Below are 57,671 nucleotides of genomic sequence, written 5' to 3' on the forward strand. Positions count from 1 at the left end.
CACCGTATCCGTGTGGCTGGTGAAGGTGGCTATCTCAGCGCCGGTGGCGAGGTCCCAAACCCGGACGACACCATCGTAGTCACCAGTGATGGCGACAGGCCGGCCATCGAGAGCGCTGCTGGCCACTGCCCATACCGAGCTGGTGTGGTGGGTGAAGGTGGTGATCTCATCGCCGGTCGCAAGGTCCCACACCCGCGCAGTGTCGTCGTAGCCGGCAGTGACGGCGACGGGTCGACCGTCGAGGGTGCTGCTGGCCACCGCCATCACCGTATCCGTGTGGCTGGTGAAGGTGGCTATCTCAGCGCCGGTGGCGAGGTCCCAAACCCGGACGACACCATCGTAGTCACCAGTGATGGCGACGAGTCGGCCATTGAGGTTGCTGCAGGTCAGTGCCATGACCGGGCCGGTGTGGTGGGTGAAGGTGGTGATGTCTTCGCCGGTCGCAAGGTCCCAGACCTGCACGGTGTCATCTTTGCCGCTGGTGACGGCAATCGGTCGGCCATCGAGAGTGTCGCTGGCCACCGCCATCACTAAGTCTGCGCGGTTGGCGAGAGTGGTGATCTCCTCGCCGGTTGCGAGATCCCAGATCCGCACAGTGCCGTCGTCGCCGCTGGTGACCGCAACCGGTCGGCCATCCAGCACGCTGCTTGTCTCGGCGCAGATATTGGCAGAGTGGCCGCGGGATGCGGGCGAAGTTGTGGCCACGGCAGGAAATCGCCAGACCCGCGCAGTTGTGTCGTCGGCGGCGGTGATGGCGACGGGTCGACCGTCGAGGGTGCTACTGGCCACCGCCATCACCGAGTCGGTGTGGCTGGTGAAGGTGGTGATCTCCTCACCGGTGGCGATATCCCACACCCGCGCAGTGCGGTCTTCGCCAGCGCTGATGGCGACCGGTCGGTCGTCGAGCATGCTGCAGGCCACCGCCAGCGCCGCACGGGTGTGGTTGGTGAAGGTGGTGATCTCCTCGCCCGTGGCGATATCCCACACCCGCGCAGTGTGGTCGTGGCTGACAGTGACGGCGATTGGTCGGCTGTCGAGCCTGCTGCAGGCCACCGCCGTCACCGATTTGATGTGGACGGCGATGGTGGTGATCTCCTCGCCTGTGGCGAGGTGCCAGATCCGCACGGTGTCGTCATAACCGGTGGTGACGGCGACCGGTTGATGGCGTCTGAGGGTGGGTTGGTGAATCGGGTGGCGAGGCGGCTGATTTTGGGGTTGGTGGCGAGGCTTGCGATGGTGTTGAGGAGGCGGATGCCGGTGTGGGTTTTCGGGGAGGCCAGGCGGGGCGCGATCCATGGGACTTTCTGTGCTTGTGCGACGTAGGGCCGCATGATGGTTTCGTAGGCGTGGAAGGCGTCGTGGTGGTCGGTGTGTCGGCTGAGTTCGCCGGCGAGGACGTAGGCGCCGACGAGGGCGAGGCTGGTGCCCATGCCGCTGAGCGGGGAGGCGCAGTAGGCGGCGTCGCCGACGGCCGCGATCCGGCCGCGTGACCAGTGCTTGAGGTGCATCTGGCCGATGGATTCGAAGTAGAAGTCCGGTGAGTCGGCCATGGTGTCGAGGACGCGTGGGGTTTCCCAGCCGGCGTCGGCGTAGTGGCGGCGCAGGAAGTCCTGTTGTGCGGGGGCTTGCAGCCGTTCGAGTCCGGGTTGCGGGTACAGGAAGGACAGTGAGGCGCGGGTGGTGCCTTGGTTGTCGGGGCGCAGGAGGACGACGCGGCGGCCGGGGGCGTTGTACCAGCGGGCCCAGCGGCCGTCGGACTCGGCGCGGGGAATGGTGAAGTAGGCGGTGTAGAGACCGAACGAGCGGGTGCGGGCGATGTCGGCGAAGACGAGGTCGCGGGTGCGGGATCGGAGGCCGTCGGCGAGGACGACGAGGTCGAATCGCCGGTCCGCGCCGTTGCGGAAGGTGACGTCCACGCCGTCGCCGGTGTCGGTCAGCCCGGTGATCTCGTTGCCGAAGACGTAGTCGATGTCGTCGCGGGTGTGCTGGTGAAGCAGGCTGGCGAGTTCACCGCGCAGGAGTTCCAGTTCGGTGACGAACCCGTCGCCATCAAGGGAATCGGTGCCGAACGACGCTCGGATCCGGTTGCGGGCGTCGACAAAGTGCATTCCCTCCTCATGGGTGATGCGGTCGCGGGCGGCCTGTTCGAGGCCCATCCGTTCGATGACGGTGCGGCCGGCGCCGCGCAGGTCGACGGTCTGCCCGCCAGGGCGTAGTTCCGGCGCGCGTTCGATCACGGTCGCGGTCATGCCGTGCTGGTGGAGCCAGTAGGCGAGCGCGGGCCCGGCGATGCTGGCGCCGGAGATCAAGATGGTGCGGGACATGGGTGTCCTCCTTACGGAGCGGGATGCTGGGGTGCCTGATCATGGGCACCGGGCGCGGTGCCCATGATCAGCGGGAGCCGTCTGCGGTCCGGGAGGCGGGCGCGGCGCTCGCCACCGTGGTGTCCGCGTCCACGATGTCCGCCGGTGTCGTGGCGTCGGTATCGGCGGCGAGGTCCGCGTCGTCGGGGCGGGCGCGACGGGGGAACAGCGGTGAGATGAGCAGGAACAGTCCGATGACGATCGCCTGGACCACGAGGGCGTCACGGAAGCTCTCGGTGGGCTGGGTGACGTCGGCGAAGAACACGGTGCTGAACACCGCGACACCGACCGAGCCGCCGATCGCCTGGACCGCGGACAGGACGCCGGAGGCGGAGCCGACCTCGTCGTCGTCGACGGCGCCGAGCACGGTGTTGAACACCGCGGCGATCACGATGCCCGCACCGATGCCGGCGACGACGCTGCCGGGCACGATCTGCCAGATCGTGAAACCGGTGGTGTCGGCCAGAGCGATCCACAGCCAGGCGACACCCGCGAACTGGACGATGGCCCCGGCTTGCAGGACGGCCCTGCCGAGTTTGGCGGCGAGCAATCCCCCGCTGATCCCGCCGCCGACGGCGGTGCCCAGCGCGACCGGCAGATTGCCCAGCCCGGCCTCCCCTGCGGTGAAACCCTGGCCCATCTGCAGGAAGAACGTCAGCACCAGCTGGGTGCCGATCAGGCCGCCGAAGAACAGCGCGACCGCGGCCAGCCCGACGGTGAACGCGGGTTTGCCGAACAGGGCCGGGGTGACCAGCGGGTCGCGGTCCAGGCGCACGACACGGCGCTGCCACAGCGCGAATCCGACGTAGCCGAGCGCGGCGGCGGACAGCGAAAGCCAAGTCCACAACGGCCATCCCGCGGCCTGCCCCTCGTTGAGCGGCAGGACCAGCAGCGCGGACGCGGCGGCGACGAGCACCGCGCCGACGATGTCCACGCGCAGAGTCCGGACCCCGGCGCCGCGGGGCACCAGCCGCCAGGCCAACACCAGTGCGACGAGACCGACCGGGACGTTGACCAGGAACACCAGCCGCCAGCCGAGGCCGAACACATCCCAGTCGACCAGCGCACCACCCAATACCGGGCCCAGCACACCGCCGAGTCCCAGCACCGGCCCGAAGATCGCGAGGGCCTTGGTGAGATCACGGGGCGTCAGGTTGTCGCGCAGGATGCCGAGGCCCTGCGGCAGCATCATCGCCCCCGCCACGCCCTGGACCAGGCGGAAGGCGATCAACAGTCCGACACTCGGCGCGACCGCACACAGCAGCGACGCGAGGGTGAAGGCCACGAGCCCGAACAGGAACATCGGACGGCGGCCGAAGCGGTCACCGAGCCGCCCGCCCAGCACGAGGCCCGCGCCGAGCGTCAGGGCGTAGCCGCCGATCACCCACTGCAAGCCGACCGGACTCGAACCCAGGGACCGCTCGAGCGACGGGCCCGCCACGTTGACGATCGTCGAGTCGATCAGATCCATCAACTCGACGACAAGCACGGTGGCCAGCAGCCACCACACCGCCCGCGGCGATATCTTCTTCTCGGGTATAGACATGATTTTCTCCAGATTCTGGTGGTAGCGCCCGTTTCCAGGCGCGTTCGTACGCCGGAGGACATCCGCGCGGAACGAACGCCCCCGGTGGGCATGTGTGGCGGCTTGCCTGCCGCGGCGAGAAAAGTCAGCGCTTGGGGAAGGAGTCCGCTGTGTCCGTGTAGATCTGCACGACTCCGGTCAAGAAGGCCTCCACGACATCCCGGTCGCGGGGGGCCAGCGCTTCGACGAGGCCCTCCACGCCGCGCAGCAGCGGACGCAAGTGACCGAAGAGCCGGTCCGCCGACTCCGCGACCGGCTCGACCATCACCTTGCGGCGATCGGTGGGATGCGGACGGCGGACGATGTGCCCGGCCTTCTCCAGCCGGTCCACGACGTGCGTGCTCGCCGCGGTCGAGACCCGCAGCCTGTCCGCGAGCTCCTTGGCGGTCAACGGGCCGTCGGTGGTGAGGTGCTCCATTGCCGCCAGATCCGTGGCGTTGATCCCCAGAGCCCCGCTTAGGCGCTGCTCGATCACCCGCGTCAACGTCCCCACCTCTTGCAGGCGTTCCATCACCGCGTTGCCCACGCCAGGGGACTCGACCGTCCGCCGACCAGGCAGATGGTCCGGCCCGGCGGCGGGCGTCGTGTCGGCGCGACGAGAGCCGCGAGCAGAGGAAGTCATGGCCAGTAGACTACTAGATAAGTCACTAACTAGCTTAGCGAGTTTCTGTGATGGTTGCCACCAGGCCCAGGTCTTCCCCCGCAGCGGGGTCGCCTCCTACCGTCTGGTCCTCATGACGACAAGCAACACGGCCGGGCTCACCCCGGCCGGCCCTCAAATCTGGCCCACCCTGCGATGCCGTGACCTTCGCACTTTGATCGACTTCTACGAAACGGCATTCGGTTTCAAGGTCAGGGTCGCCTATCCCGACCACACCGGGCAACTCGTTCACGCCGAACTCGCCGGCCCTCGCGGCGGCGGCATCATGCTGGGCTTGGACGGCAACGACTACGTCGATCCACGACAGCGGATGCCCGTGGCGCCGGTTCGGTGCTACGTCGTCGAACCCGACCCCGACGCGCTCTTCGCCCGCGCCGTCGCCGCCGGAGCCGACGTGGTCCGCGAGCCCTACGACACGCCTCACGGGACCCGCGACTGCGAACTCCAAGACCCCGAAGGAAACCGTTGGCTCTTCGGCACCTCACCCGGCGAGCTATCCACCTCCTGAAGCAACCTCCGGGCCCCTTCGATCCCGCCACCCACAAGGTCAGGGCGGTTCGACCGGTGAGCCCAGTGCGCAACTGGTCGACCTCCCGCCCGAACAGCAGCGCCGGCCTCCGCATACCCGCGAACGTGGCCCGGTTGAGCCAGCGCGGCAGCGTTTGCGGAACATCCTGGCCGGGCCGGAGAACTCGCTCGCCGACACATACATCGGCACCCGGGAGCGCGGGCACGGCGGGAACACTGAGCTTCTCGGCCACGTACTGCCCGACAATCACGTGTCCGATGTGGACGACAACGTCGACATCGGACAGCACCGCCGCCGCCGGCAGCCGCTGCGCCAGCCCTAGCTTCGCCCGCGCCCCATCCGCTCATGTCGCATCGAGTGCGTTGCGCCCCGCTCCTAGTCCGGAAGGAATGATCACGTCACGTCCGCCACTCCGGCTGACAAGGCCAGTCCCTCAGTATTCAGGCGCGGTGACCGAGGCCGGATGGGAGTAACGCGGGCGGCGGTTTTGCTCTGTTCGGCCAAGGCAGCGTTCTCCAGACTCAGCAGGTTGAGCGACGCGGCGTAGATTGCGAGGCGTTCCTCAAGTCCTGCGGTGTAGGTCAGCAGCTCCGCGTGCTTCTTCTTGAGCAACTCGTAGTCGCCGAGTCGCTTCTCGAACGCGGCCGGGGTGTTGTCCGCTGCCTTCACACGAGCTTGGAACAGGTCCTTGAGGTCCAGGTGCTGGTGGGTGAGATACCAGCGTTTGACGCCTGCTTCGAGGGCCAGCTGGGAGATGCTGAGCCTGCCTGTGGATCTCACCGGGGTGTGAGCCGACCGACTTGATGAGGCGAAGGAGCAGGGCTGGTTCGGTGAGGTCGCCGCGATCGAGACCACCCTGGCCGCCGCAACACAGAAGCTCGAGGCTATGCAGGCGTTGGCCACCCAATACACCACAGCCCTGGGTATGCCGAGTTTCCGCCCCGAAGTGGGAAGGTCAAGCTCAGACGGCTGACCCATGCAATCGCTTGCCCGTCCGCTTCTGCCGATGGGCGTGCGTCGGCTGGGCGAATCGATGTCAAGTCCGCTCTGTGATCCACCGGGTCAGGGTTTCGAGGTAGCCGGACGCCAGACCGGTGCCGCCGTCTACCTGAACGCGGTGGTTGGCGTGGGGAAACACCTCAACGGTCAGCGTGGCCCGAGGATGGCGATCGGGATGGCAGCCGGCCGCGGAGAACAGATAGATGCTGTCGGCCACCGGAACCAGTTCATCGGCGCCACCGAAGATCGCCAGGTGCGGACAGTGCAGGCGCAGCGCGTTCGGGATCGGATCGTGGTCTTGCTTGCGCTTGGTGAACTCCCAGAGACTCTCGTCCATCTCGGCCCAGTACTCGCTGAACAGATCATTGACAGCAGCAGAGATCGGCGCGGACCGGACCAGTCTCGTTGCTTCGGCGAAGTCGGCACCGTGCCGACCGGCGCCGACAAGACGGTCGTACGCGGCCAGAGCAGTATCGACGTCGTCGGACGTGACGCCGACTGTCTGCCGGAGGGCGTTAGCCAGTGCGTACCGGTCCTGAGCAGCGGGTGTCATGCCGGGGCAGCCGTTGGTGACCACCCAGGGAACATCCTCTCGGGCCGCGGCGCACAGGACGACCCAGCCGCCTTCGCTGTGCCCGAACAGTCCTGTGGTTTCGGCTTGCACTCCGGGTTGCGCACGGAGGAAGTCCAGGGCGGCGACGGCGTCGACCGCCAAGTCGTCGATGGTCGCTTCGCGCCAGTCACCGGAGGACGCGTCAACACCGCGCTTGTCGTATGACAGCACAGCGATCCCGGCTTCCACGAGGTGTCGGCGGATCGGGGGAAAGTGAGTGTCGTTGTTCCGGTCCGACGGTCCGGACCCACCTACCATGACCACCCCCGGAGCCGGAACACCGCCATCGGGAACAGCCATCGATCCCGCCAACACCACCTCGGCGCTTGAGAAAGCTACATCGCGTACGAGCTCATCGGTAGGGACAGCTGAACCAATTCAGGTCGGTCTCGGACTTTCAGTGGGTGCGCGCGACGCCGGCCAGGCCACGCGACCGGGCGGCGTCCTTGCCGGCGCACGCGATGTCGGGGTGCCATTGAGGTAGCCACACCAGGCCGGGCTCTACCAGCTCCAAGTCTCCGAAGAACTCGGCGATCTGCTCACGCGACCGCATGATCGCCGTGTGGTTGGTCCGGCGCCCGTATTCCTGCGCCACCTTCTTGCCCGCGTTCTGCGTCTCGACGTCCTCGGGCGCGACATGAATATGCGACACCGCCAGGAAACTGCCCGGCGGCAGCATCGCGCGGTGGAACCCGAGCGCGGCGTGCGGATTCTGCTCGTCCGGCATGAAATGCAACAGGGCCACCAGCAGCAGCCCGATCGGCTGCGTCCGGTCGATCAGGCCCGTGTCGAGCACCCGATCCCACAGCAGACGCCGGTCGAAGAAATCGGCGTCCAGCGCGGCATGCCGGTTCGGGTCCGCAGTCTGCTCCAGCAGGATCTGCGCGTGCGCCCGGGCAATCGGCTCGTTGTCGATGTAGACCACCCGGCATTCACCCGGTGCCACCTCATCGGCGACCTCGTGCACATTGCCCTGCGTCGGCAATCCGGAGCCAATGTCCACGAACTGCCGGATGCCCTGCCCGACCATGAAACGGACAGCCCGGCCGAGGAACGCCCGATTCGCACGGGCGAAATCCCGGATCTCCGGCAGCACCGCAAGCTGCTGCTCGGCGAACGCCTGATCGACGGCATAGTTGTGCGTCCCGCCGAGCAGATAGTCATACACCCGCCCCACCGAGACCTTGTCCACCGACGCGGCCACACGGGCATCCTCATCCATGCTCATCGTGTACCCCAAGAGTTTTTCACAGAGGCGCATCAGTACCGGCACACTACCGGGTCCGGAACGGCTCGACGCCCACCGCCGGAGCGTCCACCACGTGCCACAGGTTCTCGTCACCCATCGACATGCCGCAGTTTGAGCAGCGGTTTCTGCACCGCGCCCAGCATCTGCCCGCACCCACGATCACGACGTCGGTTCATGCCCGGCCATCGGCGACGTCTCCCGCTCGCAAGGCATAGCGCCGCTCGGCGTAGGCGAGGTCGTCCCGCCAGAGACGCGCGGACGCACGGCGCATCAGGGGCCGCAGAGCCGGTGCGATCCGGGCGGCCTTGGCGAAACCGGGCCGGTCGGACGTGGCTATCGTCGCCTCGATCACGGCGGTACGCGGTCGTCCGTCGGGGCCGTTCCCGAGCGGCGTGGCATGGGTTTCGACCACGCTGCCCGTGCCTTCGCCGTCGACGATGGTCATCAGCACCGTGCGCGGCTCGGGGCAGGTGAACTCGGCGATCACCGGCACGCCCAGTTTCCCGGCGAGCCGGAAGGTCACTTCGACGACGAACTTGTCCTCGGCGCCGGTGACGTCGTTCCCTTGTGGAGCCGACAGGACCTTCAGCCGGGTGAACGAGTACGGATGGAACCACGCTCCGTGCCAAGGATCGAGCCGGTTCGCGACAACGTCCACCGGTTCGCAGGTCCCGGTCAGCGTCGCGACCGCGTCGATGGTGACGTCGCCTCGCGGACGGACGGGCACGATCGGCCACTCCGTGGGGCTTTCACCACCGAAGCGGTCGAGGCGAACCCAGGCGAGCACTCCGTCGTCATGGGACGGCAGCCGTGACCAGCCCGGCCGCTCGGGCCCGATCCGCAATCCGTGCCACCGGCAGACCAACTCTCCACAATGGACACGAGCCTGGTCGAGCGGAGCACCGAGATGCGGGCAGGCACCCGGGCCGATGACCAGGTCACCATCCGGACCACGCCAGGCCACCAGTTCCCGGCCACCGGCGCGCAGACCCAGTGGCTGATCCGCGCCGATCTCACGACTGGCCGCGACGACGAACCAGTTGCCCGCCGGACGGGCGTCGGCGCGTTTGACCGCGGCGTCGATCAGCGCGGGGCGGCATTCGCGGTAGGTCGGTTCCTGCCGGGCCCAAGCCGGTTCCCGGAACGGCTGGACCGGCCACTTCGCCGGCCAGCGCTCGACCACCTGCCGCCTGAGATCCACCGGAAACCCTCCTGCCGCGCGTCCTCTGCCGGAACGATCCATACCCAGCAATCCTCAGGCACTTGAAGCGATCTCGCAACGGTTCAGGCTTTGAAGCGGGCGGCGGCGACCTCCAGCGCGGTGGTCAGATCGTTGACCCAGGGCGCGCCACGAACGTTGAGGCCCTCCCAGCCGGGACCGGCGACTACGACCTCGGACCCCTGCCGCTGCAGACGCTCACACAGCAGGACGTCGACGGTACTGGCGGACATCGACCACAGGACCACCAGCACCGGATCCATTCTGGACGCCAGACCGGCCAAGGTCTCCGCGGGCACCATTTGACCGAGGTAGACGGCGGGGACACCGATCTCCGCCAGGGACGCCCGGAGAACCTCGACCGGCAGGCTGTGCCGCTCCTCCGGGCAACAGGCGATGAGTACTCCGCGTTCAGACGGCGCGGTGGTGAATCGGGCGACGTAGCGTTGCAGTGCCAGGGAAACCTCGGTGGTGAGCGCCCATTCCGACTCGAAACACACGTCACCCCGGGACCAGCGGCCTCCGAGGCCACGCAGGATCGGCAGCAACACGTCGGCCCACGTCGCCGCCGCGCCGACCGCGTCGAGGGTCTCGTCCAGCAACGCCGCGATGGAAGCGAACTCGAGGTCTTCCGCGGCCTGCTCGAGTTCGTCGACCAGCCTGTCGACGGGTACGACCGGGACCGTCTCACCGATACCGGAGAACGCCGCCGCGGCCGCCTCGCGGGCGGGAATTCCCCGGTCGATCAGCCGCTGCATATGCTGCAACCTGCGAACATCCGCGTCCGAGTAACGGCGATGACGCCCGCCTGCACGAAGGGTGGGGCCGACCCCGTAACGCGAATCCCAGGTCCGGAGCGTGACCGGCGAGACGCCCAGCATCTCGGCGACCTTGCCGGGGGTCCACGAACCGCCGGCTCGGGGGCCGCCAAGGCCGCTCATCTCGTCGACGTCCATCCGTTCCACATTTCCGGTGCCAGTGCCCGCTCACAGGGCTATCACTGCGGGCAGCTTACGAGGTCACCGGACGTGGGCAGGCGCATACCGTCCCCGGAACGAAGAACGCCCGGCGGCGCCACGGAGGGGCCCAAGGGAAGGACCGGTCCACACCAGGCGCCGCCGGGCATCCGGAGCCAGGCGCGAGGGGCGCCGGGCTCCTGAGGGTGGCGGGGACCGGGCCACTCTCGTCCGCGAGACGGTCTTTCTTCGATCCGCGAGCGATCCGGGTTTGAGCCGGGAAATCCCGGGAAACCCACGATTTCCTTGCCCTATCAGCCGACACCGCTCGAGTTGCGGGCGTACCGCCGGATCTAGTAGACAAGGTACACCAGACGTGAAACGGTTATGAAACGAAATCACCGGATCGGCGGAGGGAAGGCGATGGCGTCGACAATGGCGGCGGGAACAGTGCCGTCGAAGGAGGCGCAGGTCGCCTGGCTGGACGCTTTGAGCGGGCGTTGTCTTGCCGAAGCCCACGGTTTCGTCGCAGCACGGGCCGCCGAGCACTTTTCCGGCCGTGGCGAGGGCGAACTCGCGGAAACCGTCCTCCCTCAGTTCCTCGCCGGAGGGAAATTCCTCCGGCCGATGTTCGCCTATGTCGGCTGGCGATGCGGAGGCCCGGAATCGGACGCCGCTCTGCGGGCCGCGTCGAGCTTGGAATTGCTCCATTGTTTCGCGCTGGCGCAGGACGACGTCATGGACGCCTCGGCGCTGCGGCGGGGCCGTCCCGCGCTGCACGTGCGGTTCGCGCGGTGGCATGCCGAACAGGGGTGGAGTGGCTCCGCCGACCGGTTCGGCGAATCCGCGGCGACGCTCGCCGGTGACCTTTTCCTGGTCTGGTCGGAGCAGCTGCTCCGGGAGTCCGGTTTGGACGCGGAAACGCTGTCGCGCGGCTGGCCCAGGTACGACGCGATGCGCGCGGAGCTGGCGGTGGGCCAACTCGCCGATCTGGTGAACGACGCCCGGACGCTTCCCGGCTGGGACGCGCTGCTCGACGTGCTGCGCCGGAAGTCCGGCAACTACACCGTCCGCAGGCCGCTGGAGTTCGGCGCGGCGCTGGCGGGCTGCGGTCCGGACGTCATGGCCGCCCTCGCCGAGTACGGCGGCCTGGTCGGCGAGGCGTTCCAGTTCAAGGACGACCTGCTCGGTGTCTTCGGTGATCCCGCGGTCACCGGCAAACCCGCCGGCCAGGACCTCCGCGATCGCAAGGCGTCCAGCGTCGTGGTGCTCGCCGTGGAGATGGCCGACCGGCGGCAGCGTGACGAACTCGGCGAACTGCTGAACCTGACCACGGTCGACGACGACGCGGTGGCCCGATGGCGCGAACTGATCACGGCGACCGGCGCACGCGAACGCCTCGGCGAACTCATCCGGGAACGTGCCGACAAGGCGCTCGCGGTCATCGACCCAGCCGTCGTCCCCCGACAGTCCGCGGACGCGCTGGCCGTCCTCGCCACCCGGTGCACGGAGCGCGACCAGTGAAAACGGTGCCCGGCCGGACGGACCGGATCGTCGTCGTGGGAGCGGGGTTGTCGGGGCTGGCGGCCGCGTTGCACCTGGCGGGTCGCGGTCGCGAGGTCACCGTCCTCGAACGCGACCCGGGCCCCGGTGGCCGCGCGGGGCGCGTCGAACGCAAGGGCTATCTGCTCGACACCGGCCCGACGGTGCTGACCATGCCGTCGATCCTGCGGGACACCTTCGGCGCCGTGGGCGCCGAACTGGACAAGGAACTGCCGCTCACCCGGCTCGACCCGGCCTACCTGGCACAGTTCGCCGACGGCAGCACCCTGCCCGTGCACACCGACGCCGCGGCGATGACGGACGCGGTACGCGAGTTCGCCGGGCCTGCCGAGGCCGCGGGCTACCTCCGGCTGCGCGACTGGCTGACCCGGCTCTACCGCACCGAGTTCGGCCGGTTCATCGACTCGAACATCGACTCACCGCTGGGCATGCTCAACCCGGATCTGGCCCGTCTGGTGGCGCTGGGCGGATTCCGGCGGCTGGACCCGAAGATCGGGTCTTTCCTGTCCGACGAGCGGCTGAAGCGGGTGTTCACCTTCCAAGCGCTCTACGCGGGCGAGTCGCCCATGCGGGCGCTCGCGCTGTACGCGGTCATCTCCTATATGGACACTGTCGGCGGCGTGTACTTCCCTCCCGGCGGGGTCGCGGCACTGCCCCAGGCGCTCGCCCGGGTCGCCGCCGAGAACGGCGTCACCTTCCACTACGGCGACCCCGTGCGCACGCTCGAACGCGACGGCAGCCGGATCCACGCGGTCCGCACTGCCGCCGGCGAACGCCATCCGTGCGACGCCGTCGTCCTCACGACCGAGCTGCCCGAGAGCTACCGGCTGCTCGGCCGAGCTCCGACGCGGCCTGTTCCGCTGCGGCCCGCGCCGTCGGCGCTGATCCTGCACACCGGCGGCCCCGATACCCGGCCCGATGTCGGGCACCACACCATTTCCTTCGGACACGGGTGGCGCTCGACCTTCGACGAACTCATCACCACCGGCCGCCGCATGAGCGACCCGTCCCTGCTGATCACCCGGCCGACCGCGACCGATCCGGGCCTCGCACCGCCGGGCCGTCAGCTCTACTCGATCCTCGCGCCGGTCCCGAATCTCGACCGGGGCCCCGCGGATTGGGCCGCCGAAGCCGGACCGTACGCGGAGGAGATCCTCGCCGTCGCGCGGCAGCGGCTCCTGCCGGATTTCGAACCCGAGTTCACCGAGGTCATCAGCCCCGCCGACTGGGCCGACCGCGGGCTCGTGGCCGGAACCCCCTTCGGCTACGCCCATTCCTTCGTCCAAACCGGACCGTTCCGGCCCCGAAACCTCCCACGTGGCACCGAAAACGTCGTCCTCGCCGGAGGTGCGACGGTGCCGGGAGTGGGCGTGCCGACCGTGCTGATCTCCGGCAGGCTGGCCGCCGACCGGATCACCGGCGTGCCCGGACGCCGCTCGCGCGTCCTCGACCTGACCACGGAGGCGAGCCGATGACCCGACGCGAACTCGACGCCGCCGAAATCCACGACCCGAGCCTGCGAGCCGCGTACACCTGGTGCCGCGACATCAACGCCCGGCATGGCCGGACGTACTTTCTGGCGACCCGCATGCTGACCCCAGCGCAACGGCCCGCCGTCCACGCGCTCTACGGATTCGCGCGATGGCTGGACGACATCGTCGACGAGCCCGACGCGGACGCCACCCCGGAGTCCCTGGCCACACGACTGTCCGAAGTGGAGGATCGGTTTCTCGCCGAGCTGACCGCGGGGACCAGTGACGATCCCCTGCTGGCGGCGGTGATCGACACGGCGGCCAGGTACGAGCTGGAGGAACCGCTCTTCCGCGACTTCTTCACGTCGATGCGGATGGATCTGAGCGTCACCGACTACGCCACCAGACACGATCTCGACGATTACGTGCGCGGCTCGGCGGAGGTGATCGGCCTGCAGGTGCTCCCGATCCTCGGCGCCGTGGCTCCTCGCGAAGAGGCGGCACCGCGCGCCGCCGCGCTCGGCAAGGCCTTCCAGCTGACCAACTTCCTCCGCGACGTCGCCGAGGACTTCGCGCGCGGCCGGGTCTATCTGCCCGCCGACGAACTCAAGGAACACGACGTCGACCGCGAACGGCTCTCCTGGTGCGCCGAGCACGGCCGAGCCGACGTCCGCGTGCGGGCCGCGATCAAGGAACAGATCGCGGTGACCCGGCGCGTCTACGCCGAAGCGCGGCCGGGAATCGCGATGCTGCATCCGGTCTCACGCCCCTGCGTGGCCACCGCCGCGATCCTGTACGGGGAGATCCTCGACCGGATCGAAGACGCCGGCCACGACGTCTTCGCCGGCCGGGCGACGGTGTCCCGGCGCCGCCGGCTCGGGGTCGCCTGTGGCGCGCTCGCCCGTTCACAGTGGGCTCGGACGCGGCATCCCGCCCCCGCTCCCCCGTCGGCGGTGGGTTGAGTGGGCAAGGTCGAATACCTGGTCGTACTGGCGGCATGCGTCCTGGTGACGCTCCCGTTGGAAATCGCGGGCGCCCGCGTCTACCGGCAGCCGAAACGCCTCGCCCGCGCGCTGCTCCCGGTGGCCGTGGTCTTCCTCGTCTGGGACGCGCTGGCGATCGCCGGTGAGGTCTGGAGTTACGCGCCCGAATTCGTCACCGGCGTCCGCGCCCCGTTCTCCCTTCCGCTGGAAGAGATCCTGTTCTTCGTCGTGATCCCGATCTGCGGGGTGCTGACCTACGAAGCGGTCCAGCTCACCCTCACCGCGGTCCGGCGCCGAGGGAAACAGGTGGTCCGGCGATGATCCCTTGGGGTTACACCGTTCCGGCCGTCGTCTCGGTGATCGTGGTCGTACTGTTCGAGCTCGCCGTGCTGAAGACCGGGCTGTTCCGCAAACCCGCCTACTGGCTCACCATGGCGATCGTCACCGGCTTCCAGATCCCCGTCGACGGCTGGCTGACGAAGCTGTCCTCGCCGATCGTCCTCTACGCGCCCGAACACATCACCGGCTGGCGGTTTCCCTGGGACATCCCGGTCGAAGACTTCCTCTTCGGCTTCGCGATGGTGACCGCCGTACTGCTGCTGTGGGAACGAGCCCGAGCACAAGAGGAGGCGCGATGAACGCCATGGCGCGGGACGGTTTGCCGCGCGATACCGTGCCTTCGGCCTTCGACACCGAAGCCCGGTTCTACGACCGCCTCGTCGGCGCGAATCCCGGCTACCACGAACACTTGCGCCTTTCGGCCCGGCGGCTCGCCCTTCCCGCGGAGGCATCCGGATCGCGGGTGCTGGACGCCGGCTGCGGAACCGGCGCGTCCACGGCGGCCCTCCTGTCGGTGATGCCGAACGCCCGGATCACCGCCTTCGACGCGTCCGGCGAAATGCTGGAGCGAGCCCGGAGCAAGACCTGGCCGGACAGCGTCGAATTCGTGCACACACCGGTCGAGGAGCTGGCCGGGATCCACGGTCCGTTCGACGGCATCCTGGCGGCGTACCTGCTGCGTAATCTCATCGACCCGACCACGCAGCTGCGACGGCTTCGCGGGCTGCTCCGGCCGGGTGGGCGGATCGCGGTGCACGAGTACTCCGTCCGCGATTCCCCGCGCGCCCGCTGGGTCTGGAACGCCGTCTGCGCGGGTGTGATCATCCCGCTCGGGAAGCTCACCACCGGCGACGCCACGCTCTACCGTCATCTCCGCCGCAGTGTCCTCGAGTTCGACGGCGTCACCTCACTCGCCCGGCGCCTCACCGACGCCGGCTTCACCGGCGTCCACACCGCGACCGTCGGCGGCTGGCAGCGGGACATCGTCCACACCGTCGTCGGCACCGCGCCCTCGGAGACGGTGTGACCGGCCCCAGGGACCCCCGCCGCGTCACCCGGCCGGCCCCGCCAGGGCTGGCCGACGCCGGACTGCTCGGACGGCGTCCCACCGCCGCGATCGTGGGCGGCGGCATCGCCGGGCTCACCGCGGCTACCGGACTGGCCGAACGCGGCGTCGCCGTCACCGTCTTCGAACGCGAGGGCCATCTCGGCGGCCGGGTCGGCGGTTGGCGGGAACAGCTGGCGGACGGCACCGCGGTGACCATGAGCCGGGGTTTCCACGCGTTCTTCCGCCAGTACTACAACCTGCGCGCCCTGCTCGCGCGCACCGATCCGCGGCTGGACCGGCTCACCCCGCTGACCGACTACCCGCTGCTGGACGCACACGGCCGCATCGACACCTTCGCCGGGCTTCCGCGCACCCCGCCGTGGAACGCGGTGGCGTTCGCCTGGCGTAGCCCGACCTTCACCCGCAAGGATCTGCTGCATCTCAGCGGCCGCGAGGCGTTGCCGCTGGCGACGGTCAGCGTGCCGGAGATCTACCACCGGCTCGACCGCACCGACGCCTCGACCTTCCTCGAAGCGATCAACTTCCCGCCCGCCGCCAAGCACCTCGCGTTCGAGGTCTTCTCCCGCAGCTTCTTCGCCGACCCGCGCGACCTGTCGGCCGCCGAGCTGGCGACCATGTTCCACCTGTATTTCCTGGGCTCCAGCGAAGGTCTGGTCTTCGACGTACCGACCGAGCCGTTCCCCCAAGCGCTCTGGGACCCGCTCGCGAGCTATCTCACCGGCCGCCGCACCGACATCCGCACCGGCACGACGGTGACCGGCCTCGGCCGGACCCCGGAAGGTTTCGCCATCGAATCAGGCGGCCGGACAGAGAACTTCGACGGCGTGGTCCTCGCCTGCGACGTCTCCGGGCTGCGCGAAATCGTCGCCGCTTCACCGGGTATCGGCACCGAGGCCTGGCGAGCCGACGTCGGCGGTTCGCGTACCGCCCCGCCCTTCCTGGTCCGGCGGCTCTGGCTCGACCGCCCGGTCGAGTCACATCGTTCACCGTTCCTCGGCACCGGAAGCATCCCGCCGCTGGACAACATCAGCCTGCTCGACCGGTACGAGGGAGAAGCTCGGCGCTGGGCCGCCCGCACCGGCGGATCGGTCGTCGAACTGCACGCCTACGCGGCCACCACCGAGGACTCGAGCGGGTTGGAAAAGGCACTGGAAGGCCGCCTCCACGAGATCTACCCGGAGACCCGGGAAGCTCGCGTCGTCGGCGAAATCACGTTGTGGCGCGAAGACTGCCCGCTGTTCGGCGTCGGCGACTTCGCCCGACGGCCCACGGTGGAAACCCCGGACCCGGCCCTCGCGCTCGCGGGCGACGGCATCCGGATCGACCTCCCGGTCGCCCTCATGGAACGCGCGGCCGCCACCGGCTGGACCGCGGCGAACACCCTTCTCGGGCACTGGGGCCTTGCCGGGCACCCGATCCGGTCGGTCCCCAACCACGGCCGGATCCGTCTGCTGAACCGGCTGGCCGCCTCGAAGTCCGACTGAACGCCTATGGCGCGTCTGATAGTCCTCTGCGGTGGCGAGCGGGAATCAGTGTGGTGCCTTCGCGATGCGGAGCGAAGCCCCCGTACTGGACCGTGCTCGGGCCTTGCGACAGCGCCCCGCGGCTCTCCCGGGTGGCAGTGCCGGAGCATGACTTTCGCCGTTGACTTGGCGGAGTGATCTGGCTGCACCGCAGAGGACGCCGTGCCCTGGCTCCCTTGGCCGGGATGGGTGTCGGCGAGGCACTGACATCGGACCCCGGAGCGCCGAGGGCACGAGTTCGTGCCCGTTCTGTCAGCCACACGACTCGAACTGCTCGGCCTCACGCTCGGCGATCGCACCACGCACGGCGGTCGCGGTGAAGGCCAACGCGGCGGCGGCGACAGCGGCCAGAGCGGCCAGGCCCAGTGCGTACGAGCCTAACGCGCCGTACAGGGCGCCCATCACCAGTGGCGGCACGAATCCGCCCAGACCACCTGCTGCGCCGACGATCCCGGTGACCGAACCGACCTTGTTCCCCGGTGCCAGCAGCGCGACGAGCGCGAAGACCGCGCCACTGCCGGCGCCGAGCGCGGCGGCCATGGACAGGAAGGTGATCGTGCCTACCGGCATCAGGGCCGGGGTGAACGCCGTGACCGCGGCCGCGGCGGTGACCACCGCGAAGACTCCGGCCAAGACCCGCACCGGTCCGATACGGTCGGACAGCCACCCGCCCACGGGGCGCATCAGCACGGCCAAGAGCACGAAGCCGGCCATCCGGTTGGCAGCGTCGGCCTGCGTAAGCCCATAGGCAGCCTTCAGATAAGCGGGCAGATAGACGGAAAACGCCACGTAGCCACCGAAGGCGACCGCGTACAGCGCCGATGCCTGCCACGTGATGGGCAGGCGAGCCGTGTCGGCCAAGCGGCGGAGGGCGGACTCGGTCGGCACCGTCCGGCCTGGTGCGTCCCGCAGCAGCAGGAACGCGGTGACGGCGTAGAGGGCCAGTACGACGGCGGTGAGCACGAACGGTGTCGCCGCTCCGCCGGCGTCCACGAGCGGCACGGTGGTCAAGGCACTGATCGCGGTACCGCCCATGCCCGCCCCGAACACGCCGATCGCCAGTCCACGTCGCTGTGGCGGGAACCAGGCGTTGACGAACGGCACCCCCACGGCGAACGCGGTACCGCCGATGCCGAGGAAGAATCCGCCGACCAGCAGGGCCGCCAGCGAGGTATCCCCCACCAGGCCGAGGAAGAGCACCGGCACGATCGTCGCCGCCGAGACCAGCGGGAACATCACGCGTCCGCCGTACCGGTCGGTCAACGCACCAACGGGGATCCGCCCGACCGAGCCGACCACGACCGGGACGGCGACCAGCAGCGCCTGCTGGAACGCGCTCAGCCCGAGGTCCTCTTTGAACAGTGGGCCGAGTGGGCTCAGCAACGCCCACGCCCAGAAGTTCACCGCGAAACCCACGGTCGCGATCGCCAGCATGAGCATCCGCCGGCCGGCCGGTGGTCCGCCGTCGTTCTCGTCCTTGTTGCCCATGGCCGGATCCGTACCCGGCGTTGTCCCGTGCGTCGTCATGTCGCCTCGGACGTTCTCGTCGTAAGTAGTGGACAGCTCAAGGATGCGAACCGAACCGGCGGATCGACAGAGATCGACGGTCCCGTCCTCGCGGGCCGAACGTCCCTTTCGGCGGAATCGCCGTCCGGCTTTCCTCGACGGCGTGGACGAAACACCTCGGACCGACCTCGCGCCACCGACCGCGGCGCGCCCGCGAGGGCCGTTGTTCGTGTGGGCCAACGCGGTGGTGCTGGGCTGGCTGGCCGTCGCCGTCGTGCTGTCGGCCGCGCACCAAGTGCTCGGCTTGCCGGGCTGGGTCGCGCTGCACGCCCTGCTGCTGGGTGCGGTCACCAACGCCATCTTGATCTGGTCCGAACACTTCGTGGTGACGCTGTGCCGCGCACCGGCCTCACCCGTCCGACGGGTGGCGGCCGGACTGATGGCACTGAACCTTTTCGTGGTCACCGTGCTCGCCGGAGTCACCACGGACGTGTCCGTGGTGACCGGTGCCGGTGCCGCGGGCGTCTGCGTGATCGCCGCCGTGCACACCGTTTTCCTGGTGCGTACCTACCGAAAGGCGCTTCAGCGCCGGTTCGGCCACCTCATCGGCTTCTACGCCTCGGCGAGCGTCGCGCTACTGGCCGGCGCCGTCACGGGTGCGGCGCTCGGCACCGGGGCCGCGACCCCGATCTGGTACTCGCGCCTGTGGGGTGCGCACGTCCACCTGACTTTGTTGGGCTGGGTGGGATTCGCGGTGCTGGGCACCCTGTTCACCCTGTGGCCGACCACGCTCGGCACCCGGATCGCCGACGGCACCGCTTCGGCGGCGCGTCGCGCGCTCCCGGTGCTGGCGGTGGGACTGGTCCTCACCGTGGGCGGCATTCTCGCGGCGAGCCAATGGCTGACCCTCGCCGGTCTCGCGTGCTACGCCGCCGGTGTCACTGTTGCGATGATCCCGCTCGTTCGTGCGCTCGGCACCCGCCGTCCGCGAGGTCCGGCGGCTTGGATGCCGGCCGCCGCCATCGGCTGGACGGCCGCGTCCTGGCCGCGAAGCTGATCCTGTTCACCCTGGTCATGGCCGCGGCGACCGTGCACGGCATCGCGCAGGCCAAGCGACGGCCCGCCGCCGCACGAGCCGCGTCCATCACCGCGCTCGTCGGCTCGCTCGGCGTGATCCTGCTCGCCACCGGCCTGGTCGAACAGTAGCCCGCCGGATGGCCCGGCAGGACGGGACCGAAGGTCCCTCCGTGCGGGACGTTCGCCTGGTGATCGGCGGGCCGCTCTCGCCGAACATAGGTGATGCCTTACCGGTCACCCGCCTCGGTCCCGGTGTCCGGATCACTCGAAGGAGCCGCGTCCCCGTGTCTTCCCATCCTGCCCCTGCGAACGACCACGTTCCCGGCCACGGGCCGCTGCTCGGTGCCCGTCGTTTCCTGACCAAGGAGACGGTCGGTGACCACGGCCGGACCCTCCACCAGGTCGATTCCGGTGCCTGGGAGTCGTTCTACCGCGACCGATGGAGCTACGACCGGGTCGTGCGGTCGACCCATGGCGTCAACTGCACCGGTTCGTGCTCGTGGAACGTATTCGTCAAGGACGAGCTGATCACCTGGGAGCACCAGGCGACCGACTACCCGACCACTGGCCCGGACAGCCCGGACTACGAACCCCGGGGTTGTCCGCGCGGGGCGTCTTTTTCCTGGTATGAGTACTCGCCTTCCCGAGTCCGGCACCCCTACGTACGGGGCTCGCTGATCACGATGTTCCGGGCGGGGCTGCGGCGGTTCGGCGATCCGGTCGAAGCCTGGGCCGACATCGTCGAGGACCCGCGCAAGGCAGCCGTCTACAAAGGACAGCGCGGTCGCGGCGGGTTCGTGCGCGCGTCGTGGGACGAGGTGACCACCTTGGTCGCCGCCGCGCATGTGTACACCACCAAGGCCTACGGGCCCGATCGTGTCGTCGGGTTCTCACCGATCCCGGCGATGTCCATGGCGTCCTTCGCGGCGGGCACCCGCTACCACGCGTTGCTGGGCGGCACGCTGCTGTCGTTCTACGACTGGTACGCCGATCTGCCGATCGCCTCGCCCCAGGTGTGGGGCGACCAGACCGACGTCCCCGAGGCCGGCGACTGGTGGAACTCCACCTACCTGGTCATGTGGGGCTCCAACATCCCGGTCACCCGCACCCCGGACGCCCACTTCCTCGCCGAGGCCCGCTACCGCGGCACCAAGGTCGTCGCCGTCAGCCCCGACTACGCCGACAACGTCAAGTTCGCCGACGACTGGCTCGCCCCTCGGCCCGGCACCGACGGTGCGCTGGCGATGGCCATGGGCCACGTGATGCTCACCGAGTTCTTCCGCGACCGCCAGGTCCCCTACTTCACCGACTACGTGCGGTCCTGCACCGACCTGCCCTTCCTGGTGACGCTTCGCGAACGGGAACCGGGCGTCTATGTCGCGGACCGGTTCCTCACCGCCGCGGACCTCGGCGACGATGATCCTGGCGCGCGACACAAGACCGTTCTGCTCGACGACGCGTCCGGTGCCCCGGTGGTGCCGGGTGGGTCGCTGGGATTCCGCTACGGCCCTGAGGGCGAAGGCCGGTGGAACCTCGACCTCGGCGACGTCGTGCCCGCGCTCGGCGTGCTCGATCACGCCACCGGACAGGTTCCCGTGGACCTCGCCCGGTTCGACATCGGCGAGACCGAGGGCGGCGCCACCATGCGCCGCGGTGTTCCGGTCAAGCGCGTGGGCGACCACCTCGTCACCGGCGTCTTCGACCTCATCATGGCCCAGTACGGCGTCCGTCGCGGCGACCTGCCCGGCGAATGGCCGACCGGGTACGACGACGCCGACGCCCCGCACACGCCCGCGTGGCAGGAGCGGCTCACCGGTGTTCCCGCGGCGATGGCGGCCAAGATCGGGCGCGAGTTCGCCCGCAACGCCGAGCGCAGCCGCGGCCGTTCCCTGATCGCGCTCGGCGCGGGCGCGAACCAGTGGTTCCACTCGGACATGACCTATCGCGCCTTCATCGCGCTGGTCACGCTCACCGGCTGCCAGGGCGTCAACGGCGGCGGCTGGGCGCACTACGTCGGCCAAGAGAAGGCGCGGCCGATCACCGGGCAACAGCACATGAGCTTCGCCTTCGACTGGCAGCGACCGATGCGGCACCAGGCGAGCACCCCGTTCTGGTACCTGCACACCGACCAGTGGCGCTACGAGAAGGTGCCCGCCGACGAGCTCGCTTCGCCGCTGGGACAGGGACGGCTGGCGGGTATGGCGTTCGCCGACACCGTCGCGGCAGCTCAGCGCATGGGCTGGTCGCCGGGCCATCCGGCGTTCGACCGCAACCCGCTCGACCTCACCGACGAGGCCGCGGCCGCGGGCGTGAGCACGAGCGAGCACATCGTTTCCGAGCTGCGCGCGGGGCGGCTCAAGGCCGTCGCCGACGACCCGGACGACCCCGCCAACTTCCCCCGCTGCCTGACCTTGTGGCGGGCGAACCTGCTCGGCTCCTCCGGCAAGGGCAACGAGTTCTTCATGAAGCACCTGCTCGGCGTGGATTCGCTGGCGTCGGCCGACGAGTGCGGTCCCGAGGAGCGTCCCCGTGACGTGGTGTGGCGGGACGAAGCGCCCACCGGCAAGCTCGACCTGCTCACCGCGATCGACTTCCGGATGACCAACACCGGCCTGCATTCCGACGTCGTCCTGCCCGCCGCCACCTGGTACGAGAAGCACGACATCTCCACCACCGACATGCACCCGTTCGTGCACGCGTTCTCACCCGCCGTCGCCCCGCCGGGTGAGGTGCACACCGACTACGACGCCTTCCTCTCCATCGCCGACAAGGTCAGCGAGCTGGCGGTCACCCACCTCGGTACCCGCCGCGACGTGCTCGCCGCGCCGCTGCAGCACGACACGCCCGACGAGCTCGCGACGCCGTCCGGCCGGGTCCGGGACTGGAAGCGCGGCGAGTGCGAACCGGTGCCGGGCGTGACGATGCCGAAGCTGGTCGAGATCGAACGTGACTACACGCTCATCGGCGCGAAGATGCGTGCCGTCGGCCCGTTGCTGGACAAGCTCGGCACCACGACCAAGGGCATCACCGTCGACGTCACCACCGAGCTGGAGTACCTGCGCCACCAGAACGGCGTCGTGCCCGACGGCCCGTTCGCCGGCCGTCCGTCACTGTCCACAGCGGACCGGATGTGCGAGGCGATCCTCGCGCTGTCCGGCACGACCAACGGCCGCGTTGCCCACGAAGGCTTCCAGCAACTGGAAAAGCGGACCGGTCACCAGTTCACCGACCTGATCGAGGGCCACGAAACCGATCACGTCACGTACGCGTCCACTCAGGAGGCGCCGCAGCCGGTGTTCACCAGCCCGGAGTGGTCCGGCTCGGAAAAGGGCGGGCGCCGGTACTCGCCGTTCACCATCAATGTCGAACGGCGCAAGCCGTGGCACACTCTCACCGGCAGGCAGCACTTCTTCGTCGAGCACGACTGGGTCGCCGAACTGGGCGAGCATCTGCCCGGCTACCGGCCGCCGTTGAACATGGCCCGGCACTTCGGAAAGCCCGGCGAACTCGCCGACGGCGGCGTGACCGTCCGGTTTCTCACTCCGCACGCGAAGTGGTCGATCCACTCGATGTACCACGACAACGAACTCATGCTCGCGCTCTCCCGCGGTGGTCCGGTGATCTGGATGAGTGTCGAGGACGCCGCCAAGATCGGTGTCGCCGACAACGACTGGGTCGAGGCCGTCAACCGCAACGGCGTGATCGTGGCCCGCGCCGTCGTCAGCCACCGGATGCCCGAGGGCACGGTGTTCCAGTATCACTCCCCCGAACGCACCGTGAACGTCCCGAAGACCGAGAAAAGCGGCAAGGGCAAGGGAAAGCGCGGCGGCTACCACAACTCGATGACCCGGCTGCTCATCAAGCCGACCCATCTCGCGGGCGGCCACGCCCAGCTGACCTACGCCTTCAACTACTACGGCCCCATCGGCAGCCAGCGCGACGAGATCACCGTGATCCGCCGCCGCGGCCAGGAAGTGGAGTACTGACATGCGCATCCGCGCCCAGGTCGCGATGGTGATGAACCTCGACAAGTGCATCGGCTGTCACACCTGCTCGGTGACCTGCAAACAGACTTGGACCAACCGCGAAGGCACCGAGTACGTCTGGTTCAACAACGTCGAGACCAAACCCGGTATCGGTTACCCCAAGCACTACGAGGATCAGGAACGCTGGAAGGGCGGCTGGAAGCTCGACAAGAAGGGACGGCTGGTCCTGCGCTCCGGCGGCCGTGCGAAGCGGCTTTCGCGCATCTTCGCCAACCCCGACCTGCCGACGCTCGAGGACTACTACGAGCCCGCGACCTTCGACAAGGACGTCCTCGTCACCGCGCCCGCCGGGCTCACCGACACCCCGGTCAAGCAACCGAGGTCGGCCCTCACCGGGGAACCGATGAGCCTCGAATGGGGCGCGAACTGGGAAGACAGCCTCGGCGGCGCCCACGAGCGCGCCGGTACCGATCCCAACATCACCGCGATGGACCCCGACGCGGCGGCACGGGTGCGGTTCGAGTTCGAGAAGACCTTCATGTTCCACCTGCCGCGGATCTGCGAGCACTGTCTCAACCCCGCCTGCGTCTCGGCCTGCCCGTCGGGCGCGATGTACAAACGCGAGGAGGACGGCATCGTCCTGGTCGACCAGGACCGCTGCCGCGGTTGGCGCATGTGCGTGAGCGCCTGTCCCTACAAGAAGGTCTACGTCAATCACGCCACCGGCAAGGCCGAGAAGTGCACCTTCTGCTTCCCGCGCATCGAAGCCGGCCAGCCCACCATCTGTTCGGAGACCTGCGTCGGCAGGCTGCGCTATCTGGGCCTGGTCTTCTACGACGAGGACGCGGTGCTCGCCGCCACCTCCGTGGAAGACGAGCGGGAGCTGCTGGCCGCGCAACGAGCGGTGTTTCTCGACCCGCACGATCCCGAGACGGTGCGTATGGCGACCGAGGCGGGCCTGCCCGAGGAGTGGGTGCTCGCCGCACAGGCCTCGCCGGTGTGGAAGCTGATCAGCGAGTACAAGATCGCTTTGCCGCTGCACCCGGAATACCGCACCCTGCCGATGGTCTGGTACGTCCCGCCGCTCTCCCCCGTGCTGGACGCCGTCAACGCCGCAGGGCGCGACGACACCGACGCCGACGACGTCTTCCACACCATCCGTGATCTGCGGATCCCCGTGGAATACCTCGCCGAACTGTTCACCGCGGGCGACGCCGACGCGGTGGCGGGCGTGCTGATGAAGCTCGCCGCGATGCGTTCCTACATGCGCGCCCGCACCCTCGACGGCACCGTCGCCGAGGAACTCTGCGAGGCCGTCGGCATGTCCGGCAAAGAGATCGAGGCGATGTACCGGCTGCTCGCGATCGCCAAGTACGACGAGCGCTACGTCATCCCCGCCGCCTACGCCAAGGACGCCGCCGCGCTCGAAGCACAGGAGGCGTCCACTTCGGACTGTTCGCTGGACTGCACCGGCGGCCCCGGGATGACCGAACCGGCCGCGACCGCCGAGCGGTTCCACCTCGTGACCGAAGACCGGCAGGTCCGCCCGGGCCGCCGGAGCCTGTTCGCGCGCCGCGGCGACGGCAGGCTCGGCCTGACCATCGATCCCGCCGGAGGCCGCTCATGACCGCGCCCGAACAGTCCTTTGTGGATGGTACCGACCGGACCCGGCTGTTCGAACTCGCCTCGGCGCTGCTCACCTACCCCGACGCCGCACTGATCGGGGCCGGGAAGGAACTGTCCGCCGCCGTCGGCGAGATCACCCACGACGAGGTTCGGGAACAACTCACCGCGTTCCTCGACTGGTTCCTGACCACCGACTCCCTCCAGGTCGAGACCCACTACGTCCGCACGTTCGACCTGCGTCGGCGCTCGGGGCTGTACCTGACCTACTACCTGCACGGCGACACCCGTAAGCGCGGCATCGCCCTGCTCACCCTCAAACAGCGCTACCGCGCCCACGGCCTGCGCCTGACCCCTGGCGAGCTGCCCGATCTGCTGCCGGTGGTACTCGAGTTCGCCGCGGTCGCCGGCCCGGGCGACGGCGAGGCGCCGCTGCGCCAGCACCGCCGGGGACTGGAGCTCCTGCGCTCCACTTTGGACGAATGCGGATCGCCCTACCGGCACGTGCTCGAGGCGGTCGTCGCCGCGTTGCCGCCACTGACCGAGGCCGACCGGGACACGATCCGCGCGCTCGCCGAAGACGGCCCTCCCGTGGAATCGGTCGGGCTCGCGCCGTACGGCACCGATGTCGCCACCATCGGCTTCGGTCCCGATCTCAGTACCGAAGCGTGTGCCCACGCGCACCCCTTCAACAACCGTTCGATGGAGAGTGCCCCGTGAGCACGTTCGTCTGGATCGTCGTCCCCTACGCCTGCCTGGCGGTGTTCCTCCTCGGTCACGTGTGGCGGTGGCGCCACGACCAGTTCGGCTGGACCAGCCATACCAGCCAACTGCTGGAGAGCCGCATCCTGCGGCTGGGCTCACCGTTGTTCCACCTCGGAGCGTTCGGTGTCATCGCCGGTCACGCCATGGGCCTGCTGGTGCCCGCTTCGGTGACGGCGAAGATCGGGATCTCCGAGCACTTCTACCACGCCACCGCAGTCTGGGGCGGCACCGTCACCGGTGTCATGCTCGTGGCCGGCCTCGCGTTACTGATCGCCCGCCGCTTCGTCAACCGCCGCGTCCGCCGGGTCACCACGACGATGGACAAGGCGCTCTACGTCGCGCTGGCCGCGATGGTGGTACTCGGGATGACCGCCACGGTCGGGACCAATCTCCTCGGCGAGGGTTACGACTACCGCGAGACGATCGCCGTCTGGTTCCGCGGCGTCTTCTGGTTCTCTCCCGAACCGCACCTGATGACCGGCGCGCCGCTCGTCTATCAGCTGCACGCGATCGGCGGATTCCTTTTCCTCGCGCTGTGGCCCTTCACGCGGCTGGTCCACGTGTGGTCGGCGCCGCTGGCCTACCTGTGGCGCCCCTACGTCGTCTACCGCGGCCGCCGGGGGAAGCCCGTGACTCCTGCCCCGACACCGGCCGACGTGCGGGATCGAGCCCTGCACGACACCCGGCAATGAGGCCTGGACGGGCTCGTGAGTGGCAGCGGACTCGCCAGTGAGCCCCGATTCTCCTTGAGGATCGGTACAGGTGGGAGCGGGACTTGCCGAAGAGACACTTTCCCGACTGTCCATAAGGGACTTTTTTCGAGATATCAGTGCCAGAGTCGAGCGATTTGTGCGGTTGCCGAGGGGGTCGTGAGTGGCAAAGAGGGTTAGAACCCTACTTGCCACTCACGACCCCCTCGCCGAATCGGGCATATGGCCTTGAAACAGGCATTTCGTCGCCGAAAAGCGTCCCTTGTGGACAATGAAGAGCGCGGCTGACTCCTGTCGGCCAGTCCGGAACCACGCCACTCACGACCAACCCGACCCACGACCAGGCCAGCGAAGGGGTCTTTCACCGCAGAGGCTCGGTCACGCCACGTTTGTCTTACCCCTCAAGTAAGGAGGACATACCGTGCCCGCTCCCGCTCAACCCGGGCTGATCGGCAAGACCGTCGGCGACGTGCTGGTGCGGCGACCCAAGACGTCACCAGTGGACATCTCCGTCGATCAGGCCCGGGCCTGCTTCGCCGACGACCACGTCCACATGCTCCTGCTCACGGAGTACGGACGTCTCATCGGCGCCCTCCTCCGCACCGACCTGCCCGCGGATCTGGACGGTGCCGACCTCGCTCTGCCCCACTCGCGGATGTCGGGCCGGACGGTCACCGTGGACGTGCCCGCCGAACAGGCACGCCTGCTCCTCTTGGCACGCGGACAGCGGCGCCTCGCCGTGGTCGATCACGACGGGGCCATCGTTGGCCTGCTCTGTCTCAAACGCCGTCTGGCCGGATTTTGCAGCGACGCCGACGTCTCCGCCCGTGCCTCGGAACGCTCATCTCGGCTGGAGTAGGCCGACGGGTGTCGTGGGGGTGGGCGCGGTCCAGTGTTCCCGAACCGCCACTGTTGCCATGCCGCGAAGCCAGTCCCAGGGACACGCCAGGTTCGCCCTTGTCCTCGACAAGTACATGAAGGCCCTCTTCCTTGCGTCTGGCGCAAGAAAGAGGGCCTTCATGTACCGCACACGGGCGTCAGCCCCGTTCGAGCATTCCGGGGCCGAACACCTCGTAGTGAACGCGCTCGGCGGGCAGGCCGCGCCGGATCAGTCCGGTGCGGATCCCGTGCATGAACGGCAAGGGGCCACACAGGTAGGCGGTGGTGCCCGGATGCAACGGGAGCGCGTCGACGTCCATGAGACCGGGCCGCGAGCTGTCGTCGTGGCCGTTCTCGTACCAGTACAACTCCTCGGCCTCGCCCAACCCCTTCGCGGTCTGGGCACATTCGCGGCGAAGCGCGTGGTGAGCGGGTGAGCGATCGGCGTGGGCGAGGACGATCCGCCGCGTCGGCTGGGTGCGGGCGAGGTGATCCAGCATGGCGGCCATCGGGGTGATCCCGATGCCGGCGCTTACCAGGAGCACCGGTCCGTCACCGGTGTCGAGGGTCGTCTCGCCCGCGGGTGGCCCGAGAAGCAGGGTGTCGTCTTCGGTCACGCGGTCGTGCAGGTGGTTGGACACCGCGCCGTCCGGGGCGCTGTCGCGGCCGCGAACCCGGCGGACGGTGATCCGCAGCGAGCCCCTTCCCGGACCGTGTGACAAGGAGTACTGGCGAGGCTGGCGACGGCCGTCGGGCAGGTCGACGGCGACCGAAACGTATTGGCCGGGCAGGAAGTCCGGGACGGCCGCGCCGTCATCGGGCACCAGGGTGAACGACACCGCGTCGACGGCCTCGTCGAGGCGCTTGGCCACGCGCCAGCGGCGCCAGAGGGCGGCGGGATCGAGGTCACCACGTTCGTAGAGGCGGGCTTCGGCGGCGATCAGCCGACAGGCGAGCAGCCAGTAGACCTCGTGCCACGCCGCGGAGACCTCAGGGGTTACCGCGGCACCGAGGACCGTGCCGACGGCGGTGAGCAGATGATGACCGACGAGCGGGTACTGCTCGGCCCGGATGCCCAGCGACACGTGCTTGTGCGCGATCCGCTCGGCGACTCGCTCGAACGGCGCGGCGTCGTCGCCGTCCTCGGCGAGCAGATACTCGGCGAAGCCGGCGACAGCCGACGCCAGCGCGAGCTTCTGACGGCCGTCGGCCTGGTTGCCCTGGTTGAACAGGTCGAGCAGTTCCGGATGCGCGGCGAACATCGACGAGTAGAACTCACCGGTGATTTCCACGGCGTGCGCGCGCACGACGGGCAAGGTGACACGAACAACCGCGGCGGATGCTGGGGACAGCAAGGAATTCTCCTTCTTCGGGGAATAGGACCAGGCCTCTCGAAGGCGCCGATGCGGCCACGACCGGTCTCTTTCCCCGATCCTGCCGGGAACGGGGTGCGGCACCAAGGGATCTTCGGCGTACTCGGCCGGGGACCTTGGTCCCTACGAAACTCGGCCGATGGCACTGGGACCGGAACCCGGGGAACGGCAGGGTGGATGACGTGATCAGCACCGCCCATGGGGGCGAGACTTACTCTCCCGATTCGAGGACACGATGACCGCACCAGACGTGCGACCGGTAGTGGTGGGTGTGGACGGCTCTTCTTCGGCCCTCCAGGCGGCGCGCTGGGCCGCGGCCGAAGCGGCAAGGCGGAAGGCGCCGTTGTCGATCACGCATGCCTGCATGCTGATCCCGGTACAGATGCCGCCCGGGGTCGAGTTGCCGAGGCCCTACGCCGACGCGCTGATCGAACAAGGACGGGAAGTACTCGCGGCGGCGGCGGAGGCGGCCAGGGATGCGGCCCCCGAGGTCGACGTGACCACCGAGCTGCGCGGCGGAGCCGCGGCGGAGCACCTCATCGGGCGCTCGGCCTCGGCGGAGTTGATCGTGCTGGGCTCTCGTGGCCTGGGTGGGTTCACCGGGCTGCTGGTCGGCTCGATCGCGGTCGCGGTGGCGACCCACGGACACTGCCCGGACATCGTCGTCCGGGGAACGGATCGGCCGCAGGACGCACCGGTCGTCGTCGGTGTGGACGGCTCGCCGACGAGTGACGCGGCTTTGGCTTTCGCCTTCGACGCCGCCGCGGCGCGCGGTACGCGTCTGGTCGCCGTGCGCGCGTGGTCGGACTTCGCCGTGAGCAACGCCTGGGAGTTCGGGTCCGCGCTGGACTGGGAGGTCATCCGGGCGGCGGAGGCGCGGCTGGTGGAACGGCAGCTCGACGCCTACCGGAGCAAGTCCCCCGACGTGCCCGTTCAAGGCATCGTCGTTCGCGACCGGCCGGCGCACACGTTGCTCGAACACTCCGAGAACGCCCAACTCGTCGTTGTCGGTTCCCGAGGCCGAGGTGGTTTCCGCGGGCTGCTCCTGGGCTCCACCAGCCAGGCGCTGATCCACCACGCCGCCTCTCCGGTGGCCGTCGTCCCGCCCGCTCGGCAGTGAAAGCCGCGCCGCTGACCGGACGCGGGACACGCCAGGTGCCGGACGTCTCCGATCCGTGGTGCTTGGAGACCGGAGAGCTGGCGTCTCGCCTCGACGTCGATCCGGGGCGTGGTCTGGACTCCTCGGACGCGAGCGACCGGCTCGAGGTGACCGGGCCCAACCGGCTCGCCGAGGCGCCGAGCAGGCCGTGGTGGCGGGTACTGGTGGCACAGGTGGCCGGCCCGCTGAACCTCGTGCTCGTGGTGGCGGCCGCGTTGGCGGGCGTGGTGGAGCGGTCGTATCGGGAAGCGCTCGTCATCGGACTGGTCCTCGGCCTGAACGGTGTCCTGGGTTTCGTGCAGGAACGAAGGGCGGATCGCGCGGTCGCCGCGCTGAAGAGCCTGCTCAGCCCGTCGGCCCGGGTCCGCCGCGACGGCAGGGTGACCGAGGTGCCCGCGGCCGAGCTCGTGCCGGGTGACGTCGTCCTGGTGGACGCCGGTGACCGGGTGCCGGCGGACGGCCGGGTGCTGTCGACAGTGAACCTGGAAACCGATGAATCCGGTTTGACCGGCGAATCCGCCCCCGTCCCCAAATCCGCGGCGCCGCGGCAGGGCGAGATGGCGCTGCCCGATCGGACGTCCATGGCCCATATGACGAGCATCGTCACGAGGGGCCGTGGCGAGCTGCTGGTCACGGGCACCGGCATGCGCACGGAGATCGGCAAGGTGGCCGGGCTGCTGGAACGCACCGATTCGACACGGACCCCGCTGCAGCGGCAGCTGGACAAGCTCGGTGTCCGCCTGGCCTGCCTCGCCGGGGTGGCGGTCCTCCTCGTGGCGGTCCTGCAATTCGCGGCCGGCGGCGGTATCGGTGAGGTGATCACGCTGGCCGTCGCGCTCGGCGTGGCCGCCATCCCGGAGGGGCTGCCCGCCGTCGTCACGGTGACACTGGCACTGGGAATGCGGCGGATGGCGCGTCAGCGCGCGATCGTCAAACGGCTCCCCGCCGTGGAAACCCTGGGCGCGACGACGGTCATCTGTACCGACAAGACCGGCACACTCACGCTGAACCAGATGACCGCGCGTTCGCTGTGGTATGCCGGACGCCGTTACCTGGTGTCGGGTGAGGGCTACGGCTTCGAAGGCGCGATCACCGCCGAAGACGGCGGTGAAGTCCCCGATCTCGGTGAGCTGCTGACCAGCGCGGTGCTGTGCAACGACGCGGTGGTCCAGGACGCCGCTCTTGTCGGCGATCCGACCGAGGGCGCGCTGGTGACCCTGGCGGGCAAGGCGGGATTGGACGTCATGGCGCTGCGCGGCGCCACTCCCCGCGTCTCCGAGATCCCCTTCGACTCCGCTTTGAAGTACATGGCGACGTTCCATCGTCACGGGCCCGCGATCCGTGCGCACGTGAAGGGCGCCGCGGACGTCCTGCTCCACCTGGCCACCCATGTGCGCCGGGAACACGGTGACGTCCCGCTCGACGACGACGCACGCCGCCGGGTGCTGGCGGAACTCGATCATCTCGCCGGACGAGGTCAGCGCGTCCTGGCTGTCGCCCACGGCGACATGGACGCCGGGGCGCCCGCGCTGCCGCGCCGACTGGTCCTGACCGGGCTGATCGGCCTGCTCGATCCAGCACGACCGGAAGCCCGCACCGCGGTCGCCGAATGCCATGCCGCCGGAATCGACGTCAAGATGATCACCGGTGATCACCTGGCCACCGCTACCTCCATCGCCCGCGCGGTCGGCATCGGGGGCGACGGCATGTCGGGACCGGACATCGACCGGCTCGACGACCATGCCCTCGAACAGGCGGCGACCACTACCGGCGTGTTCGCGCGGGTGGCGCCGGAGCACAAGATCCGCATCGTCGACACGCTCAAGCGGCGAGGTGAGGTCGTCGCCATGACCGGTGACGGCGTGAACGACGCGCCGGCGCTCAAAGCCGCCCACATCGGGGTGGCCATGGGGATCACCGGCTCCGACGTGTCCAAGGAAGCCGCCGCGATGATCCTCACCGACGACAATTTCGCGACCATCGTCCGGGCCGTCCGCGCCGGCCGCACCATCTACGACAACATCGTCAAGTTCGTCCGCTTCCAGGTCGGCACCAATGTCGCCGCGATCCTCACCATGGTGATCGGCTCCCTGTTGTTCAGTACCGGAACCAGCGTTCTGACACCGCTGATGTTGTTGTGGGTCAACGTGATCGCCGACGGTCCCCCCGCATTGGCGCTCGGTCTGGAACCACCGCGGCGATCCGTCATGGAGGAGCCGCCACGACGCCCGGGAGCGCAGATCCTCAGTGCGGGCCGCCTGGCGCGGATCCTGTTGTCCGGACTCGTGATGGTGGCCGGGACCCTCTACGCGTTCGCACACGGCTTGGACCGCGGCATCGAAGTGGCGCACACCCTCGCCTTCGTCACCTTCGTGGTGTTCCAGCTTTTCAACATCCTCAACGTCCGCGACGAACACTCCTCGGCGTTCGGAGGGCTCTTGTTCCGCAACAGGCGGCTCTGGGCCGCGCTGGGTTCGGTGCTCGCCCTGCAGGTCTGCGCCGTGTACCTGCCCGCCGCGCAATCCCTGTTCGGCACGACAGCCTTGACCGCCCTCGACTGGCTCGTCGCCACCGCGATCGCGTCTTCCGTCCTGTGGGCCGAGGAACTGCGCAAAGCGGTGTCACGCCGACGGCCGGCCCGGCGATGATCCGCGCAAGAAACCCCGTCGAGGCAATCGACCTGCCGCCGGGCCGGAAAACCGGCGCCGAATGCCTTCAGCTCTTCGTCAAGCCTCGGAGGGCACGCAAGCGGAACCGACCGGGCGCGATCACTCGCTTTCTCCGGGGTACTTGGCCAGGATCTCACGAAGCGCGGCGACGAACCGCAGGGATTCGTCATGTTCTCGCTGCCAGACGTTGCGGCCGAAGATCAGTCCGGTGGCGCCGGCGTCCATCGACTCGTGCGCCTTCTCCAACATGGCTTCGTCGCCCAGCTTCGCTCCGCCGGAGACCAGCACCAGCGTCCTGTTGGCGGACCGCACGACGGCGTCGATGGCCTGCTGAGTGGTGAACTCCTCGTCATAGGACGACGGCACCGCCGCACGCTTCTCCGGATGCGGAAAGTTCACCTTCACCACGTCCGCGCCGAGCTCGGAAGCCGTCCGAGCCGCGTAGTCGACGGCGTAGAAGGAATCCTTGCCGCCTTTGGCCTCGATGGCGGCACCGCGCGGGTATGCCCAGACGATCAGCGGCATGCCGAGGCGGTGAGCATCCTCCCGGACACGCCGGTACTGCTCGAAATCCGCCTCCTGCGCGGGAGTCCCGACATACAAGGTGTAACCGACGGCGTCCGCGCCGAGCCGCACGGCGTCCTCCACCGTCGCGTTGACCGGGGAGAGCGCCCGCTCGTCGGCCGGGATGTCGGTCTTGCCGTTGAGCTTCAGCACCAGCGGGACCTCACCCGCGTAGTCCCAGTAGAACTTCTCGGCGAGCCCGATCTGCGTGACGATCCCGTTGAACCCGCCTTCGACGGCGAGTTTGACGATGAAGCGAGGGTCGCTCGCCGCCGGGTTCGCGAAGAAGTCACGCGGCCCGTGCTCGAGGCCTTGGTCGTACGGCAGGAAGAACGCGGTCCCGTTGCACAGCCCGTGCCGGAACAGGATACGGCGCAGCCTGGCCTTCTTCCCTGTGTTGAGGCCGAGTTCTCGCAGTACGGGTCGGGTCGGCATGGTGCACCTCCGGTCGGACGGGCGGATTCACCGACCACGCTTCCAGCACACGGGACTGGTCGCGCCCGCCGTTCGTCCCCGCTCACCGGGACCTTCGGCACCAGAGCGACGAATTCAGCGGTCGAGGCGGACCACTGCCAGGCCGATTCCACCGAGGCCGAACAGAGCCGACGTCGGGACCTCCGTCCCTCCCGCCGGGGACGCCGATCGGAGATGCTCGACGGACGGCGAACGACCGACGGGAGCGGATGATGAACCACGACGAGGAAACCGAACACCACAAGCCTCCGTCCGCGGTACTGGGCTTCCTCACCGGGGTGCAGCTGACCCTCGCCGCGGTGGCGTGGACCGATCTGGCGATGCGGCCCGCCATCGAGATCCGGGGTACCAAGAAGGCATGGGCCCTCATCATCGCGATCAACTTCATCGGGCCGATCGCCTACCTCACCTACGGCAGAAGACCACTCGACCCCGGTGCCCGGCCCGCCGAGCGGGTGTGACGATGCTTCAGACGGTCGACGTCGGTGAACTGTCCATATCCGCGTACCGGACCGTGGTGCCCGACCAGATCATGGAACCGCTCGCGGAGGTCACGAACAGGCTCCGCGGCGCGCGGGTGCTGCATTTGAGCGCGACGCCGTACGGCGGTGGTGTTTCCGAGCTGCTGCGCTCGACGATCCCGCTCTACAACGATCTCGGAATCGACGCCACCTGGAAAATCATCAGTGGCAGGCCTCCGTTCTTCACCGTCACCAAGAAGCTGCACAACGCGCTGCAGGGCGCGGATGACGAGCCGATCACCGAAGCCGATCGCGCGCTCTACGAACAGACCGCGGCGGACAACGCCGCGGAGCTCGCCGCCGATCCTCAGTTCCCCGGCTACGACTTCGTTTTCGTGCACGATCCGCAGCCGTCCGCAATTCTGTCCTTTGTGGACCATGGATCGGCGAAGTGGATCTGGCGCTGCCACATCGACACCTCCGCCCCCGACCCGGCCGCGTGGTCCTATCTCCGGCCCTTCCTCACACCGTACGACGCGACCGTGTTCACCATGGCCCAGTTCGCCCCGCCGGACCTCGACCGGACGGGCGTCAACATCATCCCGCCCGCGATAGACCCGCTGAGCCCGAAGAACATGTCGCTCGACGACCGCACGACGCGGGCGGTCCTCAACTGGATCGGGATCGAACCAGACCGCCCGCTCGTCACCCAGGTGTCCCGCTTCGACCCGTGGAAGGACCCCCTCGGCGTGATCGCGGCCTTCAGGACCGTCCGGCGGACGGTGCCGGACGTTCAGCTGGCACTGGTCGGCTCGATGGCACTGGATGATCCGGAGGCCTGGGCGGTCTATCGCGCCATCACAGCCGAGAGCGAGGGAGATCCGGACATTCACGTGTTCACCAACCTCACCGGTGTGGGCAACATCGAGGTCAACGCCTTCCAGCGGATGTCGACCGTCATGGTGCAGAAGTCGATCCGTGAAGGCTTCGGGCTCGTCGTGTCGGAAGCGCTCTGGAAAGGGACACCCATCGTGGCGGGCGCGGCGGGAGGGATCCCGTTGCAGGTCGCCGATGACTCGGGCGGAATACTGGTCGACTCCGTGACCGAATGCGCCGACGCGCTGAGTGCCCTGCTCACCGATCCGGCCAGGGCGGCGGCACTCGGCGCGGCAGGCCACGAAAGGGTCCGGAAACACTTCCTGCTGCCACGTCTGCTCCTCGACGAACTGACCCTCATGGACGACGTGGCCGCCGGGCGCGGCGCCGCCGAGCTGACCACGACAGGAGACCACCGGGACCCGGTGTGCGGGATGGCCACCTATACCGCCGAACCGGGGCTGGAGACCAACCTCGGCGGCCAGACCTTCCGGTTCTGCTCACACCGGTGTCAGGAGATCTTCGCTCGAACCGAAGCAGGGGTCCCGTGATGACGACCCAGCGATGGCATGGTGGAGAACTGCGTCAGCAACGACTCACCGGCGATTGGACGATCCTCGCGCCTGGCCGGGCCGCCCGGCCGCACGGTGACAGGGATGGATGCCCGTTCTGCCCCGGCCCAGGCGAGGACACCCCGCCGGAGCGCTGGCGCCTCCCGGCGGCCGACGGTGTCGGCTGGCGCGTCCGCGCCGTCCCCAACCGCTACGCGCTGTCCGATCGGCATGAGGTGATCATCGAATCCCCTCGTCACGATTGGGATCCTGTGACCGGGAGCGACGCGGAGCTGACCGACGTGCTTTTCACCTGGCAACAACGGCACATCGCCCTTCGCGGTTACGCCGCCCAGGTCGTGATCTTTCGCAATCACGGCAGGGCGGCGGGGACCTCGCTGCCTCATCCGCATTCGCAGCTCGCCGGGCTCCCGGTGCTCGCCCCCGGCACCCGCCGCAGGCTCGAAGCGTTCCGCGAACACCATCGGCGGTTCGGACGGCCCTTCGCCTCGGACGAGCTCGCCGAGGAGTTCGCCGTGGCCGAAAGAATCGTCCACAGCGCGGAGAACACCGTCGTTTTCGCCCCTTTCGCGCCCACCGCGGCCTACGAACTGCGTTTGGTCCCCAGGCAAGCCCGTGCCGACTTCGCCATGGTGCCGAGGTCCGAACTACGGGAAATCGCGCACACGTTGCGTCTCGTTCTCGGCGCCCTTGGCGAGGAAATCGCCGATCTCGCGTACAACGTCGTCGTCGACACGGCACCGACCGGCTGGGAACAGGCACCCTTCCTGACCTGGTCGATCCACGTCCTGCCCAGGCGGACCGTGCCCGCCGGCCTGGAATCCGCCACCGGGATACCGGTGGTGACGACGACACCCGAGCGAGCCGCCGCCTGCCTCAGGGCACGCTTGACGAAGGCTGCCGGGATCGGTTGAGGGCTGGGACCACCGCGACCGGGCACCGAGCCCGATCGAGAATCGCGTGTGTGGTGATCCCCAGTATGGGTCTGCCACGCATTCGCCTCCGGCGCGACCCGACGACGATCAGCCGCGGGCCGGCCGACGCGGACAGTATCCCGTCCGCGCGATGGCGTTCGCGGACCAGCCGCGGCCGGACGATGGCGCCGGACCTTGCCCACCGCAGGTTCTTGACGCTTTCGGCCAGCATCCGGGCGCTGACGGCTTCGTCCTCACGGTCGTACCACACCCGGACCGCGACCAGCGGGCAAGCGCGGACGGCGGCCGCCGCATACGCGAAACGCAGGGCGGCCGCTCCGTCCGGTGAATCGTCCACACCGACGACCACCGGTCCGGTGTCGGGCGGCTGATCCCGCACCACGACCACCGGCGCCTTGCTCCGGGCCACCACTGCGCGGGCGACCCCACCGAGAAAGGGATTCGCGCCACGGCCGAATCCCCAGGCCCCGACCGCGATGACCGCCACCGAACCCGACCGCTCGATGAGCTTCTCCACGGCGTCGCCGGGCTGGAGCACGCGCGCTGATGGCTGCCCGGGCACGGTTTGCCGCGCTATGGCTTCTGCCCGGATCAGGCAGTTCATCCCAGCCTCGCGGGTCGGTCCATCGCCGACGGAGGGGGTGAAGACGTGGAGCAACTCGAGGGGTACGGCCCGATAGGCCGCCTCGCGGGCAGCCCAGCGGGCCGCGGCCTCACCGGCCGGCGAACCGTCGACGCCGACGAGGACCGGCGAATTTCGCGGCTCGCTCATGAATGGCTCCACCGCCGGGACACCGTCTTCCATTCGCGTTCCCACCCATCGGTGCGCGCCCGGTCGAGGAAGAACCGGCTGACTCGGTACCCCAGCCAGCTGAGGATCAGAACCGCCGCCCACAGACCCAAACCGGCTCCGAAGCCGCGGAAGGCCGCGTTCGATCGGGTCAGCGGTGCCTCGACCGGCTCGCCACCCTCGCCGAGCCACACCTGTACCCGGGCGCCCGCCGTCATCCCTCGCGTCGCGGGCACCTTCCCGGCTCGGAAGGAACCATCGGGAAGCATCCAGCGCGCCATCACGGGCGTGGTGTCCGCGGTGCCCCCGGACCGAACCGCTATGACGACCGGCGCCCCGTCCTCGATCAGTACCGCTTCGGCACGGTGCCGGACGGCGGTTTCCGCCGCCGACCTGTCTTTTCCGGCCGCGAACACCGCCGAACCCGCGGCCGCGGCGAAAGGCAGCCCCGCCGTCGCGACGAGCACCGCGAACACCAGGATCAGTCCCTCCAGCCGGTCCACGGGCCTGGCCAACGGCTCGTGACCGGGATGAACGATCCGCCAGACTCGCAGGAAACGTGATGGGATGTTCATCGTCGACCTCCGGGGTCTTCCCTCGAAATGTGCGGTTCTCAGCGTTCTCTCACCGCGTTCGGACCACGAGGGGCGACAGTCCCGGCTCCCTGGGACCTCCAGCCTCATCGACGAGAGCGTCGGTGCCGTCTCGGGCCGTCGGCTTTCGTTTTTAGGTGCAGTACTTCGTCACCTGACGGCGTGGACTCAAGGCGTCCGGAGCCGATCCGAGAAGCCGGCGGTCATCAGTTCGACGACCGCTTCCTTGGTCAGCTCGCGGGTTCGGTGAACCCCCGCCATCCTGCCCAGGTACAGCACCGCGACACGGTCGGCCACTTCGAAGACGTCGTTCAAGTTGTGGGACACCACGACCACGCCCAAGCCCCGCTCGGCCGGCCGCCGGATCAGCCGCAGGACGACCTCGGTCTGCTGGACTCCCCATGCCGCGGTCGGCTCGTCCATGATCACCGGCTTCGAGTGCCACAGCACGGCCTTGGTGATCGCGACCGCCTGACGCTGACCGCCGGACAACGACCCGACCGGCTGACGGACGGAGGTCACGATCGGCTGAGCCGATCGGGGCGCGGGCCATCCATCCGGGCCAACACCGATCACCACACCGACGGGTGCCGCGGCCTTGCTCGATCCGTCAAGAGAGGTCCTTGGGCCGCTCCGCCCGGGACGTTCAGCCCTCCTCGCCCCACCTCGGCCTCGCTGATCATGGATCGGACCCGACGGTGGAGGTGCCATGGCGACCGGCGCACACGTGACGCAGCGTATCGAAGTGCACGGCACCGTCCAAGGCGTCGGCTTCCGCCCGCATGTCCATCGCGTCGCGACGACGCTGGGCATCGGCGGCGAAGTGCGGAATGTCGGCGGCCATGTGGTGATCACCGCGTCCGGGCGACCGGAGGTGCTCGCGGCGTTCCACCGTGACGTGCTCGAAGGTGCGCCGGCTCCTGCGAGGGTCGACCGCGTCACCGTCACCCCGCTGGCCGCCAGACCGTACGAGAACAGCTTCGCGGTCGGAGACAGTGCTGCCGGTGTGGGAACCCGCGCGATCTCTCCGGATCTGGCCACCTGTCCCGCCTGCCTGACGGAACTGTTCGATCCGGCCGATCGGCGCTACCGGTACCCGTTCGTCAACTGTTCGGCATGCGGCCCACGGGCGACGATCGTCGAGGAGCTTCCGTACGACCGGGTCCGGACGACGATGAGCCGGTTCCCGATGTGCGGCGCCTGCACCACGGAGTATCACGACCCCGGCGATCGCCGATTCCACGCCGAACCCATCGCCTGCCCGGACTGCGGGCCGGCCCTGTCCTGGGCGAACACCACCGGGCCCGCGGCGCTCGCAGCGGCGATCGAGACGATCGGGAACGGCGGCGTAGTGGCGATCAAGGGAATCGGCGGCTACCAGCTGGTGTGTGACGCGGGAAACGACCTCTCGGTCGACAGGCTGCGGACCGTCAAGGAACGGCCGGGAAAGCCGTTCGCGGTAATGGTGCGCGATCTTCGCGAAGCGGCCCTGCTGTCCTTTGTGGACAAGGAAGCGGCTCGCCTGCTCGAATCGCCGGCCCGCCCTATCGTGCTCCTCACGGCACGCCCCGACATCGCGGTGTCCGGTGTGGTGGCACCACGCCTTCCCGAGATCGGCCTGTTCCTTCCGAACAGCCCACTGCATCACCTTCTCCTGCGTGACCTCGGCCGCCCATTGGTGATGACCAGCGGGAACCGCGCCGGTGAACCGATCGTGATCTCCGATGAGCAGGTCCGGTCCGGACTCGGATCGTTGGTCGACGGCATCCTCACGCACGACCGGCCGATCCTCTCCCGCTATGACGACTCCGTGGTCCGCGCGGGACGCGTCGTGCGACGCGCCCGCGGATACGCGCCGGAACCCTTGCCCCTACCTGTCGCCTCGCCAGAGACAGTGCTGGCCTTGGGGGCGCAGCTGAAGAACACGGTCACGCTGGCGACCGGTGAGCACGCCGTGCAGGGCCCGCACATAGGTGACCTCTCCACCGTCCCCGCCTTCGAAGTCTTCGAAGACACGGCCCGCGGACTGTGCCGGTGGATGAACGTGATGCCGGAGTTCTGCGCCCACGACAAGCATCCTCGCTACCGGTCGACCGTTCACGCGGGGAACTGGCCCGCCGATCGGCGCATTCCGGTGCAGCACCATCACGCCCACGTCGCCGCGACGGCCGCCGAACACGGAGTTCGAGGGACGTTCATCGGGGTCGCGTACGACGGGCTGGGTTTCGGCGATGACGGGACCTTGTGGGGCGGCGAGATCCTGCTGGCGTCCTACACCGGCTACCGGCGGTTCGCCCGGTTCGGCCACGCCCCGCTGCCCGGTGGCGAGGTGGCCGTGCGACGTCCGGACCGGATGGCGTTGGGCTATCTGGTCGGGGCCGAGGATTTCGGAGACGGCTCCCTCCCGCCCCCACCGGAGAACCGGGAAACCGAACTGGTCCGGCGGATGATCGAGCGTGGCGTGAACTGCCCGGTCACCTCCAGCGCGGGAAGGCTGTTCGACGCTGCGGCGGCACTGCTCGGGCTCTGTGGGGTGAACACCTATGAAGGAGAAGCGGCCGTTCTGCTCGAAGCCGCCGCCGCGGGCGAGCCGGTGCGGAGGCCACTCGCATGGAAGCTGCACCGCCGCGACGGCCTGTGGGTCTACGACCCCGTACCGACACTGCGTGAACTCATCGGCTCGGCTCGGCCGGCGAACGAGCTCTCGGCTCGGTTCCACGCGACGATCACCGAGGTCACCGTCGCACTGGTGACCAAGGCCGCCGCCGTCAGCGGCACGGACACGGTGTGTCTCGGTGGTGGCGTGTTCCAGAACCGCAGGCTCACCGGCGCTGTCACGAACTCCTTGGCCGACTTGGGTTTCCGGGTGTTCACCGGAGACAGGGTCCCGGTCAACGACGGCGGGATCAGCTACGGGCAAGCGGCCATCGCGGCGGCGCTGCTGGCAGGGAGGTAAATCGATGTGTCTCGGTACACCCGGGCGGATCGTGAGCGTGGAGGAGGACTTCCCTCGCGGCGGAATCGTCGACTTCGACGGCCTGCGGAGACCGGTTTGCCTCGCCTGCACACCGGAAGCCGCGGTCGGTGATCACGTGATCGTCCACGTCGGTTTCGCGATCAGTGTCGTGGACGAAGAGGAAGCGGCACGGACGCTGGAAGTGCTGCGCGCGATGCCGGACGCGATCGAGACGGAGCTGGGATCGTGAAGTATCTCGACGAGTACCGGGATCCCGCGCTGGCGCGCAGGCTGCTCGGTGAATTGCGCGCCACCGCCACCAGGCCTTGGACGGTGATGGAGGTCTGCGGCGGCCAGACGCATACGATCGTACGGCAAGGGATCGACGAACTGCTCCCCGCGGGCATGCGAATGATCCATGGTCCCGGCTGCCCGGTCTGCGTGACACCGCTCGAGATCATCGACAAGGCGCTCGCCATCGCCGCCCGGCCGGAAGTGATCTTCACCAGCTACGGCGACATGCTCCGCGTGCCCGGTACCTCCGGAGACCTCGTCGGGCTCAAGGCACGCGGTGCGGACGTCCGGGTCGTCTACTCGCCTTTGGACGCCGTGCGGATCGCGCGGGAGAATCCGGAGCGCGAGGTGGTGTTCCTCGCCGTGGGATTCGAAACGACCGCTCCCGCCAACGCGATGGCGGTGCTGGACGCGGCCAAGACCGGTGTCACCAACTTCAGTGTCCTGGTGAGCCACGTCCTCGTGCCGCCCGCGATCACGACGCTGCTGGAGGCGCCGGACAACCAAGTCCGGGCCTTCCTCGCCGCCGGGCACGTCTGCGCCGTGATGGGCTGGACCGAGTACGAGCCGATCGCCGACCACTACGGTGTCCCGATCGTGGTGACCGGCTTCGAACCGCTCGATCTCCTGGAAGGCATCCTGATGGCGGTGCGGCAGCTCGAAACCGGCCGCGCGGTGGTGGAAAACCAGTACGTACGTGCCGTGCGCCGGACCGGCAACACCGCCGCTCGTGACGCCGTCGCCCAGGTGTTCCGGGTGACCGACCGGAAATGGCGCGGCATCGGCGAGATCCCCGCCGGCGGGCTCGCGCTCGACCCCGCGTTCGCCGACTTCGACGCGGACCGGCGGTTCGCCACCGGGGACATCGTCACCCGTGAATCCCCCGCCTGTATCGCGGGTGAGATCCTGCGCGGCACCCGTCTGCCGACCGACTGCCAGGCCTACGGAACGGCATGTACGCCCCGGACCCCGCTCGGCGCGCCGATGGTGTCGAGCGAAGGAACCTGCGCGGCGTTCCACAACGCCGGACGCGGATTGGAGCTCCGATGACCAGCCCCGCCGGCCTTGCCGGTCCCGTCTGCCCGATGCCGTCCGCCGAAACCGAGCGGGTACTGCTCGGCCACGGCTCGGGCGGGCAGCTCATGACCGAACTGCTCACCGACGTGATCACCGCCGAACTCGGCACGGGCGAGCCGCTCGAGGACGCCGCCGTCGTCGGTGTCGGTGGCGTCGACACCGTGTTCACGACCGACGGATTCGTCGTGACGCCGCGCTTCTTCCCCGGTGGGGACATCGGTTCGCTCGCCGTGCACGGCACGATCAACGATCTCGCGATGCGCGGCGCCATACCGGTCGCGCTGAGCCTCGCCTACATCATCGAAGAAGGTCTTCCCATCGCCGAGCTGAGGCGGATCACCCGTTCGGCGGCGGCCGCCGCGGCCGCCGCCGGAGTCGAGATCGCCACCGGGGACACCAAGGTGGTCGGCCGTGGTGCGGCCGACGGGCTCTACGTCACGACCACCGGAATCGGCCTCCGGCCCGAAGGCGCACGGCCGTCCGCGGCCGGGGGCAGGCCGGGTGACGTGGTGGTCCTCTCCGGCCCGATCGGCCTGCACGGCACCGCGATCCTGAGTGCCCGCGAAGGGCTGGGTTTCGAAGCGGAGATCGCGTCGGACAGCCGTCCACTGCACCGGCTGGTCGCCGCGATGCTGGCGGCGGGCGGCACCGGGGTGCACACCCTCCGGGACCCCACCCGGGGTGGGCTCGCGAGCGCGCTGAACGAACTCGCTTCCGCCTCCGGCGCCGGCATCGAGATCACCGAGGCCGACGTACCGGTACCGCGGCCGGTCGCCGCGGCGTGCGAACTGCTCGGACTCGACCCGATGCACGTCGCGAACGAGGGCTGTCTGGTCGGGCTGGTCGCACCGGAATCCGCGCGGGACGTCCTCCGGGCCATGCGTGCGTTGCCGGAGGGGGTGGACGCGACCGTCATCGGCGAAGTGACGGACGGCCCGGCTGGCCGGGTCAGCGCGCGCACCCTGATCGGCGCGACCCGGATCGTCGATGTCCTGATCGGTGAACAACTTCCGAGGATCTGCTGAGAGGTGAACCCGATGGACGCCGTCCTGGATCTCGCCGGGCTCGACGCGCTGATCGGCGCGCTGATCGCGAGCGGCCGGAAGGTGATCGGCCCGGTGCTCCGCGACGAGGCGATCACACTGGCGGAACTGGACTCCGCGGCCGATCTCCCCTCCGGGTGGGGTGTGGAGACCGGTCCCGGTCATTACCGGGTGCACCGGCGTGCCGACTCGGCGGTGTTCGGCCATTCCGCCGGGCCGCAGTCGTGGAAGCGGTTCCTGCATCCGCCCCACCGTGCCCTGCTCACCAGTGGGCCCGCCGGGTTCCGACCGGTCCGTGAAGAGCCCGTCGAGTACGCCTTTTTCGGCGTCCGGCCCTGCGACCTGGCCGCGATCGGCAAGCTACGCCAGATCGTCGGCGGGCCGATGCCGTTCGTGGTCGCCGCGCAGTGCACCGAACCGGGTGCTGTCTGCTTCTGCGCTTCGATGGGCTGCGGGCCATCGGCCGACGCGGGGTACGACCTCGCGCTCACGGAACGGATCGATCGCGAAGGCCACCGGTTCCTCGCCGTCGCCGGAACCGCGGCGGGTGCCGATGTCCTCACCCGTCTGCCACGACGTCCGGCGCACGAACATGATGTCGCGCTGGCGGACACGGACGTCGCGGAGGCGGCCCGGCGGATGGGCAGGACCATGCCGGAAACCGATCTCCGTGACCTCCTCGCCGGCAGCCGCGAACACCCCCGGTGGGAGGAGGTCGCCGGACGCTGCCTCACCTGCGGCAACTGCACCATGGTGTGCCCGACATGCTTTTGTGTGTCCATAGAGGACACAACTGAACTCGACGGCGGTGCGACACGTGCGCAACGCTGGGCGTCCTGTTTCGAGATCGACTTCTCACAGTTGCACGGAGGGGCGGTGCGAACCTCGGGAGCCGCTCGATACCGGCACTGGATGAGCCACAAACTCGGTACCTGGCATGACCAGTTCGGTACCTCCGGCTGCGTCGGCTGCGGTCGCTGCATCGCCTGGTGCCCGGCGGGAATCGACATCACCGAGGAAGCGGCAGCACTCGCGGAAGGTGCGTCACGATGACCGCCCCGCACTCCGGGACACCTTTGCTCGCCCGCCTGTCCGAAGCACAACGCCGGGCGGTCACCGCCCTCGGCCGGATCGAGGACTACACCCCCGGAACGCGGCTGTCCGACGAGAGCGGCGACGCCGACCGGTGCTGGCTGATCATCTCGGGCCAGGTCGCCGTGGACACCCACGTCCCCCACCGCGGCCCCGTGGCACTGCAAAGCGTGGGTGCGGGAGAACTGCTCGGCTGGTCGTGGCTGATCCCGCCGTATCGCTGGCATTTCGGCGCGGTGACCGTCGCCCCGACCCGCGCGTTGGTACTGGACGCCGGGCAACTGCGCGCACTCATGGAGACCGATCCGGCGCTGGGCTACCGGCTCACCCGGATTCTCCTCGAGACCTTGGTGAACAGGTTGCAGGCCAGCCGGCTCCGCCTCCTCGATCTGTACCGGAACCCGGCGTGAACTCCGACCCGTGGCTCCCCCTGCCCTATCGGGTGGCCGGCCGGACCGCCGAGACCAGCGACTCGGCGACACTGACACTCACCCCGGCCGGCGACCGGCTGCCGGAGTTCCGTCCCGGTCAGTTCGCCATGCTCTACGCCCATGGCATCGGGGAGATACCGATCTCCGTCAGCGCGATTCCCGGCGACGGGACGCTGGTGCACACCATCCGCGCCGTCGGCCCGGTGAGCCGGGCACTGCACGATGCCGAGCCCGGCACGGTCCTGGGTGTGCGCGGCCCGTTCGGCACGGCATGGCGGCTCGACGACGACGAGGACCTTCTCCTCGTAGCAGGCGGGATCGGGCTCGCACCGCTGCGACCCGTGCTCCGGCAGGCCTTGACATGTCGATCTTCCCGCCGCGTCATCCTCATCGCCGGCGCACGGACACCCGCTGACCTTCTGTACCGGGAAGAGCTCCGTCGTCTGTCCGATACGGATGGTCCCGAAGTCGTACTCACCGTCGACCGCGGCGAGGACGGCTGGACCGGGCACGTCGGCTTCGTCACCGAACCGCTCGCCACGCATCCGATCGATCCCGCGCACACCACCGCGCTCCTGTGCGGGCCGGAACCGATGATGCGCTTCTGCGCCAGAGCTCTGCTCGGCCGTGGCGTGCCCGCCGAGCGGATCGAAGTTTCCCTGGAACGGAACATGCAATGCGGCAACGGCCTGTGCGGGCACTGCCAGCTCGGCCCGCTTCTCGTCTGCCGGGACGGGCCCGTCGTCGGCTACCCGGTGGCGGAACCCCTCTTCCCGGTGAAGGAGTTGTGATGCTCTCCATCGCGGTCTGGAAGTTCACCTCGTGTGACGGCTGCCAGCTGACACTGCTCGACTGCGAGGACGAACTGCTGCCCTTGACCGAAAAGGTGAAGTTCGCGCATTTCGCCGAAATGACCAGTGTCTCCGAACCGGGTCCCTACGACATCTCCCTCGTCGAAGGGTCGGTGACCACCGCCGCCGAAGCCGAGAGGATTCAGCGCATCCGCGAACAGTCCGCGGTGCTGGTCGTGATCGGTGCGTGCGCCACCGCCGGCGGGATCCAGGCCTTGCGCAACTTCGCCGACGTCGACGAGTTCCGCTCCGTGGTATACGCGCGTCCGGACTACATCGAGACCCTGGCGACATCGACGGCGATCGCGGAACACGTCAAGGTGGATTACGAACTCCGCGGTTGCCCGATCGACAAAGGTCAACTGCTGGAGCTTCTCACCGCGTTGGCTGCCGGGCGCGCGCCGGATCTGCCGGACACCAGTGTGTGCACCGAATGCAAACGCCGAGGCCTGACCTGCGTGATGGTCGCGCACGGGACTCCCTGTCTCGGACCGGTGACGCACGCGGGTTGCGGCGCCCTGTGCCCGGCGGTGAACCGCGGCTGCTACGGCTGTTTCGGCCCGATGAAACAGCCGAACGTGCCCGCGCTGGTCCCGTTGCTGCGCCGGAGTGGAATGGGCGACGACGAGCTTCACCTGGTGTTCAGTACCTTCAACACGGCGGCGGAGTGGTCATGACCCATCGCGCGAATCGCATCCTGCAGGTAGCGGGACTCGCACGGGTGGAGGGCGAAGGCTCCCTTCACGTGCGGACGAAAGGCGACCAGGTCGAGAGCGTCGAACTCGCCATTTACGAACCGCCGAGATTCTTCGAGGCCTTCCTCCGGGGCCGGGACTTCCGCGAGCCACCGGACATCACCGCCCGGGTGTGCGGAATCTGCCCGGTGGCCTATCAGTTGAGTGCTTGCCGGGCCATCGAAGACGCCTGCGGCGCCGACGTCGGCCACCGACTGCGCGCGCTGCGGCGGTTGCTGTACTGCGGTGAGTGGATCTCCAGCCACACTCTGCACATCTATCTGCTGCACGCGCCGGACTTCCTCGGCTTCCCGGATGGCATCGCGATGGCCGCCGCCCACCGGGAGACAGTGGAACGGGGTCTCGCGCTCAAAAAGGCGGGAAACCTGATCATGGAGACGATCGGGGGACGCGCGATCCATCCGGTCAACGTCCGGGTCGGCGGCTTCTACCGGGTCCCTGAGTTCCCCGAGTTGCGTGCACTGACGGATACGCTGCGACACGCCTTGGACGACGCCCTGGAGACGGTGCGCTGGGTATCCGGATTCGACTTTCCCGACCTCGACGTACCCCATGACCTGCTCGCCTTGCGGGACACCGATGGCTATCCACTCGATCGGGGCGAACCGGTGGTCAGCACGGGCCTCCGATTCACCTCCAGCGAGTTCGGAGAGCATGTGGCGGAACACCAGGTCCCGCATTCGACGGCACTGCACGCCCGGCTGGACGGGCGGATGTTCCTGACCGGGCCGCTCGCGCGGTACACGCTCAACTCCGACCGGCTGTCCCCGCTCGCCGTGAGCGTCGCGGCCGACGCGGGCTTGGAAACCTCATGCCGCAACCCGTTCCGCAGCATCGTGGTCCGCGCCGTCGAGGTCGTCTACGCCGTCGAGGAGGCCTTGCGGATCATCGAAACCTACGAGCGGCCGGATCGGCCGTTCGTCGAAGTGTCCCCTCGTGCGGCGGTCGGCCACGGGATCACCGAAGCTCCACGCGGCCTGCTGTACCACAGCTACGAAATCGACGCGGGCGGGCGGATCCTGAGCGCGGACATCGTGCCACCGACCGCCCAGAACCAGCCCGCCATCGAGCACGACGTGGCGAGGCTGGCCGGTCGCCACGCCGGACTCGACGACCATGCACTGGTCTCGCTTTGTGAACGCGCGATCCGCAACTACGACCCCTGCATCTCCTGCTCGGCGCATTTCCTCGATCTCACCAGGGAACACCGGTGAACTCGGTCGTCATCGGAGTCGGCAACGAATTCCGGCGTGACGACGGCGTAGGTCCGGCTGTGGCTCGCGAAGTCGCCCGGCGCGGTGTTCCCGCGGAGATCAGTGACGGGGACACCGTGCGGCTCATGGAAACCTGGGAGGACGCGAGCCTCGTCATCCTCGTCGACGCGGTCCGATGCTCGCCCGGTGTGGACGGCCGCTGGCACCGGACCACCCTGCCCCTCCACGGCCCCGTCGCGAGTTCACACGGCTTCGGAATCCCCGAGGCCGTCGAACTCGCGGAGGCACTGGGCCGCCTCCCCTGGCATTTGGTGATCTTCGCGGTGGAGGTGACCGACGTGGGTTTCGGCCTCGGCCTGAGCCCGGCCGTCGCGGCGGCCGTCCCGGACGTCGTGAACGCGGTCCTCGCGGAGATCCGGCAGACGTCGTGAGTGGCGATTCGGGTTCGGGGCAAGAGGGTTCCAGGTATCTGCCGCGGGGACCTTCATGTACCTCACTGAACCTCCCGGCCACAGGAAGAACGCGGCAGGTGCCCAAGAGAGGACTCGCCAGAATCCCGATCGCCTGTACCAGCACCGACCGTCTTGGTCGCGGTATCCGGTGGTGAAGGCCTCCTTGCCTACGGGGTCGTGAGTGATGAAGAGGGTTCTGTTGAGGGGTAAGTCAAGGTGGCGTGACCGAGCCTCTGCGGCGAAGGAACCCTTCGCTGGGTCAAGGCAGAGAGGCGGCCTTCGCGGCGTGGTTCCGAATGGGCCGACAGGAGTCAGCCGCGCTCTTCAGCGTCCACAAGGGATGCTTTCCAGCGACGAAATGCCTGCTTCAAGGCCATATGCCCCGGTTCGGCGAGGGGGTCGTGAGTTGCAAGTAGGGTTCTATTGAGGGGAAAGGCAAAGGTGGCGTGATCGAGTCCCCGTCATGCGGGCCGTCTTCGCCTACTTCGCCGACTTCGTGATGAGATCGCCGCCCTGGACAACAGGGTTCCGGACTGACTTGCCGGCCGACTCCGGCGTGACGTGTCCACCCGGGACGCTTCACGCCGATTGCGCGCCCGATTGATGTCATGATGTCCGCTTCCCGCCGGGGTCGTGAGCGGCAAAGACGGTTATTGAGGGGTAAGGCAACTGTGGCGTGTTGCGAAGCTACTTTCGCGCTGTCAGCTGAAGTGATCGACCCAGGTGGCGGTGAAGGCCTCCTTGCCTACCCTGAGGGTAGGGAAGGAGGCCTTCGCTACGTCGTCGACATGGCCCGGGGCGTGTGTCGAAGGCGGCCATGAGCGGACCGCCCACCGCACCCGACACAGTTGTCTCACCCCCCCCCATAACCCTCTTTGCCACTCACGACCCCTCGTCAAACCGCACGAATCGCTTAACTCGGGCACTGGCACCTCGGAAAATGTCTCTTCTGGGACAGGCAGGTAGGTGTCTCTTCGGCGAGTCCCGCTCCTACCGCCAACTCCGGCACGCCACGTTTGCCTTACCTCTCTATAGAACCCGAATCGCCACTCACGACCCCCTCGCTAAACCGCACAAACCGCACAACTCGGACACTGACACCCACAGAAACTGTCCCTTATGGACAGTCGGGAAGGTGTCTCTTCGGCGAGTCCGCTCCTGCCGCCAACTCCGGCACGCCACCTTTGACTTACCCCGCTATAGGGAGACCGGCCACCACCAAAGCTCGCCTGACCGGCCCGCCGCGGATAGGGGACCTCGCCGTCTTTCGCCACCAGACGGGCATCACGATGGCGCTGTTCCCGAGTGATCTCCGAGCGCCACTCAGGCCGATGCCGGCACAGGACGGATAGAGATTTCGTGCTCACCGCCTCGCCTTCCGGCTGACGCGCACGGCGAACGTCAGCGCGAACCTGATCCGCGACCGTTGGGCCTTCTCGATCATCTTCCGCGGCCGGTCATCCGCCTCGCCGTGCCGGGCAGGTGACCGCGGCCGGGAATCAGAGGACCCGATGAGACGGAGGCAGCAGGGGTGCGTACGGCGATCTCGCCGCACAATTCGGCGCCCTCGGCCAGCCTGAGCCTGTCGCCACTCCAGAACCGCCCGGCGTCGTACCAACTCGGCCGGTGCCCGTGAGGCAGCAGGCCCATCGCGTCATAAGTGATCGCGACTATCTCAGCGCAGTAAGCGGTCTCCAGCGCGGCGTCTCCGGTGTCGCGCTTCTTGAACGGAAGCCGGCCGCCCAGCCAGCGGGCGGCGAGGCGGGCCGTCGACGGGAACGGCGTACCGTCCAGCTTGGCGATGGTGCGCAGAGCGGCATCTTCCTCCTTGTCGCCGACAGGAGGATCGAGCTGGCGCAGCCAGACCTGCTGGTGGTACTGCTCGGTCCACACGAGCACGGCTTGGCGGAGGTCGTGCAGTTGGGCGCCGCGCTGGCGAGCCCCCGTCCAGACATCCGGTAACGAACGCCCCAGCTCCGCGTGCCACAACAGCGGCGGAAGGTCTTCGATCACCACCGCCATGCCGACGTGGTTGACCGGGCTGTTCGTCACCATCCGGATGGTGCGATCGGCCGCGGCCCGGCCTCGGAAGAGCCACAGATCGCCCGTGCGTGCGACGGCGACGGCCTCGTCGAGATCGAGCTCTTTTCCCGGCACAGCGGTAGTCTAGGTAGATGCGCTGGTGGAAGGTAGTGGGTCTGGCCGGACTGGCCGGCGTCGCCGCCACCGGAGCGGTGATCGTGCGCGAGGAGCGGCGGCGGCGCGCCTACACCCCGGACGAGGTCCGCGAACGGCTGCACGCGCGTCTCTCGGAGACACCGGACGCCCCTGAAGGCTCGGGCGTCCCAACGGCCCTCGACTCGGGGTCATAGGTCACTGGCTCACCGTGGTCCGGCTACTTCATCGTGGGGGTATGACTGAGATCTGGCATCACGACTTCCGAGACGGCCTCACCATCGAGGTCCGCGTCCATCAGGACGGCAGGCTTCTGCACCGCGAGCTCTGCGAGTCGGACGAGGAGGCGGCGGCCGTGGTCGAGCGGTGGCAGGAGCTCGACGGCGTGACCTGTGAGGTCGACGATCTGACCACCCGCCACCGTGCCGGCGACATCCTCGAACCCGAGCCGAGCGACCTTCTCGACGAAGATTCCGCGCCGGACGTCATCGGATATCGAGAGTAAGGCAAACGTGGCTGGATCGGTGCGGGTGGTCGTGAGTGGCGATTCGGGCTCGAACCCGAATCGGCATTGAATGGACGACACGCGAAGCCGCCACCCGCGCGCCACGGTGGGTACCCAAGACACCCTTGGCGCTAACCCGAACCGCCACTCACGACCATCGCCTGCGAAGACGACACGTTCGAACTCTCCTCAACAAGGGCCGAGTCAGGTTCCTGACCAAAGCAAGTCTTCGAGAGGAAGGACGCTCCGATGTCCGGAATGAACCGCCGCCCGTCCTGGAAATGGACTACGACAGGCTTGTGCCTGCTGATCGTCTTGGGCATGGCGACGGCCGAGGCGAGTGCCGTCACCCTGGGCCACGCGCCCCGCGCGGTCGATCTGGGCACCCTGCCAGGACACGTCTACAGCGAAACGGTGGCTTTGAACGACCGTGGAGAGGTCGCGGGGACTTCCCACAGCGCGGTGTTGGCGACGTCGCGGGCCGTGCGCTGGGATTCCCGCGGCCGGATCAGTGACCTCGGCGTCCTGCCCGGTACCACCCGCAGCGTGGCGAACGCGATCAACGAACGCGGCACGGTCGTCGGTTTCTCCTATACCGCGGACCTCGACGACAGCCACGCCGTGCGCTGGGAACCCGGCGGACGGATGGCCGATCTCGGAACGCTCCCGGGCGGGATCAGCAGCTGGGCGGGCGGGATCAACGACCAGGGCGCCGTCATCGGGGGTGTCCGGCTCGCCGACCGGCGCTACCGCGCGGTGATGTGGGACCGGAGCGGTCGGATCACGGATCTCGGCCCGCTCCCAGGCGACTCTCAGGCCAACTCGGCGGCCGTCAACGACAAAGGTGTCGTGGTCGGCGCCTCCTATACGGACCCGGCGAACACCCGTCCGGTGCGCTGGAGCCGAAACGGCACCATCGCGCTGGCGCTTTCACCCGGAGACACGACCGGAACTCCTTTGTGTGTCAACGAAAACGGGGTCAGTGCCGGGAATGCCTACCACTCGGATTCCGGTCCATACGCTCGCCGGTGGGACAGTCGTGGCCACGTCACCGAGCTGCTTCCTCCGCCGGGTGGCGTGCGCAGCCGGGTGAGCGGCATCAATGACGCGGGCACCGTCGTCGGAAGCGCCGACCGCGCCGATCAACAGACCCGTGCCATCCGATGGGACCGGGCCGGGACCGTCAGGGAACTGACCGCTTTCGGCGGATCGAGCAGCGCCGTGGCGATCAACCGATGGGGCACCGTGGCAGGAAGCGCGCACCTTGCCGACGGCCGCGGCCATGCCGTCAGATGGGACGCCGCCGGCCGGATCACCGACCTCGGCACCCTGCCGGGTAGCAGTCTGCCGAGCGAGGCCATCGCGATCAACGATCGAGGCACCGTGATCGGCAACGGCTACACCGCGAACGGTGAATGGCACGCCGCGATCTGGCGCGCACCCGGGACCATTGAGGGATAAGGCAAAGCTCACCTGCCGTGGGCGGCGCCGAGGCCGAAAAGGCCGGCTGAGAGGGACCTACGACCCTCGTCGCGGGCTCGCTTCTCGGCGACGCTCAACGAAAGTCGAAGCTTGCCCGAGGTGGCTTGGAGCGCTTGCGGGACGACGCGATGAACCCCTCCGGAGGCCGTCATGAAATGGGCACCCATCACGAAAACGACCGCTGCGGCGAACCTCGACGGATACGAGCGCACCTGCGCGGAATTCTCGTGGCAGGACGCCGGAACCCTCCTTTCCGGACTTCCGGACGGGCTGGGGCTGAACATCGCGTACGAAGCGGTCGACCGGCACGCCACCGGGCCGATGGCCGGAAAGACGGCCCTGCGCTGGCTGGATCGAGACGACAGAGTCCACGACCTCACCTACGCCGAACTCGCCGAACGCACGAACCGGTTCGCCAATCTCCTGGCCGGACTCGGTGTGCGCCGGGGCGAACGGGTCTTCACGCTCCTCGGCCGTGTCCCGGACCTCTACGTCGCGACCTTGGGAGCGCTCAAAGCGGGTTGCGTCCTGTCGCCGCTGTTCTCCGCTTTCGGTCCAGAACCCGTCCGGCAGCGGCTGCGACTGGGCGAGGGTGCCGTGCTGGTGACCTCGCCGGCGCTGTACCGCCGGAAGATCCGGCGGTTGCGCGCCGAACTCCCGTCCCTGCGCCACGTGCTGCTCACCGGAAGGGACGCCGAACCGGACACCACCGCACTCGAACCGGCCATGGCGGCGCAGAGTGCCACCTACGAGATCGGCGCCACGGCGCCGGAAGATCCGGCCCTGCTGCATTTCACGAGCGGTACCACCGGTACCCCGAAGGGTGCCTTGCACGTGCACGCGGCCGTCCTCGCTCACCACGTCACCGCGCGATACGCGCTCGATCTTCGCGACGACGACATCTTCTGGTGCACCGCCGACCCGGGATGGGTCACCGGCATGTCCTACGGCGTCATCGCTCCGTTGACCCTCGGTGCCACGATCATCAGCGACGAAGGCGAATTCGACGCACGCCGCTGGTATCACGTTCTCGCCTCGCAGCACGTCACCAACTGGTACACCGCTCCGACCGCGCTGCGGATGCTGATGCGCGAAGGCGGCGCGCTCGCCGACGGCTTCGATCTTTCCGCGTTGCGGTTCATCGCGAGCGTCGGGGAGCCACTCAATCCGGAAGTCGTGGTGTGGGGCCAGGAAGCGCTGAACCTGCCGGTACATGACAACTGGTGGCAGACCGAGACCGGCGCGATCATGATCGCCAATTTCGCGAGCGAGGAGATCCGGCCGGGGTCGATGGGCAGGCCGTTGCCGGGGATCGACGCGGGCCTGCTCGAACGTGGGGACGACGGGCGGGCGGAAGTGACCGGCGGGCACGTCCGCGAGATCACAGAGCCGGGAGTCGACGGGGAGCTCGCTCTCCGCCCTGGGTGGCCGTCGATGTTCCGCTCGTACTGGGGCGATCCCGCCCGTTACGGCAAGGCGTTCGCGGACGGCTGGTATCTCACCGGTGATGTCGCCCGCCGGGACGCGGACGGCTACTACTGGTTCGTGGGCCGGGCCGACGACGTCATCAAATCGGCCGGGCACCTCGTCGGCCCCTTCGAGGTGGAGAGCGCGCTGCTGGCCCACCCCGCGGTGGCCGAAGCCGGGGTGATCGGAACACCCGATCCGGTGGCGGGCGAGCTGGTCAAGGCCTACGTCTCCCTCAAACCGGGCCATGAACCCACCGAGGACCTCCGCCTCGAACTGCTCGCGTTCGGCCACAAGGCACTCGGTGCCGTGGCGCCCAAGGCGATCGTCTTCGACCAGCGACTTCCGCATACCCGGAGCGGCAAGGTCATGCGCCGCCTGATCAAGGCACGCGAACTCGGTCTCCCGGAGGGTGACGTGTCCACTTTGGAAGGTGTGTGATGAACGGGCCGCGGGCGGTACGGACGCCACGGGCGAAACAACGGCACGAGCTGCTCCGTCAGATGATCCGGATCCGGATGTTCGAAGAACGGTGCGTCGAGCTGTACAGCGCGGCCGCGATCCGCGGATTCATGCATCTCTGTATCGGCGAGGAGGCTGTCGCCGCCGGCATCATGCACGCCGCCGGCCCCGATGACCCGGTCGTGTCCACCTACCGGGAACACGGTCACGCACTGGCGAGAGGTATCCCGATGGAGGCGGTGCTGGCCGAGATGTACGGGCGCACCAACGGATGCAGCCGTGGGCGGGGTGGATCGATGCACCTGTTCGACGCCGGGCACCGGTTCTACGGCGGCAACGCGATCGTCGCCGGCGGGTTGCCGGTGGCCGTGGGACTCGCGCTCGCCGACCGGATGCGCGGCAGGCCGCAGGTCACCGTGTGCCTGTTCGGCGACGGCGCCGTGGCGGAAGGCGAGTTCCACGAATGTCTCAACCTGGCCGCACTCTGGCGGCTTCCGGTGCTGTTCTGCTGTGAGAACAACCTGTACGCGATGGGCACGGCGATCGAACGCGCGCAGGCGGAGACCGATCTCGCCACCAGGGCGGCGTCCTACGGCCTGTCCTCCTGGGCGGTCGACGGGATGGACGCGGTCGCGGTCACCGAGGCGGCCGAGCGCGCGCTGCAAAGCATCCGAGCCGGTTCCGGGCCCTGCTTCCTCGAACTGCGCACCTATCGCTTCCGGGCCCATTCGATGTACGACCCGGAACGGTATCGGGACAAATCCGAGGTCCAGGAATGGAAACGACGCGACCCGATCGAGCGGATGAACACGCTCATGCGGGACGAAGGCGAACTTGGCGACCGGGAGATCGCGACGATCGAGTCCGAAGTGGACAAGGAGATCCGGGACGCGATCGCGGCCGCCGAAGCCGGCCCGCTCGAGCCCGTGGAAGACCTGACTCGATTCGTTTACTCGGAGCGATCATGACGAAGACGACGTACCGCGAGGCTCTGCGTCAGGGACTCCGCGAGGCACTCGAAGAAGACGATCGGGTCTTCATGATGGGCGAGGACGTCGGCCGGTACGGCGGTTGCTTCGGGGTGAGCCTCGGGCTGCTGGAGGAATTCGGCCCCGACCGGATCCGTGACACGCCGTTGTCCGAGTCGGCCTTCGTCGGCGCCGGGATCGGGGCGGCGCTCGGCGGCCTGCGGCCGATCGTCGAGATCATGACGGTCAACTTCAGCCTGCTCGCCCTGGACCAGATCATGAACAACGCCGCCACCCTGCTGCACATGTCCGGTGGCGCGCTCAACGTGCCGCTCGTGATCCGGATGACGACCGGCGCCGGGCGGCAGCTCGCGGCCCAGCATTCGCACAGCCTCGAAGGCTGGTACGCGCACATCCCCGGCCTCAAGGTGATCACACCCTCGACACTGGAGGACGCGCGGGGAATGCTGCTCACCGCACTGCGCGACCCAGATCCGGTCCTGCTGTTCGAACACGGCTCTCTGTACAACGTCTCGGAGGAACTGGCCGACGACGCGGGCGCGGTGGACATCGAGCGCGCGGCGATCCGGCGCAGCGGCAAAGACCTGACGATCACCGCGTACGGAGGCACCTTGCGCACCGCGCTGGCCGCCGCGGACGATCTCGCCGCGCAGGGAATCGACGCCGAAGTCATCGACCTTCGCGTCCTCCGCCCGCTCGACGAAGCAGCCATCCTCGCCTCGGTCACTCGGACCCATCGGCTGGTGATCGTCGACGAAGGCTGGCGCAGCGGCAGTCTCTCCGCGGAGATCGCCGCCCGGGTCGCCGAGAAGGCGCTCTACGAGCTGGACGCGCCGATCGAGCGGGTCTGCACGGCCGAAGTACCGATCCCCTATGCCGAACAGCTAGAGGAGGCGGCCCTCCCCCGGCCCGTGGACATCGTGGCGGCGGCGAAGCGAGCGGTGGGCTGAGATGGCCGACTTCCTGATGCCTTCTCTCGGTGCGGACATGGATTCCGGAACCATCCTCGAATGGCTGGTGGCCCCGGGAGCAAAGGTGCACCGTGGCGACATCGTCGCGGTGGTCGACACCGCCAAGGCCGCGATCGAGGTGGAGTGCTTCACCTCCGGCACGGTGGAAGAGATCCTGGTTCCACCCGGTACCTCGGTGGCGGTCGGCACCCCTCTGGCCCGGATCGGCTCCGCCGAAGCCGGGATCGAACCGGAACCGCCGACCGCCCCGGTGCCCGAACGGCCTGTTCCCGCGATACCGGAGCAGCCGCGAAGGTCCACGATCGAGCTGGCGAGCCCACCGGCGCGATCCTTCGCCGCACAGGTCGGTGTCGATCTGGAGACGGTGCGGGGAACCGGCCGTGACGGCCGCATCACGCACGCCGACGTCGAACGTGCCCGCCCGGACCGCCGCGCGATCGAGATCGGCGGCAGGCGGCTCAAGATATCGCCTTACGCCCGGCGGCTCGCCAGGGAACGTGGTGTCGACCTGAGTTCACTCGAACCCGGCTCCGCCGACGGCGTCCTGCGTGCGCGCGACCTTCCCGTCAGCACACCGGCGTCCACGACGCCGTCGGCCGAACCACCGCGGCACACCGCCGATCCGGTGGCACTACGGCAGACGATCGCCGCCCTGATGGCCCGCTCCAAACGCGAGATCCCGCACTACTACCTCTCCGCGACGATCGATCTGAAGGCCGCGACCGACTGGCTGCGTGAATACAACTTCGCAGTACCGGTCACCGAACGGATCGTTCCGGCGGCCCTGCTGCTCAAGGCCACCGCGCTCGCCGCCGTCAAGGTTCCCGAACTCAACGGTCACTGGAAGGACGGCGCTTTCCTTCCGTCGGCCGAAGTGCACCTTGGTGTCGCCGTGGCGCTTCGGGGTGGCGGGCTCATCGCCCCCGCGCTCGCCGACGCCGACCGGCTTTCCCTGCCGGAGACGATGCGACGGCTCCGCGATCTCGTGTCCAGGACCCGGTCCGGCTCCCTGCGCGGCCGGGAGTTGACGACCGCCACCCTCACGGTGACCGATCTCGGCGACAACGGGGTCGAAGCGGTACACGGCGTCATCCACCCTCCGCAGGTGGCGCTCGTCGGCTTCGGCGCGATCACCCCGCGGCCCTGCGCGGTGGGCGACCTCATCGGCATCCGGCCGCTCGTCACCGCGACACTCGCCGGTGACCACCGCGCGACCGACGGCGCCACCGGCGCCCGCTTCCTCAAGACCGTCACAGCCTTGCTGCAGAAACCGGAGGAGCTATGACCCAGCCACTCACCCAAGACCGGGCACACGCGGCG

General features: G+C 68.7%; 54 protein-coding genes and 1 pseudogene (1 of these 55 running past the window's edge). 39 read left to right on the forward strand and 16 right to left on the reverse strand.

Annotation, left to right across the window (positions count from 1 at the left end; all coding sequences use genetic code 11):
• The 4 genes from AC069I_RS35380 to AC069I_RS35395 form a co-directional block, all read right to left on the reverse strand.
• On the reverse strand, positions 1-1,125 hold a 1,125-nt coding region (locus AC069I_RS35380; protein ID WP_478267330.1), incomplete at its 3' end, for a WD40 repeat domain-containing protein.
• Complete coding sequence (locus AC069I_RS35385) at positions 1,059-2,324, reverse strand: FAD-dependent monooxygenase (protein WP_478267331.1); 1,266 nt, start codon at positions 2,322-2,324, stop codon at positions 1,059-1,061. The genes AC069I_RS35380 and AC069I_RS35385, both read right to left, overlap by 67 nt.
• 67 nt (positions 2,325-2,391) lie before the next feature.
• Positions 2,392-3,909 (reverse strand): MFS transporter, encoded by a 1,518-nt coding sequence (locus AC069I_RS35390; protein WP_478224473.1) that lies wholly within the window; start codon positions 3,907-3,909, stop codon positions 2,392-2,394.
• 124 nt (positions 3,910-4,033) lie between these two features.
• Positions 4,034-4,570 (reverse strand): MarR family winged helix-turn-helix transcriptional regulator, encoded by a 537-nt coding sequence (locus AC069I_RS35395; RefSeq protein ID WP_465510141.1) that lies wholly within the window; start codon positions 4,568-4,570, stop codon positions 4,034-4,036.
• Between the two features lie 112 nt (positions 4,571-4,682).
• Here AC069I_RS35395 and AC069I_RS35400 point away from each other — a divergent pair, with 112 nt between their 5' ends.
• Both AC069I_RS35400 and AC069I_RS35405 read left to right on the forward strand, forming a co-directional pair.
• Entirely contained in the window at positions 4,683-5,117 is a 435-nt protein-coding gene (locus AC069I_RS35400; protein ID WP_478224474.1) for a VOC family protein, read from the forward strand.
• Between the two features lie 154 nt (positions 5,118-5,271).
• Positions 5,272-5,460, forward strand: a complete 189-nt coding sequence (locus tag AC069I_RS35405; RefSeq protein WP_478224475.1) for a hypothetical protein — start codon at positions 5,272-5,274, stop codon at positions 5,458-5,460.
• Between the two features lie 71 nt (positions 5,461-5,531).
• Here AC069I_RS35405 and AC069I_RS35410 read toward each other — a convergent pair whose 3' ends face one another.
• The 5 genes from AC069I_RS35410 to AC069I_RS35430 all read right to left on the reverse strand — a co-directional run bounded on the left by AC069I_RS35410 (position 5,532) and on the right by AC069I_RS35430 (position 10,174).
• Complete coding sequence (locus AC069I_RS35410) at positions 5,532-6,041, reverse strand: hypothetical protein (protein ID WP_478267332.1); 510 nt, start codon at positions 6,039-6,041, stop codon at positions 5,532-5,534.
• 133 nt (positions 6,042-6,174) lie between these two features.
• Positions 6,175-7,050, reverse strand: a complete 876-nt coding sequence (locus AC069I_RS35415; protein ID WP_478224477.1) for an alpha/beta hydrolase family protein — start codon at positions 7,048-7,050, stop codon at positions 6,175-6,177.
• Between the two features lie 97 nt (positions 7,051-7,147).
• Complete coding sequence (locus AC069I_RS35420; protein ID WP_478267333.1) at positions 7,148-7,972, reverse strand: SAM-dependent methyltransferase; 825 nt, start codon at positions 7,970-7,972, stop codon at positions 7,148-7,150.
• 199 nt (positions 7,973-8,171) lie between these two features.
• On the reverse strand, positions 8,172-9,200 hold the full coding sequence (locus AC069I_RS35425; protein ID WP_478267334.1) for a Rieske (2Fe-2S) protein: 1,029 nt from the start codon (positions 9,198-9,200) through the stop codon (positions 8,172-8,174).
• A gap of 83 nt (positions 9,201-9,283) precedes the next feature.
• Positions 9,284-10,174 carry a MerR family transcriptional regulator gene (locus AC069I_RS35430; protein ID WP_478224480.1) on the reverse strand — a complete coding sequence of 297 codons (891 nt, stop codon included), beginning with the start codon at positions 10,172-10,174 and terminating at the stop codon, positions 9,284-9,286.
• A gap of 423 nt (positions 10,175-10,597) precedes the next feature.
• On the opposite strand from AC069I_RS35430, the gene AC069I_RS35435 reads away from it, so the two are divergent.
• The 7 genes from AC069I_RS35435 to AC069I_RS35465 are packed head-to-tail and all read left to right on the forward strand — an operon-like array spanning position 10,598 to position 17,084.
• Entirely contained in the window at positions 10,598-11,698 is a 1,101-nt protein-coding gene (locus AC069I_RS35435) for a polyprenyl synthetase family protein (RefSeq protein WP_478224481.1), read from the forward strand.
• Positions 11,695-13,212: a phytoene desaturase family protein gene (gene crtI / locus AC069I_RS35440; RefSeq protein WP_478224482.1), complete on the forward strand. Its 1,518-nt coding sequence runs from the start codon at positions 11,695-11,697 to the stop codon at positions 13,210-13,212. The genes AC069I_RS35435 and crtI overlap by 4 nt, the downstream gene beginning before the upstream one ends.
• A complete protein-coding gene (locus tag AC069I_RS35445; protein ID WP_478267335.1) occupies positions 13,209-14,171 on the forward strand; it encodes a phytoene/squalene synthase family protein in 963 nt (320 codons plus the stop codon). Before crtI ends, AC069I_RS35445 begins: the two co-directional genes overlap by 4 nt.
• Complete coding sequence (locus AC069I_RS35450; RefSeq protein ID WP_478233355.1) at positions 14,172-14,513, forward strand: lycopene cyclase domain-containing protein; 342 nt, start codon at positions 14,172-14,174, stop codon at positions 14,511-14,513.
• The gene (locus tag AC069I_RS35455) at positions 14,510-14,830 is read left to right on the forward strand and encodes a lycopene cyclase domain-containing protein (RefSeq protein WP_478233354.1); all 321 of its coding nucleotides are present in this window, start codon (positions 14,510-14,512) and stop codon (positions 14,828-14,830) included. Before AC069I_RS35450 ends, AC069I_RS35455 begins: the two co-directional genes overlap by 4 nt.
• Positions 14,827-15,558, forward strand: a complete 732-nt coding sequence (locus AC069I_RS35460; RefSeq protein ID WP_478224486.1) for a class I SAM-dependent methyltransferase — start codon at positions 14,827-14,829, stop codon at positions 15,556-15,558. Before AC069I_RS35455 ends, AC069I_RS35460 begins: the two co-directional genes overlap by 4 nt.
• Positions 15,555-17,084: an FAD-dependent oxidoreductase gene (locus AC069I_RS35465; RefSeq protein ID WP_478224487.1), complete on the forward strand. Its 1,530-nt coding sequence runs from the start codon at positions 15,555-15,557 to the stop codon at positions 17,082-17,084. Before AC069I_RS35460 ends, AC069I_RS35465 begins: the two co-directional genes overlap by 4 nt.
• A gap of 291 nt (positions 17,085-17,375) precedes the next feature.
• On the opposite strand, the gene AC069I_RS35470 is transcribed toward AC069I_RS35465, so the two are convergent.
• Positions 17,376-18,611 carry an MFS transporter gene (locus AC069I_RS35470; protein WP_478267336.1) on the reverse strand — a complete coding sequence of 412 codons (1,236 nt, stop codon included), beginning with the start codon at positions 18,609-18,611 and terminating at the stop codon, positions 17,376-17,378.
• Between the two features lie 181 nt (positions 18,612-18,792).
• Between AC069I_RS35470 and AC069I_RS35475 the strand changes: the two genes are divergently transcribed.
• The 7 genes from AC069I_RS35475 (at position 18,793) to AC069I_RS35505 (ending at position 27,649) form a co-directional block, all read left to right on the forward strand.
• A complete protein-coding gene (locus AC069I_RS35475; protein WP_478267337.1) occupies positions 18,793-19,686 on the forward strand; it encodes a hypothetical protein in 894 nt (297 codons plus the stop codon).
• The gene (locus AC069I_RS35480) at positions 19,632-19,835 is read left to right on the forward strand and encodes a hypothetical protein (protein WP_478224489.1); all 204 of its coding nucleotides are present in this window, start codon (positions 19,632-19,634) and stop codon (positions 19,833-19,835) included. Before AC069I_RS35475 ends, AC069I_RS35480 begins: the two co-directional genes overlap by 55 nt.
• Before the next feature lie 155 nt (positions 19,836-19,990).
• Positions 19,991-23,692, forward strand: coding sequence for a nitrate reductase subunit alpha (locus AC069I_RS35485; RefSeq protein WP_478267338.1), 3,702 nt, complete (start codon positions 19,991-19,993; stop codon positions 23,690-23,692).
• Position 23,693: 1 nt separating this feature from the next.
• Positions 23,694-25,319, forward strand: coding sequence for a nitrate reductase subunit beta (gene narH / locus AC069I_RS35490; RefSeq protein WP_478267339.1), 1,626 nt, complete (start codon positions 23,694-23,696; stop codon positions 25,317-25,319).
• Positions 25,316-26,035 (forward strand): nitrate reductase molybdenum cofactor assembly chaperone, encoded by a 720-nt coding sequence (gene narJ / locus AC069I_RS35495; RefSeq protein ID WP_478267340.1) that lies wholly within the window; start codon positions 25,316-25,318, stop codon positions 26,033-26,035. Before narH ends, narJ begins: the two co-directional genes overlap by 4 nt.
• Positions 26,032-26,772, forward strand: a complete 741-nt coding sequence (gene narI, locus AC069I_RS35500; RefSeq protein WP_478267341.1) for a respiratory nitrate reductase subunit gamma — start codon at positions 26,032-26,034, stop codon at positions 26,770-26,772. Before narJ ends, narI begins: the two co-directional genes overlap by 4 nt.
• A 439-nt stretch (positions 26,773-27,211) precedes the next feature.
• Positions 27,212-27,649 carry a CBS domain-containing protein gene (locus AC069I_RS35505; RefSeq protein ID WP_478267342.1) on the forward strand — a complete coding sequence of 146 codons (438 nt, stop codon included), beginning with the start codon at positions 27,212-27,214 and terminating at the stop codon, positions 27,647-27,649.
• Between the two features lie 178 nt (positions 27,650-27,827).
• Here the strand turns inward: AC069I_RS35505 and AC069I_RS35510 are convergent, their stop codons facing one another.
• The gene (locus AC069I_RS35510; protein ID WP_478233344.1) at positions 27,828-29,024 is read right to left on the reverse strand and encodes a globin domain-containing protein; all 1,197 of its coding nucleotides are present in this window, start codon (positions 29,022-29,024) and stop codon (positions 27,828-27,830) included.
• Positions 29,025-29,277: 253 nt separating this feature from the next.
• Here AC069I_RS35510 and AC069I_RS35515 point away from each other — a divergent pair, with 253 nt between their 5' ends.
• Together AC069I_RS35515 and AC069I_RS35520 are read left to right on the forward strand one after the other, a co-directional pair.
• On the forward strand, positions 29,278-30,162 hold the full coding sequence (locus tag AC069I_RS35515; protein ID WP_478267343.1) for a universal stress protein: 885 nt from the start codon (positions 29,278-29,280) through the stop codon (positions 30,160-30,162).
• Positions 30,159-32,849 carry a cation-translocating P-type ATPase gene (locus AC069I_RS35520; protein WP_478267344.1) on the forward strand — a complete coding sequence of 897 codons (2,691 nt, stop codon included), beginning with the start codon at positions 30,159-30,161 and terminating at the stop codon, positions 32,847-32,849. The genes AC069I_RS35515 and AC069I_RS35520 overlap by 4 nt, the downstream gene beginning before the upstream one ends.
• Positions 32,850-32,969: 120 nt before the next feature.
• Here the strand turns inward: AC069I_RS35520 and AC069I_RS35525 are convergent, their stop codons facing one another.
• Positions 32,970-33,869 (reverse strand): class I fructose-bisphosphate aldolase, encoded by a 900-nt coding sequence (locus AC069I_RS35525; protein WP_478233340.1) that lies wholly within the window; start codon positions 33,867-33,869, stop codon positions 32,970-32,972.
• Between the two features lie 251 nt (positions 33,870-34,120).
• Between AC069I_RS35525 and AC069I_RS35530 the strand changes: the two genes are divergently transcribed.
• From AC069I_RS35530 to AC069I_RS35540, 3 genes are read left to right on the forward strand one after another with little or no spacing between them, the layout of a single operon-like run.
• Positions 34,121-34,369 (forward strand): PLDc N-terminal domain-containing protein, encoded by a 249-nt coding sequence (locus tag AC069I_RS35530; protein WP_478267345.1) that lies wholly within the window; start codon positions 34,121-34,123, stop codon positions 34,367-34,369.
• 2 nt (positions 34,370-34,371) lie between these two features.
• Entirely contained in the window at positions 34,372-35,796 is a 1,425-nt protein-coding gene (locus AC069I_RS35535) for a glycosyltransferase (protein ID WP_478224499.1), read from the forward strand.
• Positions 35,796-36,731, forward strand: a complete 936-nt coding sequence (locus AC069I_RS35540) for a galactose-1-phosphate uridylyltransferase (protein WP_478224500.1) — start codon at positions 35,796-35,798, stop codon at positions 36,729-36,731. Before AC069I_RS35535 ends, AC069I_RS35540 begins: the two co-directional genes overlap by 1 nt.
• Here the strand turns inward: AC069I_RS35540 and AC069I_RS35545 are convergent.
• The 3 genes and pseudogenes from AC069I_RS35545 to AC069I_RS35555 all read right to left on the reverse strand — a co-directional run.
• Positions 36,694-37,524 carry a universal stress protein gene (locus AC069I_RS35545; protein ID WP_478224501.1) on the reverse strand — a complete coding sequence of 277 codons (831 nt, stop codon included), beginning with the start codon at positions 37,522-37,524 and terminating at the stop codon, positions 36,694-36,696. The genes AC069I_RS35540 and AC069I_RS35545 overlap by 38 nt on opposite strands.
• A complete protein-coding gene (locus tag AC069I_RS35550; RefSeq protein ID WP_478224502.1) occupies positions 37,521-38,117 on the reverse strand; it encodes an Rv1733c family protein in 597 nt (198 codons plus the stop codon). The genes AC069I_RS35545 and AC069I_RS35550 overlap by 4 nt, the downstream gene beginning before the upstream one ends.
• A gap of 186 nt (positions 38,118-38,303) precedes the next feature.
• A pseudogene (locus tag AC069I_RS35555) lies at positions 38,304-38,657 on the reverse strand (ATP-binding cassette domain-containing protein); the annotation flags it as partial.
• A gap of 187 nt (positions 38,658-38,844) precedes the next feature.
• On the opposite strand from AC069I_RS35555, the gene hypF reads away from it, so the two are divergent.
• Genes hypF through AC069I_RS35605 form a run of 10 tightly spaced genes read left to right on the forward strand, consistent with a single transcriptional unit; the run spans position 38,845 to position 48,279 of the window.
• On the forward strand, positions 38,845-41,091 hold the full coding sequence (gene hypF, locus AC069I_RS35560; RefSeq protein ID WP_478267346.1) for a carbamoyltransferase HypF: 2,247 nt from the start codon (positions 38,845-38,847) through the stop codon (positions 41,089-41,091).
• A gap of 4 nt (positions 41,092-41,095) precedes the next feature.
• Positions 41,096-41,341 carry a HypC/HybG/HupF family hydrogenase formation chaperone gene (locus AC069I_RS35565; RefSeq protein WP_478267347.1) on the forward strand — a complete coding sequence of 82 codons (246 nt, stop codon included), beginning with the start codon at positions 41,096-41,098 and terminating at the stop codon, positions 41,339-41,341.
• Positions 41,338-42,435 carry a hydrogenase formation protein HypD gene (gene hypD / locus AC069I_RS35570; RefSeq protein WP_478233334.1) on the forward strand — a complete coding sequence of 366 codons (1,098 nt, stop codon included), beginning with the start codon at positions 41,338-41,340 and terminating at the stop codon, positions 42,433-42,435. The genes AC069I_RS35565 and hypD overlap by 4 nt, the downstream gene beginning before the upstream one ends.
• Entirely contained in the window at positions 42,432-43,487 is a 1,056-nt protein-coding gene (gene hypE, locus AC069I_RS35575) for a hydrogenase expression/formation protein HypE (RefSeq protein WP_478224506.1), read from the forward strand. Before hypD ends, hypE begins: the two co-directional genes overlap by 4 nt.
• A 12-nt stretch (positions 43,488-43,499) precedes the next feature.
• On the forward strand, positions 43,500-44,558 hold the full coding sequence (locus AC069I_RS35580; RefSeq protein WP_478267348.1) for a 4Fe-4S dicluster domain-containing protein: 1,059 nt from the start codon (positions 43,500-43,502) through the stop codon (positions 44,556-44,558).
• Positions 44,555-45,007, forward strand: a complete 453-nt coding sequence (locus AC069I_RS35585) for a cyclic nucleotide-binding domain-containing protein (protein WP_478267349.1) — start codon at positions 44,555-44,557, stop codon at positions 45,005-45,007. Before AC069I_RS35580 ends, AC069I_RS35585 begins: the two co-directional genes overlap by 4 nt.
• Complete coding sequence (locus AC069I_RS35590) at positions 45,004-45,819, forward strand: FAD/NAD(P)-binding protein (protein ID WP_478267350.1); 816 nt, start codon at positions 45,004-45,006, stop codon at positions 45,817-45,819. Before AC069I_RS35585 ends, AC069I_RS35590 begins: the two co-directional genes overlap by 4 nt.
• A complete protein-coding gene (locus AC069I_RS35595; RefSeq protein ID WP_478224510.1) occupies positions 45,819-46,556 on the forward strand; it encodes an NADH-quinone oxidoreductase subunit B family protein in 738 nt (245 codons plus the stop codon). The genes AC069I_RS35590 and AC069I_RS35595 overlap by 1 nt, the downstream gene beginning before the upstream one ends.
• Entirely contained in the window at positions 46,553-47,848 is a 1,296-nt protein-coding gene (locus tag AC069I_RS35600) for a Ni/Fe hydrogenase subunit alpha (protein ID WP_478267351.1), read from the forward strand. Before AC069I_RS35595 ends, AC069I_RS35600 begins: the two co-directional genes overlap by 4 nt.
• Entirely contained in the window at positions 47,845-48,279 is a 435-nt protein-coding gene (locus AC069I_RS35605) for a hydrogenase maturation protease (protein WP_478267352.1), read from the forward strand. The genes AC069I_RS35600 and AC069I_RS35605 overlap by 4 nt, the downstream gene beginning before the upstream one ends.
• Positions 48,280-49,740: 1,461 nt before the next feature.
• Here AC069I_RS35605 and AC069I_RS35610 read toward each other — a convergent pair.
• Positions 49,741-50,457 carry a hypothetical protein gene (locus AC069I_RS35610; RefSeq protein ID WP_478267353.1) on the reverse strand — a complete coding sequence of 239 codons (717 nt, stop codon included), beginning with the start codon at positions 50,455-50,457 and terminating at the stop codon, positions 49,741-49,743.
• A gap of 17 nt (positions 50,458-50,474) precedes the next feature.
• On the opposite strand from AC069I_RS35610, the gene AC069I_RS35615 reads away from it, so the two are divergent.
• From AC069I_RS35615 to AC069I_RS35650, 8 genes are all read left to right on the forward strand, one after another.
• Positions 50,475-50,672 (forward strand): hypothetical protein, encoded by a 198-nt coding sequence (locus tag AC069I_RS35615; RefSeq protein WP_340681402.1) that lies wholly within the window; start codon positions 50,475-50,477, stop codon positions 50,670-50,672.
• Positions 50,673-50,713: 41 nt separating this feature from the next.
• Positions 50,714-50,980, forward strand: a complete 267-nt coding sequence (locus tag AC069I_RS35620) for a hypothetical protein (RefSeq protein WP_478224514.1) — start codon at positions 50,714-50,716, stop codon at positions 50,978-50,980.
• Between the two features lie 249 nt (positions 50,981-51,229).
• Positions 51,230-52,441 carry a hypothetical protein gene (locus AC069I_RS35625; protein WP_478267354.1) on the forward strand — a complete coding sequence of 404 codons (1,212 nt, stop codon included), beginning with the start codon at positions 51,230-51,232 and terminating at the stop codon, positions 52,439-52,441.
• A gap of 171 nt (positions 52,442-52,612) precedes the next feature.
• A complete protein-coding gene (gene acsA / locus AC069I_RS35630; protein WP_478267355.1) occupies positions 52,613-54,370 on the forward strand; it encodes an acetate--CoA ligase in 1,758 nt (585 codons plus the stop codon).
• Positions 54,370-55,359, forward strand: coding sequence for a pyruvate dehydrogenase (acetyl-transferring) E1 component subunit alpha (pdhA, locus tag AC069I_RS35635; protein ID WP_478267356.1), 990 nt, complete (start codon positions 54,370-54,372; stop codon positions 55,357-55,359). Before acsA ends, pdhA begins: the two co-directional genes overlap by 1 nt.
• Entirely contained in the window at positions 55,356-56,330 is a 975-nt protein-coding gene (locus AC069I_RS35640; protein ID WP_478267357.1) for an alpha-ketoacid dehydrogenase subunit beta, read from the forward strand. Before pdhA ends, AC069I_RS35640 begins: the two co-directional genes overlap by 4 nt.
• A 16-nt stretch (positions 56,331-56,346) precedes the next feature.
• Positions 56,347-57,636, forward strand: coding sequence for a 2-oxo acid dehydrogenase subunit E2 (locus tag AC069I_RS35645; RefSeq protein WP_478267393.1), 1,290 nt, complete (start codon positions 56,347-56,349; stop codon positions 57,634-57,636).
• Positions 57,633-57,671, forward strand: partial view of an acyl carrier protein gene (locus AC069I_RS35650; protein ID WP_478224519.1) — the start only. Its footprint extends 219 nt past the window's final position; only the first 39 of its 258 coding nucleotides appear in the window; the start codon lies at positions 57,633-57,635; its stop codon lies beyond the right edge, outside the window. Before AC069I_RS35645 ends, AC069I_RS35650 begins: the two co-directional genes overlap by 4 nt.

The organism is Amycolatopsis sp. NPDC043885 (assembly GCF_056435685.1).

What these genes read in the sequence shown, in the direction of transcription:
- AC069I_RS35620 (WP_478224514.1), top strand. Translation starts at nt 50,714, where the DNA reads ATGACTGAGATCTGGCATCACGACTTCCGAGACGGCCTCACCATCGAG.
- AC069I_RS35430 (WP_478224480.1), bottom strand. Translation starts at nt 10,174, where the DNA reads ATGGACGTCGACGAGATGAGCGGCCTTGGCGGCCCCCGAGCCGGCGGT.
- narJ (WP_478267340.1), top strand. Translation starts at nt 25,316, where the DNA reads ATGACCGCGCCCGAACAGTCCTTTGTGGATGGTACCGACCGGACCCGG.
- AC069I_RS35460 (WP_478224486.1), top strand. Translation starts at nt 14,827, where the DNA reads ATGAACGCCATGGCGCGGGACGGTTTGCCGCGCGATACCGTGCCTTCG.
- AC069I_RS35390 (WP_478224473.1), bottom strand. Translation starts at nt 3,909, where the DNA reads ATGTCTATACCCGAGAAGAAGATATCGCCGCGGGCGGTGTGGTGGCTG.
- AC069I_RS35585 (WP_478267349.1), top strand. Translation starts at nt 44,555, where the DNA reads ATGACCGCCCCGCACTCCGGGACACCTTTGCTCGCCCGCCTGTCCGAA.
- AC069I_RS35435 (WP_478224481.1), top strand. Translation starts at nt 10,598, where the DNA reads ATGGCGTCGACAATGGCGGCGGGAACAGTGCCGTCGAAGGAGGCGCAG.
- AC069I_RS35415 (WP_478224477.1), bottom strand. Translation starts at nt 7,050, where the DNA reads ATGGCTGTTCCCGATGGCGGTGTTCCGGCTCCGGGGGTGGTCATGGTA.
- AC069I_RS35625 (WP_478267354.1), top strand. Translation starts at nt 51,230, where the DNA reads ATGTCCGGAATGAACCGCCGCCCGTCCTGGAAATGGACTACGACAGGC.
- AC069I_RS35445 (WP_478267335.1), top strand. Translation starts at nt 13,209, where the DNA reads ATGACCCGACGCGAACTCGACGCCGCCGAAATCCACGACCCGAGCCTG.
- AC069I_RS35600 (WP_478267351.1), top strand. Translation starts at nt 46,553, where the DNA reads ATGACCCATCGCGCGAATCGCATCCTGCAGGTAGCGGGACTCGCACGG.
- pdhA (WP_478267356.1), top strand. Translation starts at nt 54,370, where the DNA reads ATGAACGGGCCGCGGGCGGTACGGACGCCACGGGCGAAACAACGGCAC.
- hypE (WP_478224506.1), top strand. Translation starts at nt 42,432, where the DNA reads ATGACCAGCCCCGCCGGCCTTGCCGGTCCCGTCTGCCCGATGCCGTCC.
- hypF (WP_478267346.1), top strand. Translation starts at nt 38,845, where the DNA reads ATGGCGACCGGCGCACACGTGACGCAGCGTATCGAAGTGCACGGCACC.
- AC069I_RS35515 (WP_478267343.1), top strand. Translation starts at nt 29,278, where the DNA reads ATGACCGCACCAGACGTGCGACCGGTAGTGGTGGGTGTGGACGGCTCT.
- AC069I_RS35525 (WP_478233340.1), bottom strand. Translation starts at nt 33,869, where the DNA reads ATGCCGACCCGACCCGTACTGCGAGAACTCGGCCTCAACACAGGGAAG.
- AC069I_RS35640 (WP_478267357.1), top strand. Translation starts at nt 55,356, where the DNA reads ATGACGAAGACGACGTACCGCGAGGCTCTGCGTCAGGGACTCCGCGAG.
- AC069I_RS35420 (WP_478267333.1), bottom strand. Translation starts at nt 7,972, where the DNA reads ATGGATGAGGATGCCCGTGTGGCCGCGTCGGTGGACAAGGTCTCGGTG.
- AC069I_RS35540 (WP_478224500.1), top strand. Translation starts at nt 35,796, where the DNA reads ATGACGACCCAGCGATGGCATGGTGGAGAACTGCGTCAGCAACGACTC.
- AC069I_RS35615 (WP_340681402.1), top strand. Translation starts at nt 50,475, where the DNA reads ATGCGCTGGTGGAAGGTAGTGGGTCTGGCCGGACTGGCCGGCGTCGCC.
- AC069I_RS35530 (WP_478267345.1), top strand. Translation starts at nt 34,121, where the DNA reads ATGAACCACGACGAGGAAACCGAACACCACAAGCCTCCGTCCGCGGTA.
- AC069I_RS35545 (WP_478224501.1), bottom strand. Translation starts at nt 37,524, where the DNA reads ATGAGCGAGCCGCGAAATTCGCCGGTCCTCGTCGGCGTCGACGGTTCG.
- narH (WP_478267339.1), top strand. Translation starts at nt 23,694, where the DNA reads ATGCGCATCCGCGCCCAGGTCGCGATGGTGATGAACCTCGACAAGTGC.
- AC069I_RS35535 (WP_478224499.1), top strand. Translation starts at nt 34,372, where the DNA reads ATGCTTCAGACGGTCGACGTCGGTGAACTGTCCATATCCGCGTACCGG.
- AC069I_RS35550 (WP_478224502.1), bottom strand. Translation starts at nt 38,117, where the DNA reads ATGAACATCCCATCACGTTTCCTGCGAGTCTGGCGGATCGTTCATCCC.
- AC069I_RS35470 (WP_478267336.1), bottom strand. Translation starts at nt 18,611, where the DNA reads ATGGGCAACAAGGACGAGAACGACGGCGGACCACCGGCCGGCCGGCGG.
- AC069I_RS35645 (WP_478267393.1), top strand. Translation starts at nt 56,347, where the DNA reads ATGCCTTCTCTCGGTGCGGACATGGATTCCGGAACCATCCTCGAATGG.
- AC069I_RS35395 (WP_465510141.1), bottom strand. Translation starts at nt 4,570, where the DNA reads ATGACTTCCTCTGCTCGCGGCTCTCGTCGCGCCGACACGACGCCCGCC.
- AC069I_RS35400 (WP_478224474.1), top strand. Translation starts at nt 4,683, where the DNA reads ATGACGACAAGCAACACGGCCGGGCTCACCCCGGCCGGCCCTCAAATC.
- AC069I_RS35595 (WP_478224510.1), top strand. Translation starts at nt 45,819, where the DNA reads ATGCTCTCCATCGCGGTCTGGAAGTTCACCTCGTGTGACGGCTGCCAG.
- acsA (WP_478267355.1), top strand. Translation starts at nt 52,613, where the DNA reads ATGAAATGGGCACCCATCACGAAAACGACCGCTGCGGCGAACCTCGAC.
- AC069I_RS35580 (WP_478267348.1), top strand. Translation starts at nt 43,500, where the DNA reads ATGGACGCCGTCCTGGATCTCGCCGGGCTCGACGCGCTGATCGGCGCG.
- AC069I_RS35455 (WP_478233354.1), top strand. Translation starts at nt 14,510, where the DNA reads ATGATCCCTTGGGGTTACACCGTTCCGGCCGTCGTCTCGGTGATCGTG.
- AC069I_RS35385 (WP_478267331.1), bottom strand. Translation starts at nt 2,324, where the DNA reads ATGTCCCGCACCATCTTGATCTCCGGCGCCAGCATCGCCGGGCCCGCG.
- AC069I_RS35565 (WP_478267347.1), top strand. Translation starts at nt 41,096, where the DNA reads ATGTGTCTCGGTACACCCGGGCGGATCGTGAGCGTGGAGGAGGACTTC.